This window comes from Stenotrophomonas sp. STEN018 (assembly GCF_056760235.1).
The window spans coordinates 1-57,671 of record NZ_JBRREK010000027.1 but is presented as its reverse complement, the minus strand read 5'-3'; the positions used below and the strand labels follow the sequence as shown (position 1 = coordinate 57,671).

At 64.1% G+C, this 57,671-nt stretch carries 32 protein-coding genes and 1 riboswitch (1 of these 33 running past the window's edge); of the genes, 18 read left to right on the top strand and 14 right to left on the bottom strand.

What is annotated here, in order from left to right; genetic code table 11:
- The 4 genes from ACVOMB_RS11935 to ACVOMB_RS11920 all read left to right on the top strand — a co-directional run.
- A protein-coding gene (locus ACVOMB_RS11935) for an SdrD B-like domain-containing protein (RefSeq protein ID WP_481531379.1) crosses the window boundary here: on the top strand, positions 1–6,435 show its 3' portion. Its footprint begins 2,595 nt before the window's first position; only the last 6,435 of its 9,030 coding nucleotides appear in the window; its start codon lies off the left edge, out of view; its stop codon occupies positions 6,433–6,435.
- Positions 6,432–9,812, top strand: a complete 3,381-nt coding sequence (locus ACVOMB_RS11930; RefSeq protein ID WP_481531378.1) for an Ig-like domain-containing protein — start codon at positions 6,432–6,434, stop codon at positions 9,810–9,812. Before ACVOMB_RS11935 ends, ACVOMB_RS11930 begins: the two co-directional genes overlap by 4 nt.
- A 10-nt stretch (positions 9,813–9,822) precedes the next feature.
- Entirely contained in the window at positions 9,823–10,842 is a 1,020-nt protein-coding gene (locus ACVOMB_RS11925; protein WP_481531377.1) for an OmpA family protein, read from the top strand.
- 331 nt (positions 10,843–11,173) lie between these two features.
- Positions 11,174–14,614 carry a hybrid sensor histidine kinase/response regulator gene (locus ACVOMB_RS11920; protein WP_481531376.1) on the top strand — a complete coding sequence of 1,147 codons (3,441 nt, stop codon included), beginning with the start codon at positions 11,174–11,176 and terminating at the stop codon, positions 14,612–14,614.
- Positions 14,615–14,821: 207 nt separating this feature from the next.
- On the opposite strand, the gene ACVOMB_RS11915 is transcribed toward ACVOMB_RS11920, so the two are convergent.
- From ACVOMB_RS11915 to acs, 3 genes are all read right to left on the bottom strand, one after another.
- On the bottom strand, positions 14,822–15,430 hold the full coding sequence (locus tag ACVOMB_RS11915; RefSeq protein ID WP_481531375.1) for a manganese efflux pump MntP: 609 nt from the start codon (positions 15,428–15,430) through the stop codon (positions 14,822–14,824).
- Positions 15,431–15,437: 7 nt separating this feature from the next.
- A riboswitch (yybP-ykoY riboswitch) is annotated at positions 15,438–15,602 on the bottom strand.
- A 395-nt stretch (positions 15,603–15,997) separates the two neighbouring features.
- Positions 15,998–16,663: a response regulator transcription factor gene (locus ACVOMB_RS11910; RefSeq protein WP_057629262.1), complete on the bottom strand. Its 666-nt coding sequence runs from the start codon at positions 16,661–16,663 to the stop codon at positions 15,998–16,000.
- A gap of 129 nt (positions 16,664–16,792) precedes the next feature.
- Positions 16,793–18,736 (bottom strand): acetate--CoA ligase, encoded by a 1,944-nt coding sequence (gene acs / locus ACVOMB_RS11905; RefSeq protein ID WP_481531374.1) that lies wholly within the window; start codon positions 18,734–18,736, stop codon positions 16,793–16,795.
- A 239-nt stretch (positions 18,737–18,975) separates the two neighbouring features.
- On the opposite strand from acs, the gene ACVOMB_RS11900 reads away from it, so the two are divergent.
- From ACVOMB_RS11900 to bla, 5 genes are all read left to right on the top strand, one after another.
- The gene (locus tag ACVOMB_RS11900; protein ID WP_481531373.1) at positions 18,976–20,409 is read left to right on the top strand and encodes a DcaP family trimeric outer membrane transporter; all 1,434 of its coding nucleotides are present in this window, start codon (positions 18,976–18,978) and stop codon (positions 20,407–20,409) included.
- Between the two features lie 152 nt (positions 20,410–20,561).
- A complete protein-coding gene (locus tag ACVOMB_RS11895; RefSeq protein WP_481531372.1) occupies positions 20,562–20,879 on the top strand; it encodes a DUF485 domain-containing protein in 318 nt (105 codons plus the stop codon).
- Entirely contained in the window at positions 20,876–22,597 is a 1,722-nt protein-coding gene (locus ACVOMB_RS11890) for a cation acetate symporter (RefSeq protein WP_481531371.1), read from the top strand. The genes ACVOMB_RS11895 and ACVOMB_RS11890 overlap by 4 nt, the downstream gene beginning before the upstream one ends.
- A gap of 171 nt (positions 22,598–22,768) precedes the next feature.
- On the top strand, positions 22,769–25,489 hold the full coding sequence (locus ACVOMB_RS11885) for a TonB-dependent receptor domain-containing protein (protein ID WP_481531370.1): 2,721 nt from the start codon (positions 22,769–22,771) through the stop codon (positions 25,487–25,489).
- A gap of 69 nt (positions 25,490–25,558) precedes the next feature.
- On the top strand, positions 25,559–26,590 hold the full coding sequence (gene bla, locus ACVOMB_RS11880; RefSeq protein WP_481531369.1) for a class A beta-lactamase: 1,032 nt from the start codon (positions 25,559–25,561) through the stop codon (positions 26,588–26,590).
- Between the two features lie 14 nt (positions 26,591–26,604).
- Here bla and ACVOMB_RS11875 read toward each other — a convergent pair whose 3' ends face one another.
- Together ACVOMB_RS11875 and ACVOMB_RS11870 are read right to left on the bottom strand one after the other, a co-directional pair.
- Positions 26,605–27,699 (bottom strand): helix-turn-helix transcriptional regulator, encoded by a 1,095-nt coding sequence (locus ACVOMB_RS11875; RefSeq protein ID WP_481531368.1) that lies wholly within the window; start codon positions 27,697–27,699, stop codon positions 26,605–26,607.
- 273 nt (positions 27,700–27,972) lie between these two features.
- Entirely contained in the window at positions 27,973–28,734 is a 762-nt protein-coding gene (locus ACVOMB_RS11870) for a PAS domain-containing protein (protein ID WP_481531385.1), read from the bottom strand.
- Positions 28,735–28,883: 149 nt separating this feature from the next.
- Between ACVOMB_RS11870 and ACVOMB_RS11865 the strand changes: the two genes are divergently transcribed.
- From ACVOMB_RS11865 to ACVOMB_RS11830, 8 genes are read left to right on the top strand one after another with little or no spacing between them, the layout of a single operon-like run.
- The gene (locus ACVOMB_RS11865) at positions 28,884–29,828 is read left to right on the top strand and encodes a proline racemase family protein (protein WP_481531367.1); all 945 of its coding nucleotides are present in this window, start codon (positions 28,884–28,886) and stop codon (positions 29,826–29,828) included.
- Entirely contained in the window at positions 29,825–30,943 is a 1,119-nt protein-coding gene (locus ACVOMB_RS11860; protein ID WP_481531366.1) for an NAD(P)/FAD-dependent oxidoreductase, read from the top strand. Before ACVOMB_RS11865 ends, ACVOMB_RS11860 begins: the two co-directional genes overlap by 4 nt.
- Positions 30,940–31,182, top strand: a complete 243-nt coding sequence (locus ACVOMB_RS11855) for a (2Fe-2S)-binding protein (RefSeq protein WP_481531365.1) — start codon at positions 30,940–30,942, stop codon at positions 31,180–31,182. Before ACVOMB_RS11860 ends, ACVOMB_RS11855 begins: the two co-directional genes overlap by 4 nt.
- Positions 31,179–32,483 carry an FAD-dependent oxidoreductase gene (locus ACVOMB_RS11850; RefSeq protein WP_481531364.1) on the top strand — a complete coding sequence of 435 codons (1,305 nt, stop codon included), beginning with the start codon at positions 31,179–31,181 and terminating at the stop codon, positions 32,481–32,483. Before ACVOMB_RS11855 ends, ACVOMB_RS11850 begins: the two co-directional genes overlap by 4 nt.
- Entirely contained in the window at positions 32,483–33,385 is a 903-nt protein-coding gene (locus tag ACVOMB_RS11845) for a dihydrodipicolinate synthase family protein (RefSeq protein ID WP_481531363.1), read from the top strand. The genes ACVOMB_RS11850 and ACVOMB_RS11845 overlap by 1 nt, the downstream gene beginning before the upstream one ends.
- A gap of 7 nt (positions 33,386–33,392) precedes the next feature.
- The gene (locus ACVOMB_RS11840; RefSeq protein ID WP_481531362.1) at positions 33,393–34,979 is read left to right on the top strand and encodes an aldehyde dehydrogenase family protein; all 1,587 of its coding nucleotides are present in this window, start codon (positions 33,393–33,395) and stop codon (positions 34,977–34,979) included.
- Positions 34,976–36,178 carry a M24 family metallopeptidase gene (locus ACVOMB_RS11835; protein WP_481531361.1) on the top strand — a complete coding sequence of 401 codons (1,203 nt, stop codon included), beginning with the start codon at positions 34,976–34,978 and terminating at the stop codon, positions 36,176–36,178. The genes ACVOMB_RS11840 and ACVOMB_RS11835 overlap by 4 nt, the downstream gene beginning before the upstream one ends.
- A 26-nt stretch (positions 36,179–36,204) precedes the next feature.
- A complete protein-coding gene (locus ACVOMB_RS11830; protein ID WP_481531360.1) occupies positions 36,205–38,544 on the top strand; it encodes a DPP IV N-terminal domain-containing protein in 2,340 nt (779 codons plus the stop codon).
- 416 nt (positions 38,545–38,960) lie between these two features.
- On the opposite strand, the gene ACVOMB_RS11825 is transcribed toward ACVOMB_RS11830, so the two are convergent.
- Positions 38,961–41,747 (bottom strand): TonB-dependent receptor plug domain-containing protein, encoded by a 2,787-nt coding sequence (locus ACVOMB_RS11825; protein WP_481531359.1) that lies wholly within the window; start codon positions 41,745–41,747, stop codon positions 38,961–38,963.
- Positions 41,748–41,943: 196 nt separating this feature from the next.
- Here ACVOMB_RS11825 and ACVOMB_RS11820 point away from each other — a divergent pair, with 196 nt between their 5' ends.
- Positions 41,944–43,359: a coniferyl aldehyde dehydrogenase gene (locus ACVOMB_RS11820; RefSeq protein ID WP_481531358.1), complete on the top strand. Its 1,416-nt coding sequence runs from the start codon at positions 41,944–41,946 to the stop codon at positions 43,357–43,359.
- A 297-nt stretch (positions 43,360–43,656) separates the two neighbouring features.
- Here the strand turns inward: ACVOMB_RS11820 and ACVOMB_RS11815 are convergent, their stop codons facing one another.
- The 8 genes from ACVOMB_RS11815 to ACVOMB_RS11780 all read right to left on the bottom strand — a co-directional run bounded on the left by ACVOMB_RS11815 (position 43,657) and on the right by ACVOMB_RS11780 (position 57,148).
- Positions 43,657–44,619 (bottom strand): transaldolase, encoded by a 963-nt coding sequence (locus tag ACVOMB_RS11815; RefSeq protein ID WP_481531357.1) that lies wholly within the window; start codon positions 44,617–44,619, stop codon positions 43,657–43,659.
- Between the two features lie 13 nt (positions 44,620–44,632).
- Complete coding sequence (locus tag ACVOMB_RS11810; protein ID WP_481531356.1) at positions 44,633–45,826, bottom strand: CoA transferase; 1,194 nt, start codon at positions 45,824–45,826, stop codon at positions 44,633–44,635.
- A 162-nt stretch (positions 45,827–45,988) separates the two neighbouring features.
- Entirely contained in the window at positions 45,989–47,845 is a 1,857-nt protein-coding gene (locus tag ACVOMB_RS11805) for a glycoside hydrolase family 127 protein (protein ID WP_481531355.1), read from the bottom strand.
- The gene (locus tag ACVOMB_RS11800; protein WP_481531354.1) at positions 47,842–50,031 is read right to left on the bottom strand and encodes a formylglycine-generating enzyme family protein; all 2,190 of its coding nucleotides are present in this window, start codon (positions 50,029–50,031) and stop codon (positions 47,842–47,844) included. Before ACVOMB_RS11800 ends, ACVOMB_RS11805 begins: the two co-directional genes overlap by 4 nt.
- Before the next feature lie 37 nt (positions 50,032–50,068).
- Positions 50,069–51,010 carry a ribokinase gene (locus tag ACVOMB_RS11795; protein WP_481531353.1) on the bottom strand — a complete coding sequence of 314 codons (942 nt, stop codon included), beginning with the start codon at positions 51,008–51,010 and terminating at the stop codon, positions 50,069–50,071.
- Complete coding sequence (locus ACVOMB_RS11790; protein WP_481531352.1) at positions 51,007–52,263, bottom strand: serine hydrolase domain-containing protein; 1,257 nt, start codon at positions 52,261–52,263, stop codon at positions 51,007–51,009. Before ACVOMB_RS11790 ends, ACVOMB_RS11795 begins: the two co-directional genes overlap by 4 nt.
- Before the next feature lie 20 nt (positions 52,264–52,283).
- Positions 52,284–54,542, bottom strand: a complete 2,259-nt coding sequence (locus tag ACVOMB_RS11785; RefSeq protein ID WP_481531351.1) for a TonB-dependent receptor — start codon at positions 54,540–54,542, stop codon at positions 52,284–52,286.
- Positions 54,543–54,973: 431 nt separating this feature from the next.
- Entirely contained in the window at positions 54,974–57,148 is a 2,175-nt protein-coding gene (locus ACVOMB_RS11780) for a TonB-dependent receptor (RefSeq protein WP_481531350.1), read from the bottom strand.
- Between the last annotated feature and the right edge of the window lie 523 nt (positions 57,149–57,671).

Genomic DNA, 57,671 nt, shown 5'->3' with positions numbered 1-57,671 from the left:
GGTGTGGTCATGCGTGACACCTTCAAGCTGCTCGCAGGCGACGCCGGTTTTGTGCTGATCGATGCCAAGACAGCTGGTGGTGCGACATGCAGTGTCGTCGACAAGGACGCGGGTATTGTCCAAGTACAGGGGCAGGGCGGCATTTCCTACTCCAATAGCGACACCACCCAAGTACAGACCTTGACGATCGCTTGCCCAGCGTCGGATTTTTCGGCAGGCAGCGAGCAGACCCTCAACGTCACCATTCGCCCCAACGTCAACAGCGGCAATACCGGCCGTTACGTCGACAATACCGGCAACTTCACCATCAATACGGGTACCGGTGCGGACTACCACGGCATTGATGCCAATGGTGATTTCATCTACAACAGCAATACCGATGTCAGTGACGACACCAAGGACGCCAGACTTAACTTCAAGCAGGGCGAGGCTGACCTTGCTGTGCAGAAGAAGGACGTGTTCGATTCGTTCAAGGACCCGATTGGCTACGACGGTACCCAGCCGGCAAAGAACGTACTGACGTATATGCTCGAGCTCACCAACGGTGGCCCGTCCATTGCTACCAACGCAATTGCCAAAGACTGGCTGACGCCACCGGAAGGCAAGACCGTCACCTTCATCGGTGCATCTGCCACTTCATCCGTTAATGACGCCGATTACGGCAGCACGCTTTGCGCGGTACAGGGCCCGGCAGCCGTGACCGGCAATAGTACGGGTACCGCCAAGCTGCACGTGATCTGCAACATGCCCGGTGCGGGCTACGGCGCGAACAATGCGCCAGGTGTGATCTCCTCGGCTACCGGCCAGAACAAGTCTTTCGTATACCTTCGCTACCGCTACGACACCGAGCCGGGTGCCAGTGGCGATACGGTAAGGAATCAGGTTGTAGTCAGCTCCTCGGAAGTGGACCCGCAGGGCGGCAACAACGACGTCACCGAAACCACGACGCTGTACATGACGGCGGACATGGGCGTGGAAAAGACCATGGTCGTGACCGCGCCCAGCGTCGATCCGAGCGTGGCATTGCCGGCCAGCGTTGCCGTGGTCAGCATCAAGCAGAACTTCTGGTATGTACTGACCGCTACCAACCATGGTTCGGGCCAGAGTCTTGCCCGTGATCGCGCGAAGGCAACCGGTGGTGGTGGCACCGTCATCGTCGACACCTTGCCTGTCGGCGTGGTGGTCACCGATCCGTCCGGGATCCGTTGGCAGAAGACCGGTCCTGCATTTGCCGGAGCCTCGCCGAATGGCGCGGGCACCTGCACCTTGGCCTCGCGCACGATCACCTGCGAAGTCGGTGACGTGACCTTCGCCAGTGGCAACCTTGGCACCGTGCGCATCATCGTGCCGTCGCGCTGGGATGACTTGCCACCTGGCAGCACGGCACCGCTGGGAACCTCGAACAACACCGCCAAAGTCACCACCGAACAGATCGATCCGAATCCGAGCAACGACACCACCACCGTTCCGTTGAATGTGGTCAACCTGTCGATCGCTGGCTACGTATTCGTGGACAGCAATGGCGGTGCCAGCGATGGCATCAAGCAGGGCGGTGAGACCGGCATCAACAATGTCACCATCACCCTGACCGGCAAGGACTTCAACGGTGCGGACGTAACCAAGACGCTGATCACGGCTGGCGGCGGCGCGTACCGCTTCGACAACCTGCCGCCATCTGATGCCAACGGCTACACCGTTACCCAGAGCCACGTGGCCGGATACAGCAATGGTCTGGTGGATCCGCCGACCACGGGCGTCGATTCGGCAACGTTCAATCCCGGTTCGTATCTGGCAGCGGTCAACTCCACCTACGTGGCGGTGGTCACCCCCAGCGTGGTGGCAAACCTCGGCACCATCGGCACCAAGGGTGCCACTGCAATCAACTACAACTTCCCGAAAGTTCAGGCGGTCACCCTGTCCGGCTATGTCTATGCGGATATCGGTTTGAACGATGTGCGTGACGTGGGCACTGATCCGGGCATTACCCCGGCCACGGTCGAGCTGCTGGATGCAGCTGGCAACGTGATTGCTACTGAAACAACCATTGCAGGTGGCTACTACATATTCACCGAACTACACCCGGGCCTGATCTACAGCCTGCGTGAGCCGTTGCCGGCGGGTTACCAGGACCGCCCGAGCGCGATCAACCCGGGCCAGATTGGCGGCGTGCTGTGCACGACCTGCACCACGCAGACCGTTGCTACCAATGCCTCGCGCATCGACAACATCAAGTTGGTTGCAGGCAATGGCACCGAGTTCAACTTCGGCGAAGCGCAGGTGGCATCGGTGGCCGGTGTTGTCTATGTGGATCGCGAAGACTCCACCGGCACCGGCCTGTATGACGGCAACGGCGCTTTCAACAGCGGCGTGGACCGTGGCTTGGGCGGCGTCGCGATTGCCTTGTACGACGAAAACGGCACGACGTTGCTGGCCCAGACAACGACAGATGCGGGCGGCGCGTACGGTTTCGTCGACTTCAACGTTGCCAGTGGCAAAGTGGTCGCCGGTGCCCGCTATCAGATCCGGCAGACCCAGCCGACTGCTTTGCGCAGCGGCAAAGAAGCCACCAACAATGTAATCAACACCATCCAGGTACCTGCGGTTGGCCTGCAGGCGCAGAACTTCGGTGAAGTCGCCGGCAGCATCAGCGGCCGGATTTACCTGGATGCCGCCAATGACGGCGTTTACAGCGCCACGGACGCGGACCTGAATGGTGTGGGCGTGACGTTGGGCGCCGGCGTTCTGAACGTGTTTGGTGAAGCAGTGGCCGTACAGCAGACCGTTGCCGGCAAGTACGTGTTCCGCGACCTGCCCAATGGCAGCTATGTGGTTACCGAGCAGACCCAGCCGCTGTTCAACACAGTAGTGACGCTGAACGGTGCGACCAACCCGGGCTCCGTCAGCGCCGGTGGTACTGCAGGCCAGCCGACCAGCAAGAGCGTGGTGCCCTCGGCCATCAGTGGCATCACCCTGCCCGCCGGTGGTTCCTCGCTAGACAACAACTTCGGCGAGATCCTGCCGGTTTCCGTGGTCGGTACGGTGTTCATGGACGTCAACAACGACGGCGTCATGAGCGGTGCTGCCGAGGTCGGGCTGGATGGCGTTCTGATCCAGCTGACCGGTGTGGATGATCTGGGTCCGGTCACCACCACCATGGTGGTGCCGGTGAACACCGCCAATGGTGGCAAGTTCCTGTTCGAAGGTCTGCGCCCGGGTACCTATGTACTGACCGAGCCGAACCAGCCGACCGGTACCGCCAACGGCATCACCACCGCAGGTACGGTGTCGGGCATCACGTCCGGCACCGCAACGCCGGTGACCACGCTGCCCAGCGCCATTTCGGCCATCAACCTGACCGTGCCTGGCAGCGCCTCCATCGACAACCTGTTTGGCGAAACCCCGCGTGACAGCAGCATCAGCGGCAAGGTGTGGCTGGATACAAATGACGACGGCATTGTTGGCTCGGGTGAGAATGGTCTGGGTGGGGTGACGGTAACGCTGGAAGGCACTGCAACCGACGGCACCAAGATCAGCGAAACCGTTACCACCAATCCGGATGGCAGCTACGCCTTTGTAGGCCTGCCGCCGGGCGATTACACGATTACCGAACCGACCCAGCCGGCAAACACCGTGGACGGCAAGACCGTGCCAGGCAGCACCGGCGGCACCGCGGGCAAGCAGGGTGATCCGGCATCGGTGATCAGCAAGATCACGCTTGGTGTGACCACCCACTCGGTGGACAACAACTTTGCTGAACTGCCGTCCGGCAGCATCAGTGGCCGCGTCTACAACGACAGCAACGACAACGGCGTGATCGAGCCGGACGAAGTTGGCTATGCCAACGTCGACGTGGAGTTGACCGGTGTCGACGACATGGGCGTGGCTGTCAACATCACGCTCAAGACCGACAAGGATGGGCGTTACAGCTTCGATGGACTGCGCCCGGGCACCTATGAGGTGACCGAGCCGACCCAGCCGCCGGCAACGCTGAACGGTTTCACCTCGCCGGGCACCATTGGTGGCCAGCGTGTGGGAACGGCCACCGACAAAACGACGGTGCCTTCGAAGATCAGCGCGATCAAGCTGACCATCGGCGCGAAATCCATCGACAACAACTTCGGTGAGATCGGTGATTCGCCGGACATGCTGGTGAGCAAGTCGTCCAACACGGTGAAGTTCACCGTCAACAACGTGGCCAGCTACACCATCCGCGTGCGCAATGGCGGGCAGAAGCCGTCCTTCGGCGAGTACATCGTCAAGGATCGTCTGCCGGTTGGCCTGAGCCTGGCTGAAGTTCCGGCCGGTAACGGCTGGACCTGTTCCGGCGCGATTGGTGATGCACGCTTTGAATGCCGTAGCTCGGAAGTGGTCAATGCCGGTGCTACCTCGTTGTCCGACATTACCGTCAAGGCCAATGTCTCGGCCGAAGCGGCCAATGCCGGCACCGTCAATAACGCGGTGTTGATTGAAGGCGGCGGCGAGAACGAGTTCCGTACCCCGACCACCACCGAGCGCAACAACTTTGAAGGTGACGTCAGCACGCTGCCGGTGTGCGATACCGCCATCAGTCAGAATGCCTGCCGCGTGCCCAACCAGGTGCAGCTGTCGGCTTCGGTCGGCGGCACCGTGTGGTTCGACATCGGTAGCGAAGACACCTTGTTGGACGGCGGCGATCAGCGCCTGCAGGCGTGGATCGTGGAGCTGGTCGATGCGACCACCGGTGTGGTGAGCAAGAGCACCACCACTGCGGCCGATGGCAGCTATCGCTTTGGCGATGTTGTCCCGGGCGAGAAGTGGAACATCCAGTTCCGTGAGCCAGCCTCCGGTGTGGTGTGGGCATGGCCGGTCAACAAGGAAACCGCCGCTGGCATAAACGTCTCCTGTGACGCGACCAATGCCATCAACAGCAGCGGTACCTCGGCCTGCCGTGTCACCGAGAACGGACGTAGCCAGCTGCAGGTCGTGCTTCAAGCCGGCCAGCATCTGCCGCAGCAGAGCCTGCCGGTGGATCCGTCCGGTGTGGTGTATGACGCCGTCACCCGTGATCCGGTGCCGGGCTCCATCGTCACCATCACGCCGGTAGGCGTGTGCAATGGCTATGACCCGATGACCGCCATCCTCAATGCCGGCGCCGGTGGTTACCGCGTGGAAGGCAATGCGGTATCGATGACGGTAGGCAGCAATGGCTATTACCAGTTCACCTTCGGCCCGGCTGCGCCGGCGCGTTGCGAGCTTCGCCTGACGGTGACGCCGCCGGGTGGCTACCAGTTCGTGTCCTCGTTGATCCCGGCGCAGGACGGTTCGCTGTCCCCGGCCGGTGCTGCGGGCAGCAGCCATCTGGTGCAGCCGCAGGCCAATGCACCCACCGGTGCAGTGGGCACGCCGACCCAGTACTGGCTGACCCTGTTCGCAGGTTCGTCGACCGCTGGCATCGTGCACAACCACATCCCGCTGGATACCGCGCAGGCCACCGGCCTGGTCATCACCAAGACCGGTGATCGCCAGACCGCTGAAATCGGTGACACCGTGCAGTACACCATCACCGTGCGGCAGACCGCCGGCAGTGCGATGGCCACCTTGAACGTGGTCGATACGCTGCCGCGTGGCTTCACCTACATCGACGGCACTGGCCGTGTGGGTGGGCGCGCCGTTGAAGATCCGTTCGGCAAGCCGGGCCCGCGTCTGGGCTTCAACCTTGGCCCGATCAACGTCGGCCAGCAGCTGGTGCTCACCTACCGGGTGCGCGTCGGCGTCGGTGCGCAGCAGGGCGATGGCATCAACCGTGCGCAGGCACATGGTTGCTCGATCAGCGGTGGCTGTATCGATCCGGGCACGATGACGCCGGTACCGGGTTCGATTCCGTCCAACCGTGCCGAGTACCGCGTGCGCGTCACCGGCGGCGTCTTCACCGAGGAAGCCTGTGTGCTGGGCAAGATCTTCGTGGACTGCAACAACAACCACGTGCAGGACGAGGAAGAGCTGGGCATCCCGGGCGTACGCATGTACTTCTCCAACGGCACCTGGATGATTTCCGATTCCGAAGGCAAGTACAGCTACTGCGGCCTGACCCCGCAGAGCCACACCTTGAAGGTGGACCCGTCCACCTTGCCGGTGGGCGCACGTCTGACCACCAGCAGCAACCGCAACCTGGGTGATGCCGACAGCCTGTTCCTGGACCTGAAGAACGGTGAGCTGCACCGCGCCGACTTCGTCGAGGGCAGCTGCTCCAACCCGCTGCTGGAGCAGGTGAAGGCGCGTCGTACCCAGGGTGAGGTGCGCGCACCGGAAACCGAAACCGGGCAGTCGCAGCTGCGCTTTGACAGCAAGCCCGCCCGTGCGCCGCAGCAGGCCACGGACTCGTCCAATCAGAGACCGATCGTGCAACCGCGACCCAACCCGCCGTCCGCGGCGGCCCAGCAGGAGGTGCAGCCATGAGCCGCACCGCCCTGCGCAAGATGCCGCGCGTAAGCCTGTTGGCCTGCGCATTGGCAACGGCTTCACTGCCGCTGATGGCCCAGAACGTGGGCAGCAGCACCCGCTTCACCCCGGTAATCGGTGACAGCAGCACGCTGTATCCGCGCTCGTTGACCACCACCGATGCGCCGCCGGAAGTGGTGGCTGCGCGTTCGGGTGAAGTGGATTACAGCCGCAATGCCGGTGTTGATCGTGTCTCGGTGGAAGTAGACCGCGACGGCGTGCCAGCCGATGGGCAGACGCCGGTGCACGTCACCGTGCATCTGCTCGGTGCCGACGGCAAGCCGCTGGCAGGCAAGTCCTTCGTCACCATCGAGAACAGCGGTGGTCGCATCCGCCTGCCGGGCTCGCGTACCGATGAGTTCGGCCCGGGTGCCAGCGACGCCGACAAGGTGATGCCGGGCATCCAGGTGGAAGTTGAAAACGGTGTTGCCGAGTTCGACCTGATCGCCCCGCATGATCCGCAGGACGTACTGCTGCGCATCACCGCCGGTGGCGAAACGGCCCAAGGCACCATTGGCTTCCTGCCGGAAATGCGCGACATGCTCGCCACCGGCTTGATCGAAGGCGTGCTGAACTTCCGCAACAAGTCCAACGCCAGCCTGATCTCGCCGGTGCAGCACAACGATGCGTTTGACCGCGACATCCGCCGCTGGGAGAAGCAGTTCAACAACGGCAAGGCCAGCGCTTCGGCGCGCACTGCGTTCTTCGTCAAGGGCCGCATCAAGGGTGAGTACCTGCTCACTGCAGCCTATGACTCGGACAAGGATGTACGCGGCCGCCTGCTGCGTGACATCCAGCCGGAAGAGTTCTATCCGGTCTACGGCGATTCCTCGCTGCGTGGCTTCGATGCACGCTCGGCCGAGCGCCTGTATGTGCGCGTGGACAACAAGCGCAGCTACCTGCTGTACGGTGATTTCCAGACCGGCGACACCCTGGCCACCACCAGTGGCATCGGCGGCAGCGGCCCGATTCCGCAGCGCAGCCTGAGTACCTACAACCGCACCGCGACCGGCCTTGGCTGGCACTTTGAAAGTGAGCGTGTGCGTACCAATGTGTTCGCCATCGAGGATTCGCTGCGGCAGATCATCGAGGAGTTCCGCAGCCAGGGCAGTGGCCCGTACGCACTGCGTAACAACGCGGTGCTGGAAGGCAGCGAGCGCGTCGAGATGATCGTGCGTGACCGCAACCAGCCTTCGCGCATCGTCTCGGTCAAGCCGCTGGCACGTCTGGTGGACTACAGCTTCGAGCCGTTCTCCGGCCGCATCCTGCTCAACCAGTTCCTGCCCTCGTTCGACAGCGACTTGAATCCGGTCTCGCTGCGCATTACCTATGAACTCGATCAGCAGACCGAGAAGTTCTGGGTGGTGGGCGCCGATGGCCAGTTCAAGCTGACCGACAAGCTGGAAGTCGGTGCGTCGGCGGTCGAAGACCAGAACCCGTATGCCGAGTTCAAGATGGGCAGCGTCAACGCTGGTTATCGCTTCGGCCAGAACACCATGCTGGTGGCCGAGTTCGCGCGCACCCAGAGCGAGGTCAATACCAACTCGCTCAACCAGGTCACCTCGCAGGGTTTGAAGGACATTACCGGCCAGGTTGAAGGCGACGCATGGCGCGTCGAGTTCGCCCATGACGGTGACAAGTTCGACGCGCGCCTGTTTGGTGCGCGTACCGATCCGGAATTCAACAACCAGGCATCACCGCTGTACGGCGGCCGTGGCGAATACAGCGGCCGCATGTCCTATGCCGTTGGCCCGCGCCTGGAGTTGTACGTTGAAGCCCTGCGCAGCGAAGACCGCAACCCGGATGGCGGCAAGCGTGATGCCGGCGGTGCCGGTGTGCGCGTCGCGGCCACCGAGCGCCTGACCCTGGACTTCGGCCTGCGCAGCATCCGTGAAACCATCGGCATCACCTCGCCGTGGTCGAGCACCGGCTATGGCCAGTTGTCTGGCCTGACCGGTGGTTTTGCTACCGGTTCCAGCGGCGGCGCCCTGGGCTACGGCCAGCAGGCGCTGGACCCGGCCACCGGCCTGATGGTGATCAACAGCGGCGGCAACGGTGACACCCTGACCAGCGACTTGCCGGTAGGCACCAAGCTGGAATCGGACAGCGCCCGCGTCGGCGTTGGCTACCGCTTCAACGACAAGTTCAGTGGCGGCGCCGAGTACGAACAGAGCGTCAGCGGCGAAGACCGCAACCGCGTTGCCGCCGGCATGGACTACCAGCTGTTCGAGCGCAGCCGTATCTACGGCCGCTATGAAAAGCAGACCGGTCTGACCAGCGCCTACGGCATCACCACCACCGACCGCGAGGCCGATGCGCTGGTGTTCGGTATCGACAGCAGCTACATCCGCGATACCCAGGCGTTCTCCGAGTACCGCCTGCGTGATGCCATCAGTGGCCGTGATGTGCAGGCCGCCTCGGGTATCCGCAACAACTGGGATATCGCCAAGGGCCTGCGCCTGAGCAGCTCGATCGAGCGCGTCAACGTGGTCGCTGGCGATACCGGTGACAGCACCGGTCTGGCCCTCGCCCTGGATTACAGTGCCAACCCGCTGTGGCGCGGCGCGATCCGTGCCGAGCACCGCATCTCCGAAGACGTGCCGGGCACCACGACCAGCAACGAGGCCTTCACGACCTCACTGCTGCAGTTCATGGTTGCGCGCAAGCTGAGCCGCGATTGGACGCTGTTGGGCCGCAATTACCTGCTGGCCACCAACTACGAAGAACGCGGCGATGTACTGCAGGACCGCTTCCAGATCGGCCTGGCCTACCGCGACACCGACCGCAACCGCATCAACGCCTTGATGCGCTACGAGTACAAGCTCGAGCGCGACGAAAGCGGCCTGACCCTGCTCAACGGCGACGTGGTGAGTGGTACCAGCCAGGATGTACGTACCCGTGCGCACATCATCTCCACCCACGCCGACTGGCATCCGTCGCGGCCGTGGTGGTTGACCGGTCGTATTGCCGGCAAGTGGCAGCGCGACCAGTTCGCCTATGGCGATGGCAGCCGCGTCAACAGCAGCTTCAATGCGGTGCTGGTGTCCGGTCGTATCGTGTACGACATCACCGAAAACTGGGATATCGGCGTGCTCGGTTCCACCTTCCGTGGCCAGTACGGTGCCAACCAGTTTGCCTATGGCGCGGAAGTGGGCCGTTTGCTGCGGCAGAACCTGTGGCTGTCGGCCGGTTACAACTGGACCGGTTTTGAAGGCGACAGTGATCTCAATGGCTACGAGTACACGCAGCAGGGCTTCTTCCTGCGCCTGCGCTTCAAGTTCGACGAAGACCTATTCCGTCGGGACCCGGTCCGCTACCGCGACCCGGCCCGCTGAGGACGACACCATGACCTTTATGCATACCAAGAACCGTCCGCTGCGCAGCTTGTTGGCTGTTGCCGTCCTCGCTGTCGCCGGTACTGCCGGCGCCCAGCAGACCCAGCTCAACCCGCAGGCAAAACGTATCAGCGATGAAGCCATCCATGCCGACCTGCAGTCGTATGAAACGACCCAGGGCCGCATCCAGGCGCTCAACGATGGTGGTCGCCCGATCCGCGACTACCACCTGTCCAAGGCGCAGTGCTGGCTGGACGTGTCCTTCCACGAATACACCCGCAACGACCGCAGCGCCTTCCCGCAGGAAGCGCTGACCGAGTCGGAGAAGCTGATCGTGGACATGGAGAACGGCGTCTCGCCGATCCCCACCGACACCGCCCTGGTCAACGGCGCCAAGTACCTGCGTGCCGATCTGTGGCAGCGCCTGAAGGTCATCCACGGCACGCCGGGCTTTGCCTGCGCCTCGCAGAAGGTGGCCTGTGGTGAAGTGGAGCTGGTGCATGCTGGCAACGAGTTCAACCAGCAGCAGTGGCGCCATTCCAAGCCCTACATCCAGATCGCCGAAGACCTGGTCAACGAAGCCGAAACCGCAGCGCGCCTGTGCGGCGTCGATCCGGCTGGCCCGGTGGTTGCACCGGTCGCAGCAGGCCCGTTGATCGCCAACGTGCTGTTCGAGTTCGACCGTAACGGCTACAAGGACATCCGCACCTACTCGCTGGAGAGCGTTGACCGCGCCTTGGCCACCATCCGTAACGAGAAGCGTGAACTGGCCGGGGTGACCCTGGTTGGCCACGCTGACCGCATGCAGGGCAATGGCTTCGACTACAACCAGGCCCTGTCCGAGCGTCGCGCCAAGACCGTGCGTGAGTTGCTGATCGGCCGCGGTGTGCCGGCGGACAAGATCCGTTACGAGTACCGCGGTGACACCCAGCAGGTGCAGCAGTGTGACGGCGTCAAGCCGCGTGCCGCCTTGCTGGAATGCCTGCTGCCGAACCGCCGTGTGGAAGTGCGGTTTGAGTTGGCGCAGTAAGTTCAGCGCGAAGTGTTGATCGATAACGCCCCGGCACTGCCGGGGCGTTGTTCGTTTGGGGGCTGGCGAGCGAGGAGGCCGCCGAGGGCTGTTGCCGTTGGCCCCCTCCCTTGCGCAAAGCGCAGGGGAGGGCTGGGGAGGGGTAGGCGAGCGCAGCTCGAAGCTTTGGGCTTCAGAAAGTACCGGCATGCCAAACGGCAAGCGCACCAGCTGCCATCGCCAACAGCACCCCTCCCCAACCCTCCCCTGTGCTGCGTACAAGGGAGGGGGTAGAACCCCCAAACTGGCGGAATGGCTACACTGGCCCGGCTAAGTCGCATGGGAAACACCCTTGGTCTCCAGCTGGATCCTGCTCCTCGTCTCACTCTGCTATGCCGCGCTGCTGTTCGGGGTGGCGTGGTGGGGTGATCGTCGCCCGCTGTATCCGGACCGTCCGTGGCTGCGGCCGGTGGTCTACAGCCTGGCGCTGGCGGTCTATTGCTCGTCCTGGACCTTCTACGGTGCGGTCGGCTCGGCGGTGCGCTACGGCATCGGCTATCTGCCTATTTATCTTGGCCCGCTGCTGATGCTGATGTTCGGCTGGCGGATCATCGAGCGGCTTGCGCTGATTGCCCGCAGCGAGAATGTCGTGTCCATCGCCGACTTCATCTCCTCGCGCTTCGGCCGCTCGCGGCGGTTGGCGGCGCTGGTCGCCTTGATCGCGCTGATCGGCGTGGTGCCGTATCTGGCGCTGCAGTACAAGGCCGTGGCGATGAGCCTGCAGGTGCTCACCGGTGATGCCGCTGGCAAGGGCTTCCTGACCGATCCGGCGCTGTATGTGGCGCTGCTGATGGCCTTGTTCGCCATCCTGTTCGGCACCCGCCAGGTCGATGCCACCGAGCACCACTACGGCATGATGCTGGCCATCGCCGTGGAATCGATGATCAAGCTGTTGGCGATCGTCGCAGTGGGCATATTTGCCTATGTCTGGCTGAGTGATCGCGGCGAGTCGGTGGTGCAGTCGGCACGCACCTTGTTTGAAGGCATGCCGCCGGTGGGTTTCGTCTCACAGACACTGCTCAGTTTTCTTGCGCTGATCTGCCTGCCACGGCAGTTCCACGTAGCGGTGGTTGAATGCGGCAATGCCGCCGATGTGCGCAGCGCACGCTGGATGTTCGGCGGCTATCTGGTGCTGATCTCGCTGATGATCGTGCCTATCGCCACCGCCGGCGCGGCGATGTTCGGCACCGGCCTGGCTTCGGACGACACCTTGGTATTGGCCTTGCCGATGTTTGCCGGCAATACCACGCTGGCCTTGATCGCCTACATCGGTGGCTTCTCCGCGGCTACCGGCATGGTCATCGTGTCCTCGATCGCACTGGCGACGATGATCAGCAACGATCTGGTCATGCCGCTGCTGCTGCGCCGTAGTGGCGACCACCGCGAGGCCGCCAATGTCGCATCGCGTGTGCTGTGGATACGGCGCATGGCGATCGTGCTGCTGGCTTTGGTCGCGTATGGCTATTACCGCGGCAGCAATGACGACACCATGCTGGCCGCTTACGGCTTGATGGCCTTCGCGGCGGTGGCGCAGTTCGCGCCAGGTCTGCTCGGTGGCCTGTACTGGCGCGGCGCCAGCCGACGCGGTGTCGAAACCGGCATGGTGGCCGGCTTTCTGGTCTGGGCCTACACCTTGCTGGTGCCGGCGTTGAGCCATGGCGGCTGGTTGGATGCGAGCCTGCTGACCGAGGGACCGTTCGGTATCGGCTGGCTGCGCCCGCAGCAGTTGTTCGGCCTGACCGGTTGGGATCCGCTGACCCACGGCACCTTCTGGTCGCTGCTGATCAATACCGTGACCATGTTGTTGGTGTCGATGCGCTGGCGCCCTGATGTCGCTGAGCGCCTGCGCGCGGCACCGTTCCTTGATCCTTATGCCAAGCGGCCAGTGGTGGCCGGTGACTGGCCGGCACACGTCAAGGTGCGTGATCTGCTGGCCTTGGCTACGCGCGTCATCGGCGACAACCGCGCGCGCCGTTCGTTCGGGGAACAGGCGCAGTTGCTTGAGCGCGAATTCCAACCTGCCGCTGCCGCTGACCGCGTCTGGGTGCAGTTCACCGAGCGCTTGCTTGCAGCTTCCATCGGTGCGGCCTCCGCGCGCCTGCTGCTGACCAGCCTGCTGCGCGGCTCGGGTATGGATCTGGGCGAAGTGGTGGCGGTGCTGGACGAAGCGGGCCAGGAGCTGCGCTTCAACCGCGAGATTCTGTCCACCACATTGGAAAACATAAGCGCCGGCGTCAGCGTGGTCGATCCGGAAATGCGGCTGACTGCATGGAATCGTCGCTACCAACAGATGTTCGGTTACCCCGACGGCATGCTTTACGTCGGCCGCCCGGTTGCTGATCTGATCCGCTACAACGCCGAGCGCGGCGAGCTGGGCTCGGGTGATACCGAAGTGCAGATCAATCGTCGCATCGGTTATATGCGCGCCGGTTCGCCGCATGTGTTCGAGCGCACTGGTGCCGATGGCAAGGTGATCGAGCTGCGTGGCCAGGCCTTGCCAGGTGGCGGCTATGTCACCAGCTACAACGACATCACTGACTTCAAGAACGCCGAGCAGGCGCTGCTGGAAGCCAACGAAACCCTGGAGCAACGTGTAACCGAGCGTTCGCAGGCGGCTGAAGCAGCGCAGCAATCAAAGACGCGTTTCCTCGCCGCGATCAGCCATGACGTGCTGCAGCCCTTGAATGCGGCGCGCTTGTTTGCGTCGGCACTGCGCGACAGCCTGCACGAGACCGACGAGCAGCGGCATCTGGCCGAGCGTGTCGATGCTTCCCTGCGCGCTGCCGAAGAGTTGCTGGATGGTCTGCTGGATGTATCGCGACTGGATGCAGGCGGCCTGCGTCCGACCATCAGCGAGTTCGATGCCAGCGTACTGGTGCGCGAGCTCGCGGCACAGTACACACCGGTCGCCGCTGGTCGCGGTCTGCGCCTGCATGTGTTTGCACGCACAGCGTGGGTGCGCAGTGATCGGCGCCTGTTGCGCCGTGTGCTGCAGAACTTCATGGCCAATGCACTGCGCTACACGCGTAGCGGCCGCATCGTGCTGGCGCTGCGTGTGCGTGGTGATGAGGTGGAGTTGCAGGTATGGGATACCGGGCCGGGCATTCCCGAGCATCACATGCAGCAGATATTCAACGAGTTCCATCGCTACCAGCAGCCATTCGACTGGGGTGAGCAGGGCCTGGGCCTTGGCTTGTCGATCTGCCAACGCATTTCGCGTCTGCTCGATCACGGTTTGAATGCGCGCAGCCAGCCCGGCCACGGCAGTATGTTCTCGATCAGCTTGCCGCGGGTGGAAACGCCGGCAGTGGCGGTGCCGTCGCCGCGTCAGCAGACGGCATTCGGTGGTGATGATTCCTTGGCCGGCATGCGTGTGCTGTGCGTGGACAACGATCAGGAAATCCTCGACGGCATGCGTGCCTTGTTGGGCCGCTGGAAGGTGGAAGTGATCGCCGCCAGCACGGTGGACATGGCTTTGCAGAAGTTGAGTGAACAGCCCGATGTGATGCTGGTGGATTACCACCTGCATGATCGTCTGGACGGACTGGACACCTTGGTCGCCTTGCGCGAAGCCGCTGGTCGGCCCTTGCCGGGCGCGTTGCTGACCGCTGATGGCCGCGATGAGTTGAAGCGCATGGCGCGCGAACGCGGCTACCGCGTGCTGACCAAACCGGTGAAGCCGGCCTCGCTGCGTGCCTTCCTCACTGCATTGAACGACCCGCGCAGGCGCTAGCAGTCAGAACTGTAGTGCCGAGCCATGCTCGGCAGGGGCTTTACCAGCAAAAGCTGCCCTCACCCCAACCCCTCTCCCGCTTCGCAGGAGAGGGGCTTTGAGCAGGAGCGGAGCAGGTAGTGCCGAGCCATGCTCGGCAGGGGCCTTGCCGGTAATGCCCCAGCGCAGCATGGCTGCGCTCTACAAATGGCGCGCCAGCTTCGCGGTTTATGCAGCTCCTACAACAGCGCTTGCTGCACTCAGATGCTCGTACAGGATCGCGCAGCCGATGATGATCAGGATCACGCCGCCGATGATTTCCGCACGCTTGCCAACCAAGGCACCAAGGGCACGGCCAAGCATGATGCCGATGGTCACCATGGTCATCGTGCACAGGCCGATCACCAGTGCCACCACACCGATGTGCACATCAAGGAAGGCCAGGCCCACACCTATGGCCATCGCGTCGATGCTGGTTGCAAAGCCGGTCACCGCCAGAGTCCAGAAACTCTTGTGCTGCTCGCCGGCTTCGTCGTCATCACCGTCGCCTTCGGTTTCATCATCAGGCTTCAGGCCGGCAATGATCATGTGCGCACCCAGCAGGCCGAGCAGACCGAAGGCGATCCAATGATCAAAGGCTTGTACGTACTGCGAAGCAGCGCGGCCCAGCAGCCAGCCGATGATGGGGGTGATGGCCTCGATCACGCCGAAGATTAAACCCGCGCGTAGTGCGTCGAGCAGGCGAGGTTTGCGCATGGCAGCGCCCTTGCCGACCGCCGCAGCGAAGGCGTCGGTGGACATGGCGAAGCCGATCAGAACAATGGAAATGGGAGACATCTGGATTACCGGGTCGGGCGGACACAAACGACATGCGCCGCGCCCAACCGTAGTTGCGCACGCATGCCGCTGGTCTCGCCAACCGGGTCTGGCTGCCCACACCACGGCGCACTGGCCGAGTATGTTGATGTGGGCGCTTCCATTACTGGAAGCAGGCTACTCCCCAAGGGAGCGCGGATTGTAGCAGCAAGCTGGCGAAAGCGGCTGCTTGGCCTGTTTGTGGGAGCGGCGTAAGCCGCGAAGTCGCTAGATCCGGGCTGCCGGAAACAGCGCCATTCATGAATCTGGCTGTTCGGCGAATGCTCGGAGGGCCGCGCGAGCCCGCTATCTGCAGGCTCAGTGGCTTCGCGGCTTACGCCGCTCCTACAAAAGGTCGGACCTGTAGTGCTGCCTGGTTGCTTGTGGGAGCGGCGTCAGCCGCGAAGCCGGTGGATTCCGGTGGCCGGAAACAACGCCATTCAGAAATCTGGCTGTTCGCGACTGTTCGGAATCGCCGCTATCTGCAGGCTCAGTGGCTTCGCGGCTTACGCCGCTCCCATAAACAAAGGCCGGCTTTGCCACTAGCGCTCAGTCTTCTTCCGGCGGCAGCACGATGGCGTCGTCGTCGATGGCCAGTTTGCCGGCCATCAGCACCGCCTGGGTGCGGTTGGTGACGCCGAGCTTGCGCAGGATGGCGGTGACATGGGCCTTGATGGTGGCCTCGGAGACGCCCAGGTCATAGGCGATCTGCTTGTTCAGGCGGCCCACGCCCAGCATCTGCAGGACGCGGAACTGCTGCGGGGTCAGTTCGCGCAGGCGTTGGCCGACTTCGCGTTCTTCATTCGGGGTCGGCGGTACGTTGTGGGCTTCGGCCGGGGCCCAGCGCTCGCCGTCGAGGATGGTGCCCAGGGCATGGCCGATAGTGTCCGAATCGGCGGATTTGGGAATGAAGCCAAATGCGCCATGGTCCAAGGCGCGCCGCATCACCGTTGCTTCCTCGCGCGCGGATACCACCACGATCGGCAATTGCGGATGCAGCGAACGCAGGTGCACCAGCGCGTTGAAGCCCTGCGCGCCGGGCATGTTCAGGTCCATCAATACCAGGTCGGCATCGGGGTGTTGTTCGGCCAGTGCGTACAGCGCTTCCACGCTGTCGGCCTCCATCAGCTGCACGCCGGGGATGACGCGTTGCACCGCGCCCTTCAGGGCTTCGCGGAACAGCGGATGGTCATCGGCAATGAGGAGGGTAGGCATATGCGATCCAATGCTGAAGTAAGGGGCGTGACGCCCTTCCGGTGAAACAGGATAACGGTACAGATGCCGATCCATGCCCTCCACACGGACCGACAACCGGGGCACCGTGGTGCCCCGGGTTTGTAACGCTTAGCGAACCTTGCGCTCTTCCACCAGCGATGCAACCACCGATGGATCGGCCAGCGTGGAGGTGTCACCGAGCTGGTCAGGGGCGTTCTCGGCGATCTTGCGCAGGATACGACGCATGATCTTGCCCGAGCGGGTCTTGGGCAGGCCCGGTGCCCACTGCAGGTGATCCGGTGCGGCGATCGGGCCGATTTCCTTGCGCACCCATGCCACCAGTTCCTTGAGCAGTTCGTCGGTCTGCGCTTCGCCGGCAATCAGGGTGACGTAGGCATAGATGCCCTGGCCCTTGATCTCGTGCGGGAAGCCGACCACGGCCGCTTCGGCCACCTTGGGGTGTGATACCAGCGCGCTTTCCACTTCGGCCGTGCCGATGCGGTGACCGGATACGTTCATCACGTCATCGACGCGACCGGTGATCCAGTAATAGCCATCTTCATCGCGACGGCAGCCGTCACCGGTGAAGTAGCTGCCCGGGTAGGTGCGGAAATAGGTGTCGATGAAGCGCTGGTGGTCACCGTAGACGGTGCGCATCTGGCCCGGCCAGGAGTCACGGATGATCAGGTTGCCTTCGGTGGCGCCTTCCAGCGGCTCACCGTCGGCACTGACCAGCGCCGGCTGCACGCCGAAGAACGGCAGCGTTGCCGAGCCCGGCTTGAGGTCGGTCGCGCCCGGCAGCGGCGAGATAAGAATGCCGCCGGTTTCGGTCTGCCACCAGGTGTCCACGATCGGGCAACGTGCATCGCCGACCACGTCGTAATACCAGCGCCAGGCTTCCGGATTGATCGGCTCGCCAACGCTGCCGAGCAGGCGCAGGCTCTTGCGCGAGGTGCGCTTGACCGGCTCCTCGCCGTCGCGCATCAGCGCACGGATGGCGGTGGGCGCGGTGTAGAAGATGGTGACCTGGTGCTTGTCGATCACTTCCCAGAAACGCGAGGTGTTCGGGTAATTCGGCACGCCCTCGAACATCACCGAGGTGGCGCCGTTGGCCAGCGGGCCGTAGACGATGTAGCTGTGACCGGTGACCCAGCCAACGTCGGCGGTGCACCAGTAGATGTCGTCTTCGCGCAGGTCGAACACCGCTTCATGGGTGTAGGCCGCGTACAGCAGGTAACCGCCGGTGGTGTGCAGCACGCCCTTGGGCTTGCCGGTGGAGCCGGAGGTATAGAGGATGAACAGCGGATCTTCCGCGTTCATGCGCTCGGGTTCGCATTCGGCCGGCTGGGTGTCCACCACATCGTGGAACCAGCGGTCGCGCGGCGCCTGCATGTCGACCGCACCACCGGTGTGGCGCACGACCAGCACGGTTTCCACGGTACTGGTGCCGGGCAGCTTCAGCGCGGCATCGACGTTGGCCTTCAGCGGCACCTTCTTGCCACCACGCAGGCCTTCGTCGGCGGTGATGATCAGCTTGCTGGCACAGTCACCGACGCGGTCGGCGATGGAGTTGGCAGCAAAACCACCAAACACCACCGAGTGGATCGCACCGACGCGGGCGCAGGCCAGCATCGCCACCGCGGCGTCGACGATCATCGGCAGGTAGATGGTGACGCGGTCACCCTTCTTGATGCCGAGGTTGCGCAGCGCATTGCCCAGGCGGCAGACGCGCTCATGCAGTTCGCGGTAGGTGACCTTCTGCGCCGGGCTGTCCGGGCCATCGGGCTCGAACAACAGCGCGGTTTTGTCGCCGCGCGTGGCCAGCTGCCGGTCAAGGCAGTTGACGCTGACATTGAGCTCGCCGTCCTCGAACCACTTGATGCGGAAATCGTCGAGCTGGTAGCTGACGTTCTTGATCCTGGTCGGCTTCTTGTACCAGTCCAGGCGTTCGGCAGCCTTGGCCCAGAACGCATCCGGGTTTTCGATCGATTCGCGGTACAGCTGTTGGTACGTGTTCTTGTCGATCCGTGCCTTCTCGGCGAACGCGGAATCAACGGGATATACATCAGTCATGGCAACCCTCACCTTTGCACTTGTAACCAATGAATGAGCCCTGTCGTGAGACAGGGCCGGGACACCCCAAGTGTGCCGCATCCACCCCACCTCGCGCTGCATCTTCTGTTAGACGATGGTCGAACAGACGCCTGCTTACGACTAATGGCGAATAGCCGGCCGCTGCCATCGCCGCGCACGCTGGCTGCGACCGTGCAACCGGCGCGGACCGTTCGCCAGCCTGGAGAGAGGCAGTCCCAATGAATCGAAACATGTTGAAAACGGCCCGCCGGCCACTTGCAGCTGCCCTGTTCGTCGCGCTGATTGCGCCGGGCATGGCCTTCGCCGAGAGCGCAAAAGAGAAGGCGCTGGAAGCGCGTGTCGCCGATCTTGAGCGGCAGGTGCAGCTGCTGCTGTCCACCCAGCAGCAACAGCAGGGCGCCATCGCCCAGACCCAGAGTGAAGTGGTGCAGGTGCGCAGCGCACAGGCTGAGCGCGTCGCCGCGCCCGCTGTGCCGGCCGGCAAGCAGCCGATTCAGCTGACCACCATCACCCCGGGCGCAGCGCCGGGCACCACCTTCAAGGTGGGTGGCTTCATCAAGGCCGATTTCCTCGCCACCCGTACCGGCGACGGCCAACTGGCCGACGATGCTACCGGCCGCGCCTTGTATCTTCCGGGCCAGACCCCGGTGCAGGGCGCCGGTGGTTCGGGCAAGGCCTCGGACGTGGATTACAACGCGCACGCCAAGTTCTCGCGCTTCAACCTGGGCGTGGACCATGTGGCCGACAACGGCGACAAGGCCGGTGCACTGGTCGAGATGGATTTCTTCGGCAACGCGCTGGGCAACCAGACCGCCACCAACACCTATGGCGTCACCCTGCGTCACGCCTATATGTACTGGAACAAGTGGTTGGCCGGCCAGACCTGGTCCAACTTCATGGATGCCGCCTCGATCCCGGAAGCGGCTGACTTCGTCGGCCCCACCGATGGCGTGATCTTCGTGCGCCAGGCGCAGATCCGTTACACCAATGGCGGTTTGAGTGTTGCCCTGGAAAACCCGGAAACCACCACGCTTACCGGCGCCTACAACCCGGTCACCGGCAAGTGGAATGTGCCGGCGGTAGCCAACTCCGACCGTGGCTCGATGCCCGACCTGACCGTGCGTTACGGCTGGAAGGGTGACTGGGGTAGCTTCGGCGTGGCCGGCCTGGTGCGTCAGCTCAAGCTCGACAACCAGACCACCGGTGCCGATGCCAGCAAGGTCGGCGGCGGTGTCACCCTCGGCGGCAAGTGGCTGATGGGCGATGCCGATACCCTGCATTACCAGCTGACCGGTGGCGAAGGTATTTCCCGCTACATCGGCCTGGGCATCACCGCCGACGGTGGCTATGACGCCATCCGCGACGAGATCGACCCGACCGGCGTGGTTGCCGGCTATGTCGGCTGGCGCCATGCCTTCACCCCGAAGCTGCGCACCAACCTGATCTACGCACGCAGCGATTACGACAACAACGCCTCCATCACTGGTGACCTGGTGACCAAGAGCGTGCAGTCGATCCGCGGCAACATCTTCTACACCCCGATGCCCAAGGTCGATGTCGGTGCCGAGCTGATGTACGGCGTGCGCGAGATCGAGAACGGCAAGAAGGGCGATATCAGCCGCGTGCAGTTCACCACCAAGTACAGCTTCTGACCCATCCGGTAGCGGCGCTGCAATAGCGCCGCTACCGCGTCTGAAAATGCAGTACGCCCCATCTCCCTACCCCCACGGGGAGCACTCATGTGACCGTCAATGCATGTTCCGCATGCCGTGGCGTTCGTATTCCCAACGCCTGGAGAATTCCGATGAATGCTTCCGTCGATCCCCGTGTAGAGCGGATCGCCTCCAACCCGAAATACCAACGGCTGCGCAGCACGCGCAACAAGCTGGGTTGGTTCCTGACCATCCTGATGCTGCTGGGGTATTACGGCTATATCGGCCTGATCGCCTTCGACAAGGCCTTCCTGGCCACGCCGATCGGCCCCGGCAAGATCACCACCGTCGGCATTCCGATCGCCTTGGGATTGATGGTGTTCACCATCGTCATCACCGGCTTCTATGTGCGCCGTGCCAACAAGGAATTCGACAAGTTGACCGAAGAGATCGTGGAGGAAGCGCAATGACCCACTCCTTCCTGCGAACCGGCGCCCTGCTCGGTCTGCTGATCGCCAGCGGCGCGGCCATGGCTGCCGGTGGCGACATCGGTCAGACCGTGCGCCAGCCGACCAACTGGACCGCGATCATCATGTTCGCGACCTTCGTGCTGTTCACGCTTGGCATCACCAAGTGGGCAGCCGGTCGCACCAAGTCCGCGTCCGACTTCTACACCGCCGGTGGCGGCATCACCGGTTTCCAGAACGGCCTGGCCATCGCCGGTGACTACATGTCGGCGGCATCCTTCCTCGGCATCACCGCCGCGGTGATGACCAATGGCTACGACGGCCTGATCTATGCGTTGGGCTTCCTGGTCGGTTGGCCGATCCTGACCTTCCTGATGGCAGAGCGCCTGCGCAACCTCGGCCGCTTCACCTTTGCCGACGTCGCCGGCTACCGCTTCCAGCCCAAGCCGATCCGCATGTTTGCCGCCTCCGGCACGCTGGTGGTAGTGCTGTTCTACCTGATCGCGCAGATGGTTGGTGCCGGTGCCTTGATCAAGCTGCTGTTCGGCCTGGACTACTGGATCGCAGTGGCGCTTGTCGGCGTGTTGATGATGGTCTACGTGCTGTTCGGCGGCATGACTGCAACCACCTGGGTGCAGATCATCAAGGCCTGCCTGTTGCTGTCGGGCGTGACCTTCATGGCCGTGATGGTGATGTGGCACTTCAACTTCAGCTTCGAGGCGTTGTTCAGCGAGGCGGTGCGGGTCAAGACCCAGATCGCAGCCAATGGCGGCAAGAGTGCGGAGGAAGCGGCCAGTACCGGTTTGGCGATAATGGGGCCTGGTGGCTTCGTCAAGGATCCGATCTCGGCCATCTCGTTCGGCATGGCACTGATGTTCGGTACCGCCGGCCTGCCGCACATCCTGATGCGCTTCTTCACCGTTCCCGATGCAAAGCAGGCGCGCAAGTCGGTGCTGTGGGCAACCACCTGGATCGGCTACTTCTACATCCTGATCTTCATCATCGGCTTCGGTGCGATCGCACTGGTGCTGACCAATCCGGAGTATGCGGACCCGGTCACCGGCACCATCCAGGGCGGTCCGAACATGGCAGCCGTGCTGGTCGGCAAGGCCGTTGGCGGCAACCTGTTCATGGGCTTCATCTCGGCCGTGGCCTTCGCCACCATCCTGGCCGTGGTTGCGGGCCTGACGCTGTCCGGTGCATCGGCGGTGTCGCATGACCTGTACGCCACGGTGTTCAAGAAGGGCAACCCGGAGCCGGGCTCGGAGCTGCGTGTGTCGCGCATCACCACCTTGGCCTTGGGCGTGATCGCGGTGCTGCTGGGTATCGTGTTCGAGAAGCAGAACGTGGCCTTCATGGTGTCGCTGGCCTTCGCCATCGCCGCCTCGGCCAACTTCCCGGTACTGATCCTGTCGCTGCTGTGGAAGGACTGCACCACCCGTGGTGCGGTGATTGGTGGTTCGCTGGGCTTGGCCTCGTCGCTGATCCTGACCCTGCTATCGCCGTCGGTGTGGGTGGACACGCTGGGCAATGCGGCCGGCAGTGCGCCGTTCCCGTACACCAGCCCGGCACTGTTCTCGATGACGATTGCCTTCGTCAGCATCTGGTTCTTCTCGATCACCGACAAGAGCAAGAACGCACAGGCCGAGCGTGCCGCCTACCCGGCACAGGAAGTGCGTGCCGAGACCGGCATTGGTGCGAGCAAGGCTTCGTCGCACTAAGCATTGGTAACGTTTGAAACAACGGCCAGCCTTGTGCTGGCCGTTGTCGTTTGAGTGGTTGGTATCGGGGTTTTCCCTGATGCGGGGCGGGAAGGCGGCTTCCTAAGATGCGGGTGAGGGTCCGCATTGTCAGGTCAGCAGTTCCACTTCCAGCCTTCTGCGAGGAACCGTATGCCGTGCCGTATCGCCAGAACCACCTTGTCCACGGGCATCGCCCTGATCATCGCCGGCAGCCTGCCCAGCGCCTTCGCCCAAGCGGTCGATGCCAAACCTGACCAAGCCACCGACAAGGTGGTGGATATCGGCAGCGTCAACGTCACCGCGTCCGGTTCGCGCATCGACCGGCCGGGTTTCAATGCACCGACGCCAACGGTGAAGGTGACGCCGGAGGACCTGCAGCTTTCCACCCACACCAATATCGCTGCCGCGCTCAACGACCTGCCGCAGTTCCGTGGCACGGTGTCGCCGCAGACTCACACCACCGGCGTGGATGCGGCGCGGGCGCCGGTTGACCTGCGCGGCCTCGGCGTCAGCCGCACCCTGGTGCTGCTGGATGGGCGGCGCTTCTCCAGCGACAACGATCTGGCCAGCATCCCCTCGATCCTGATCAGCGGCGTGGATGTGGTTACCGGCGGTGCCTCTGCCGCCTGGGGCTCGGGTGCAGTCGCCGGTGTGGTCAACGTGCAGCTGGACAGCCAGCTGGTCGGCACCAAGATCGACGTGCAGGGCGGCATGTCCTCGCGCTCGGACAACCAGAAGCAGTACATCTCTGCCGCTACCGGTTTCGAGATCGCACAAGGCCGTGGCCATATCGTGATCGGCGGCGAAGCGCTGAACAACGACGGCATCATTCCAAAGTCATCGCGGCCGTGGCTGGGCCGTACCGCGCAGTTGTCCAATGGCGACGGCACGTTCACGATGAAAGACAACGTTGGTTACGGCAATGCCGCCATCGGCGGTTTGATCACCACCGGCGTGTTGGCCGGGCAGGCCTTCAATCCGGATGGCAGCCTGCGCAGGTTCCCTGGCTATACCGGTGCGTCGCTGATCCAGGGTGGCGAAAGCCCGAGCAACGACGACATCAGCTCGCTGATGACGCCACAGCGCCGCTACAACGTGCTCGGTCGGCTGTCGTGGAACCTCACCGACAACACCAGCCTGACCATGGATGTGCGCCACTCGCGCAGCTGGAACCGCTTCCCGTGGTTCGGCGACCACAACCGTGGCACCGGGCTGAAGATCGGCATCGACAACGCGTACCTGCCGACTGCCGTGCGCGATGCACTGGTGGCCGCCGGGGAGACCAGCTTCGGTCTGGGCCGCTTCAACAGCGATTTTGCCTTTCCCGATATCGACTACGACCGCCGCACCACCCAGTTCACGCTGGCGCTGGATGGCGTGGTCGGCGACAACTGGCGCTGGAGCGGTTACTACAGCCATGGCGATAACCAGTCCGATCTGGCTGCGCCGGGTTTCCTGCTGACCAGCAATTACCGCGACGCGGTGGATGCGGTGATCGACCCGGTCAGCGGCAAGCCGGTGTGCCGGGTGACCCTGAGCAATCCCAACTCCGGCTGCGTGCCGATCAACCTGATCGGCCACGGCGCCCCATCGGCGGAAGCGGCGGCCTATGTCACCGGCACGCCCAAGCGCATGACCAATACCAAGCTCGACGCGGCCGGGCTGGACCTGCGTGGCGAACCGTTCTCGCTGCCGGCCGGTGAAGTCTCGGTGGCGGTGGGCCTTGAAGCGCGCAAGGAGCAGATCGATCAGAAAGTGGGCGCGCAGGACCTGACCAAGTCGTTCAGTACCTGGAGTTCCTCACCGATGGCTGGCAGCTTCCAGGTTCGCGAGGCCTTCGCCGAAGTTGCCGCGCCGCTGCTGCGCGACATGCCGGTGCTGCGTGACCTGCAGGTCAACGCTGCGGCGCGCTTCAGCGACTACAACAGCTCCGGCGCGATCTGGTCGTGGAAGTACGGTATGACCAATGAGTTCTTCGATGGCTTCCGTGGTCGCTTCACCCGCTCGCGCGATATCCGTTCGGCCAACCTGTCCGAGATGTACACCACCAGCACCACCGGTTGGTCGACCATCAGCGATCCGCTGACCGGTACCTCGATCAGCGCGCTGGTGATTGGCGGTGGCAATCCGCTGCTGGACCCGGAGAAGGCCGACACGCTGACCGCCGGCTTCACCTGGGCACCGGCCAGCGTGCCGGGGCTGATCATGTCGGTGGATTACTTCGACATCGAGATCAAGGACGTGATCACCCAGGTTTCCGCACAGGAAACCGTGTTGCGCTGTATAGCCGGCAACCAGGCCATGTGTGGGCGCATCCAGCGTGATGGCAATGGTGAGATCGAGCGGATCAACTCCAACTACGTCAACCTGGCCGAGTACCGCACCAACGGTGTCGATATCGACCTGCTCTATAACCTGCCGGCGGAGAAAATAATTCCGGCGATGTCCGGCAATTTCCACACCCGCGTGCTGGCGACCTGGACCGACAACCTCAGCACCTACGACGGCAAGAACACCTTCGAGTACGTGACCTCGCAGGGCCTGACCGGTGGCTCCGGTGTGCCGCGCTGGCGGGCCAACGCAACTTTCGGCTGGCGCGGTGATCGCTATGGTGCACAGGCGAGGGCGCGTTACATCTCCGCTGGCGTCTACAACAACCAGCTCGTGCTGACCAACGGCAACATTCCGTCGTATGTGTATTGGGACCTGGGTGGCAAGGCGCGCTTTCCGCTGTCGGGTGACAACGAAGTCGAGGTCTACGCCGACATCAGCAATCTGTTCGACAAGAAGTCACCATTGGGCGCGGTCGGCTCGCCCTATTACGACGTGGTGGGCCGTTACTTCACGCTTGGCGCGCGCATGCGCTTCTAGGGATGATGGCCGTTGCCCAGCGACGGGCGGCGGCATTGCATTTGCAGGTTATTTGTAGAGGATTCGAGTATGTACCAGCATCAACTTCGTCGTTCCACAATGCGTCCGCGCCTGCGCGCGTTGTTCGTGGCTCCACTGCTGGCCTGCATGTTGCTCCCAGCGATGGCTGCCACCAAGCCTGCATCCAGCCAGGGCTTGCAGGTCGAAGCGCAGCGACTCGCGGCGCTGCTTCCCGGTCAGCTCGGCGCGGCCATCGTCCATCTGGAAAGCGGCCGCAGCGTCTATCTCGATGCCGATCGCGCCTTCCCGATGGCCAGCACGATGAAAGTGCCGGTGGCCGTGCACATCCTCAAATTGGTGGACGAAGGTAAGCTGAGCCTGCAGCAACAGGTAACGTTGGGCGCAGACGATGTCTACCCGGAAATGGGCGGACCGATGGACCTGCACCTGAGCGCCGGTTCGGCCATCACCGTGCGCGACCTGCTGCATATGATGATCACGGTCAGCGACAACAACGCCACCGACATCCTGATCCGTCTTGGCGGCGGTACCACGGCAGTGAACGCACGCATGCAGGCGTTGGGCATCAGTGGTATGCGGGTGGATCGCTACATCTGGGAGCTGCTGGCCAATTACCGCGGCAACGCCGCTTCGCAGACTAACCCGATGGGTCCTGCCGCCTATGCCGAGCTGTCGCGCAAAGAGCGCAGCGAAGAGCTGCGACGCGGCCACACCAATGCCTGGAATGAAGATCCGCGCGATACCAGCAGCGCTCGCGCGATGGCGACCCTTTTGCAGAAAGTCTGGCGTGGCGAAGTGCTGCAACCGGCCTCGACCAAGCTGCTGCAGGACATCATGCTCGACACCCGCACCGGTACCGCACGCCTGCGCGGCATGCTGCCAAAGGAAACCCCGGTCGCGCACAAGACCGGCACCGTGGGTGATGTGATCAACGATGTTGGCGTGATCACTTTGCCGGATGGGCGCGGCCATGCCATCGTCACTGTGTTCGTGCAGTCGCGCGCCAGCAACGAGGAACGCGATGCGGCGATCGCACAGCTGGCCCGCGCTGCGCACGATTACTTCCTGTTCGTGCCTTGAGCGATTTCGCCTGCTCAGCCGGTGACGCTGAGCAGGCGCACCAACTGCGCGCGGTGGCCAACGTCGAGCTTGCGGTAGATCGCGCTTATCTGGCTCTCGATGGTCTTGCGCGAGCGCCGCAGGTGATTGGCGATCTCTTCGTTGCGCATGCCATTCAGCACCAGCTCGGCAACGCGGGTCTCGGTGGGTGAGAGTCTGGACCATGTTGGCCGGGCAGCCATGGGCATTACAGCGGCCGCTGACTGCAGCGGCGTCAGACGCAACAGGTACATGGGATACAGGCCGTCTGCCTGCAGTCTGCCGTGCAGGCTGACGACCAGCTCGGTGCCGGGCAGGCGCAGGTCATCCATCGGCATGCCAGCACTACTTTGCTCACTTGCCTGTTGCAGCCAGCTACGCAGTGCTACGGCGACGCTGTCGGGGAAGCACGCGTGACGAGCGCCGCCGCCAAGCACCTCCACACATAGCAGCTGGGCTGCTGGCGACAGGCTGATCAGGTGCAGTTCGTGGTCGAGGATGATGTCGGCCTGGCTCTGGCGATCAAGCAGGGCCTGATAGGCGCTGCGCCTTTCATGCCGCAGTGAATGCACTCGCTGCAGGCCTGCTCCCATCAGCTGGTGCAGTTCGCCAAGGAATTGCTGGTGGGTACCGGTGATCTGTTCCTGGCCTGCGTGCATGCGGATGCTCAATACCGCGTCCAAGCCTTGCTCGCGCCAGAACGCCATGTGGATGAACTCGTTCCAGCCGGGCGCGGGATTCTGCGCGCGTAGCCGCAACCGGGCCTGCGCGTCGGTCGAAGCGATCTGCGACAGCGTGTACCAATCAATGCGTGGATTGCGCTGCAGGTAGGGTGCGGCAACATCGAGACTGCGCAGCGGCCGCGCATCACCGGTGGCGCTGGAGCCGAGGAAATGCAGGCTGCGCTGTGGTTGATAGCTGCCGTTGATGTCGTACATCAAGGTGCAGGAGTGGCAGGGCAGGTATTGATTGACCAGATCCACGCAGGCGCGCCACAGCGAATGCAGATCCAGTGCCTGCAGCAGGTCGGTCTTGGCCTGCACCGGGCAGGCATCGGGGTTGGCTGCGATATCGTGTTCGCGTCCCAGCATGGTGTTGCGTATCTCCGGGTCATAAAGCGCAGCAGTCGCGGCTGCGGTGATCCCCCCAATTTTCTGCCGCACCAGTTCAGGCAGGACATGAACCCTTCTAGCACCCGCTCGCGCGCGCGGGCAAGTGCTGCCCAGGCGGGGCGCAGGCCAGAGTGGCAATCGATGTTGGTCCCGAACGGAGGTGAGCGCCTCGCACCAGCCTGGCGGTAGCAGCAATACTCCGTCGGTATCGCCGCAGCCAGACCAGGTCGATGCGCATGTTGCGTTACGACATCAGGCGGTGCTCGCCAGGCCGGCTTCGGTGGGCTCGGTCATGCCGAAGCTGTCATCCAGTGCCCGGTATTCGCTGGGGGTCATGCCGACGGTGGCCTTGAACTGGCGGGCAAAAGCGCTCTGGTCGTTGAACCCACAGCGCTGGCCGATGCGGGCAATGCTGCCATCGCCACGCAGCAGGCGCATCGCCATCTCGATGCGCAGCTTGATGATGTATTGCTGCGGGGTCAGCTGGAACACGTGGCGGAAGTGCCGCTCCAGCTGGGCCAGCGACATGCCGGCCAGCTCGGCCAGTTGTGGCGTGCGCAGGTTGGCCTCGAAGTTCAACTGCATGTAAACCACCAGCTTATCGAGCTGGGCGAAGGCCGAATGGCGGCTATTGGGTTTGCCCAGATCGCGCGAAACGCCCATCAGACCGCTGATCGCACCATTGCTGTACATGGGCCGTTTGAGGGTAAGACACCAGCCAGGCCTGCGGTTCGGATACAGGTGAACTTCCAACCTGTCGGCGATCGGGTCGCCGTTGAGGACCTGCTGGTCCTGCAGCAGATAGCGATTGCCCAAGGGTGAGGGAAATACCTCGAGCGGTGAGCGCCCGATCACTTCGCCACGCTTCTTTTTGCCAAGCCGCTGCACCAGGGTGAGGTTGCAATGGGTATAGCGTCCCTGCCGGTCCTTGACGAAGAACACGGTATCGGGGAGCGCGTCGAACAGGTGCTGTACGTCGCTTGAGGAATGCTGGGCGTCCAAGGGCATCGTCATCGCGGTGGCGGCCTTCAAGGTGGCATGCGGCCGATCCTAGCGCATGCCGGCAGCCGCTGTCGCAGCGTTTCCGGGGTTGTGCCGAATTCCGCATGAGTGCGCTCAATCGCCTGCTATTCGGGCTTTTGCGGCGATGGGAGCATGTTCACATGCACCGCATCGACATCATTGATTCGCATACCGCAGGCGAACCCACCCGGGTTGTGCTGGGCGGATTTCCCGACCTTGGCAGTGGCAGCCTGCGCCAGCGGCGTGAGCTGCTGGCGCGCGATTTCGACCATTGGCGGGCAGCACTGGCCTGCGAGCCACGTGGCTCGGACACCATGGTCGGGGCGCTGCTGCTGCCGCCCGAAGACGCATCGGCCTGCACCGGGGTGATCTTCTTCAACAACGTGGGTTACCTGGGCATGTGCGGCCACGGCACCATCGGCGTGGTCCGCACCCTGGCCGAGCTCGGCCGCATTGGCCCGGGCACGCATCGGATTGAAACCCCGGTCGGTACGGTTGGCGTGGAGCTGTTCAGCGATGGCCGGGTGGCGGTGGACAACGTCGAGAGTCGGCGCTACCTGCATGACGTAGCGGTGGATGTGCCCGGCCATGGCAGCGTACGCGGCGACGTGGCCTGGGGTGGCAACTGGTTCTTCATCACCGCGCAGAGCCCGTGCGAACTGAGCCTGGGCAACCAGCGCGAGTTGACCGCCTATACCGAGGCCATCCGGCTTGCCCTGGAACAGGCCGGCATCAGCGGCAGCGACGGTGCCATCGACCACATCGAGGTCAACGCGGCAGCGCCTGATGGCAGCGGCCAGATGCGTAATTTCGTGCTGTGCCCGGGATTGGCCTATGACCGTTCGCCGTGCGGCACCGGCACTAGTGCCAAGCTCGCCTGTCTGGCGGTGGACGGCAAGCTGGGCGAGGGTGAAACCTGGATGCAGCAAGGCATCCTCGGCAGCGTGTTCGAGGGCTCCTACCGGCGTGGTGTCGACGGCATCCTGCCGCGCATCAGTGGGCAGGCGTGGATCACCGCCCGCGCCACGATGTTGATTGACCCGGCCGATCCCTTCGCCTGGGGCATTGGCAGCACGCAGGCATGAGCAGCCGTAGTCACCATGACCTGATCATCATCGGCGCCGGCATCGTCGGTGCCGCCTGCGCGGAGGCGGCAGTGGCCGCCGGGCTGAAGGTGGCGGTGGTGGAGTCCGGGGTGATCGGTGGCGGTGCCAGTGCGGCGGCGATGGGGCACCTGGTGGCGATGGATGGTGACCCGCACGAGTTGGCGCTGTGCACCTACTCGCTGGCGCAGTGGCAACGCTGGGCAGCGTGGCCGCAGGCTGAATACCAGCGCTACGGCACCTTGTGGGTGGCACGCACCGAACATGAGTTGGAAGGTGTCGCTGCACGTGTCGAAGCATTGGCGGCGGCCGGGGTCAGCGCACAGGCGACGGACGCGCGTGCGCTGTACGAACTTGAGCCGAAGCTGGCTGCGGGCATGTGTGGCGGCATGCGGGTTAGTGACGATGCGGTGGTCTATCCGCCACGCATCGCCTGGCGTCTTATCGCCGATGCCTGCCGCGATGGCGCGGAACTTATCAGTGGCGTGCGCGCTACCGGCCTCACCGATTGCGGTGTGTTATTGGCCGATGGCCGCGTCCTGCACGGCAAAGTATTGGTCGCCACTGGCACCGCACTGCCCGAGCTGCTGCCGGAGCTGCCGATGCGCGCGCGCAAGGGTCAACTGGTCATCACCGATCGCTACCGGCCAATGCTGCGTCATCAGCTGATCGAGATGGGCTACGCCGCTGCCGCACATGGCGGCGATGCGGCCAGTGTCTCGTTCAACGTGCAGCCGCGCCCCAACGGGCAATTGTTGATCGGCTCCTCGCGCGAATACGACGCGACCAGCAACGAGGTATCGCCGCTGCTGCTGCAACGCATGCTGCAGCGAGCATTTGAATTCGTCCCAGCACTACAGGGGCTGCGCGCACTGCGCAGCTGGTGTGGATTCCGTCCGGCAACGCCGGATGGGCTTCCCTATCTTGGCGCGGTACCCGGGCGTGATGGCGTATGGGTAGCGGCAGGCCATGAAGGGCTGGGGATTACCGCCGCACCGGGCAGTGCGCGGCTGGTGATTGATGCGTTGCTTGGGCGCTCGCCGGCACTGGCGTTGACGCCGTATCTGCCGGATCGGGTGTTGCAGGTGACGCGATGAGCGGCGTGGTGCTGAGCGTGGACGGCATGCGCGTGGAAGTGCCTGATGGTTCAAGCGTTGCAGCTGCCATTGCCCAGGTCCGCAGCCGCTTCCGCCTCTCGCCCAGCGGCCAGGCGCGTGCGCCGCTGTGTGGCATGGGCGTGTGCTTCGAGTGCAGGGTGAGCATCGGCGCGGAAGAGCAGGTGCGTGCGTGCATGGTGTTGGCACGTCCAGGCATGCGCGTGGAGACGCAGAGATGAAGCGTCTGGATTTCGATCTGCTGGTAGTCGGCGCCGGCCCGGCAGGTCTGGCCGCCGCACATGCTGGTGCACGGCGTGGTGCCAAGGTTGGCTTGGTGGATGCACAACCGCGTGCCGGTGGTCAGGTCTGGCGGCACGATCTGCGCTTTGGTGTGCCGGCAAGGGCGCGTGTGCAGATCGAGGGTCTGCAGGCTGCGGGTGTCGAGTGGCTGCCCGGGCACGAGGTCGCGATGGCCGAGGGGCATTGCCTGATCGCATCGCATGCCGACGCTGCGGTAGCCCTGCACTGGCGCAAGCTGGTGCTTGCCACCGGTGCACGTGAACTGCTGTTGCCGTTCCCGGGTTGGACCTTGCCCGGCGTCAGTGGTGCTGGCGGCCTGCAGGCACTGGCGAAGCAGGGCTGGCCGGTAGCCGGCAAGCGGGTGGTGGTGGCCGGTAGTGGACCGCTGTTGCTCGCCGCCGCCGCGACGTTGAAGCGGCACGGCGCCCACCTGCTCGGCATCCATGAACAGGTCGCCGCGGCACAACTGCATGGCTTCGCCCGCCAGCTGTGGCGTTGGCCACGCAAGCTGGGCCAGGCCGCGGTATTGCGCGCAGGCTTGGCGGGCGTGCCGTGGCACAAGCACAGCATCGTACGCGCCGCACATGGCGCGGGTGCGTTGGTCGCCGCCGATATCGAATTTGCCGACGGTCGCTGCGAACGGATCGACTGTGATCTGTTGGCGGTGGGCTGGGGTCTGGTGCCCAATATTGAACTGGCGCGGATGCTCGGCTGCGAGTTGGATGTGTCGTACACGCATCCGCTGCTGCGGGTAGACCAACGCCTGCGCAGCAGCCATGCCGACATCCACGCCGCTGGCGAGGTGATCGGCATTGGTGGTCGTGATTGCGCACACCTGGAAGGCGCGATGGCCGCCTGCTTCGCACTGGGCGATGAGCGCGCTGGTGAGGCATTGCGGGTCCGTCGCGAGCACGAACGCGCCTACGCAGCCGTGCTGCAGCGTCATTTCAGCACTGATGGCAGGGTCCACGGGCTGGCCAAGGACGACACCTTGGTCTGCCGCTGCGAAGACGTACCGCTGTCGGCAATACGCGAACACCGCGATCCACGCCAGCTGCGGCTGGTTACCCGCTGCGGCATGGGCGCTTGCCAGGGTCGCATCTGTGGCGCCGCGCTGCGCGAGCTGCAATTGGCTACACCCAACACTTCCCCCACGGCCGTGCGGCCGCCGTTGACCCCGGTCACGTTGGCGGCATTGGCGGATGTTTCCTTCGACGAAAACGGAACAGGTACTCCTTGATGAGCAATGCAGAATTCTGGCGCGGCGTGCTGCCGGCCATCACCACCCCATTCACTGCCGCTGGCGCTGTCGACCACGTCTTCCTGGCTGAGCATGCGCGGCATCTGGTCGACGCAGGCTGCAGCGGTCTGGTACCGCTGGGCTCGCTGGGCGAGAGCGCGACCCTGAGCTTCGACGAAAAGGTGGCCATCGTGCGCACCCTGGTCGAGGCGGTGGGTGCACGGGTGCCGATTGTCGCGGGAATCGCCGCGCTGTCCACGCAGGAGGCCATCGCGCTTGTTGCGGCGGTCCAGCAGGTGGGTGCACGTGGCTTGATGGTGCTGCCGCCCTATGTCTATTCCAGCGACCGCCGCGAGATGGGCGACTACATCCGCGCTGTCATCGCCTCCACCGACCTGCCGGTACTGCTGTACAACAACCCCGTTGCCTACAAGACCGACTTCAGTCCGGAGCAGATCGCCGAGTTCGCCGCCGAGTTCCCGCAGGTGCAGGCAATCAAGGAATCCTCGGGCGATGTACGTCGGCTGGCCGCGATCAAGGCCTTGCTTGGCGACCGTCTGGTGCTGCTGGTGGGTGTGGATGACCTGATCGTGGAAGGTATCGCGATGGGGGCCGAGGGCTGGATCGCCGGCACTGTCAACGCTTTCCCGGCCGAGGCGGTGCAGCTGTTCGAGCAGGCCCGCAATGGCGGCTATGCGGCTGCGCGCGAGCTGTACGAGTGGTCGTTGCCGCTGCTGCGCATGGACACTGTTCCCAAGTTCGTGCAGTTGATCAAGCTGATGCAGGAGCGCGTTGGGCTGGGCAGTGAGCGCGTGCGCGCGCCGCGGCTGGTGGTGGAAGGTGCCGAACGCGCGCAGGCGCTGGCGCTGATCGACCACGCCATCGCTACCCGCAAGCGCTGAGGTGGATATGGTCGCGCCGCTACTCATTGCTGGCCAATGGCGTGCCGCAGACGGTTGCACGGGCAGCTTCCGGGCAATCGATCCCTCCTCCGGGCAGGCCATTGGCGTTGAATTTCCGCGCAGCGGCGCGGCCGATGTGGAACAGGCGCTGGCTGCTGCCGGCGCCGCTGCACCATTGTTGGCGGCGGTTGAGCCGTCACGCATTGCCGGCTTCCTCGAAGCCTATGCAGCAGCCTTGGAGGCCGACGCCGAGGCGCTGGTTGCCCTGGCCAATGCCGAGACCGGTTTGCCGGCAGCCACCCGCCTGCACGGCAACGAACTGCCGCGTACCTGCAACCAGCTGCGTCTGGCCGCACAGGCGGCGCGCAGCGCCAGTTGGACCCGCCCGGTAGTCGACACTGCCGCAGGTCTGCGTTCCTGTCATGCACCGCTGGGCAAGCCAGTGCTGGTATTCGGGCCGAACAATTTCCCGTTCGCCTTCAATGCGGTTTCCGGCGGCGACTTCGCTGCCGCCATCGCTGCGCGCAACCCGGTGATCGCCAAGGCGCACCCGTCGCATCCTGGCACCAGCCAGCGCCTGGCAGAACATGCACAGCGTGCTGCTGACGCCGCGGGTCTGCCGGCGGCGACGGTGCAGCTGTTGTACGACGTAGCGGTACCGTTGGGGCTGACGCTGGCCGCAGACACGCGCTTGGGAGCGATTGCCTTCACCGGCAGCCGTGCTGGTGGGTTGGCGCTGAAGCAAGCCGCCGATGCCGTGGGCACACCGTTCTTCGGTGAGTTGTCCAGCCTGAATCCGGTGTTCCTGTTGCCGGGGGCATTGGCCGAACGCGGGATGGCACTGGCGGAGGAATTCAGCAGCTCCTGCCTGCTCGGCAGTGGCCAGTTCTGCACCAATCCGGGCTTGGTGATCGTTCCGCGCGGCGTGGCCGGCGATGCATTCGTTGCAGCGGTTCGCAGCCGCTTTGTAGAGACCCCGCCGCAGCTGCTGCTTTCACCGGCGGTGCTGGCATCACTGCGGCATTCAATCAGCGCCTTGCGCGAGGCGGGCGCACGCCTGCTATGTGGCGGCGCTCCGGGCAGCGTGGGTGTCACCCATGCGCCGACCCTGTTCGAAGTCGATGCCGAGGCATTCCTGGCCGCGCCGTCGCGTTTCCAGGTGGAGGCCTTCGGGCCCAGCAGTCTGCTGCTGCGGGTAGCTGATGCGGCGCAGATGCAGGCGATCGCCGCAACGCTGGAAGGCCAGCTCACCGGCACGCTGTACCGTGCCAACGACGGCAGCGATGACGCGACGTGGCAGGCATTGGCTCCTGTACTGCGCCCGCGGGTGGGGCGGCTGATCTGCAACCGCATGCCGACCGGCGTGCTGGTCAGCCCTGCGCAGCAGCATGGCGGTCCATTTCCTGCTTCCACCCAGCCTGCCTTCACTGCAGTCGGCCTGCCGGCGGCGATCCTGCGTTTCAGTGCGCTGCAGGCATACGACAATGTGCCAGATGCGCTGCTCCCGACCGAGCTGCGTGACCGCAACCCCGGTGGGCTGCTGCGCTGGATCGACCAGCGCTGGACCACCGACGACATCGGAGCCCTGCCATGAACGCACAGATCGGACATCTCACTCTCGAACAGGCCCGCGCCAAGCTGGCACCGTGGCCGCACCGCGCGCCGGCCATCAGCGCCGAGGAACACGCACAACGCCTGCACCGCGCACGAGCCCTGATGCGCCAACAGGGCGTGGATGCATTGCTGGTCAGCGCTGGCAGCTCGCTGCGCTGGTTTTGTGGCGTGCCCTGGGGCGGCACGGAGCGGCTGGTGGCGATGCTGCTGACGCTGGACGGCGAGCCGATGCTGATCTGCCCTGCGTTCGAGGAGGGCTCGCTGGATGCGGTGCTGCGTATCGCGGTTGGCAAGCGGCTGTGGGAAGAGCACGAAGATCCGCACGCCTTGGTGGCCGCGGCGATGGCCGAGCGCGGCGCACGCACGCTGGCGCTGGACCCGGAGGCGCCGTTCCGCATCCAGGTCGGTTTGGCAGCCCATCTGGGCGCGTCGTCCATCCAGTCCGCAGCACCCATCATCGATGGCTGCCGCATGTGCAAGTCGCCAGCCGAGCTGGCCTTGATGCAGCAGGCCTGCGACATGACCTTGTTCGTGCAGCAGTTGGCGGCCGGCATCGCCCATGAAGGCATCGGCACCGACACCCTGGTGCGCTTCATCGATGAGGCGCACCGCGCGCTGGGTGCCGATGGTGGTTCCACCTTCTGCATCGTGCAGTACGGTCACGCGACGGCCTTCCCACATGGCATTCCCGGCGTGCAGCACCTGCGTCGCGGTGAGCTGGTGCTGATCGATACCGGTTGCGCTGTGCAGGGCTACAACTCCGATATCACCCGCACCTGGGTCTTCGGTGAGCCCGATGCGGAGCAGCTGCGTATCTGGAACCTGGAACGCGCCGCGCAGCAGGCCGCGTTCGACGCAGTGCGCCCGGGCGTGCCCTGCGAGGTGGTCGACCAGGCCGCGCGCAGCGTGCTGGAAGCCGCCGGCCTCGGCCCTGACTACCGATTGCCGGGTCTGCCACACCGCACCGGTCACGGTTGCGGTCTGGCTATCCATGAAGCGCCGTATCTGGTGCGCGGCAATGCGTTGCCGCTGGCACAGGGCATGTGTTGCAGCAACGAACCGATGATCGTGGTGCCAGGCAGCTTCGGCGTGCGTCTGGAAGATCACTTCTACGTGACCGCCGATGGCGCGCGCTGGTTCACACCGCCATCGCCGGCCATCGACCGGCCATTTGCCTGACCTTTGAACGCAAGGAGACACGCTGCATGCTTCGATCCGGGGGAGTCCACCGTCACGCCCGCCTGCTGGTGCTTGGTTTGATCTGCGCCGCTTCACCGTTGCTGGCACAGGCGACCGCGCCGCCGGCCCCGGACGAGGCCGCCTTCAGCCGTTCGCTGCAGCTGCGCGAGCAATGGATGTACCTGACCCAGGGCTTGGCCGGGCCTGCCACCTGGACGGATGCGCAGCACTATCGCTACCGGCGGACTACGCCGGGCGGTTTCGAGTTCGTGACCCGCAGTGTGGACACGGCGCAGTCCGCAGCGGCCTTCGATCAGGACCGGCTGGCGACCGCCTTGTCGCCGCTGCTGGGCCGCACGGTGGATGGTCGCCGCCTGCCGTTCGCCGACTACACGCTGGAAAACGATGGCCGCGCGTTGCGCGCCTGGATTGATGGCGCCTGGATGCGCTGCGAGCTGGCCGACGCCTATCGCTGTGCGCGCTGGAGCGAACCCGGGCCGAGTCCTCGCCCGCGTGGCTGGGGCGTGGTACGTGATCTGTCAGTGGCTGCCGACGATACGCCGCAACGTTCGCCGGATGGACGCTATGAGGCGCAGGTGCGCGATGCCAGCGTGATCGTGCGCAATCTTGCCGATGGCAAGCTGCGGGTGCTGGCGCGCGACGGAGCGGCAGCCGATTTCTATGATCCGGAAAGCATCACCTGGTCGCCGGATTCCTCCCGTTTCATGCTGCTGCGGGTTACGCCCGGTTACCCGCGTCAGGTGACACGGGTGGAAACCTCACCGCACGACCAAGTACAGCCGCGGGTACGCAGCCAGTTGTATCCGAAGGCCGGCGACCCGGTCGATATCGATCGCCCGGTTATCTTCGAAGTGGACAGCGGCCGCCGCATCGAGGTGCCAACCGCGTTGTTCGACAACGCCTACGAAATCACCACGCCGCAGTTCCGTGCCGACGGCCGCACGCTGGCGTTCCGCTACACCGCACGCGGCCATCAGCAGGTGCGCCTGATCGAAGTGGATGCGCATACCGGAAAGTCGCGCAGTGTGGTGGAGGAAAGCAGCAAGACCTTCGTCAACAGCTGGTGGTACCGCGCCGAGTTTCACGATGTCGGCAAGCGCGGCGAGCAGATCGTATGGATGTCCGAGCGCGATGGCTGGAATCACCTGTACATGGTCAACGGCCGCAGTGGCCGTCTGCAGCAGCTGACCCGCGGCCCGTGGGTGGTACGGCAGATCATCAAGGTCGACGAGGCGCGTCGGCAGATCTGGTTCGCCGCCAACGGCCGCGAGCCGGGCGACCCGTACATGCAGCACTTCTACCGCGTCGATTTCGACGGCCGCAACCTGCAGCACATGACCCCCGGCGATGGCTGGCATGAGATCAGCCTGTCGCCGGACAACACGCACTACGTCGATACCTGGTCGCGCCTGGATCAACCCAACATCAGCGAGCTGCGTGATGCCCGCGATGGCAAACTGCTGCAGACCATTGAGCGGGGCGATGCCAGTGCGCTGTTTGCCGCCGGCTACCGTGCGCCGGAAACCTTCTCGGCGCCCGGCCGCGACGGCAGCACGCCGATATGGGGATTGGTGGTACGCCCGAGCAACTACGATCCTGCACTGCGCTATCCGGTGATCGAGAGCATCTACGCCGGTCCGCATGATGCTTCGGTGCAGAAGAAATTCTGGCCGTTCGATTCGCAGTCCAGCAACGAGCGCCTGATCGGCCTGCAGGCACTGGCCGACCTGGGCTTCATCGTGGTCGAGATTGATGGCATGGGTACGATGAACCGTTCCAAGGCCTTCCACGATGTGGCCTGGAAGAACCTCGGCGATGCCGGCTTCCCCGATCGCATCGCCTGGCACAAGGCGCTGGCGGCGCGTGATGCGTCCTATGACATCAGCGCGGGTGTCGGCATCTACGGCGCCTCGGCCGGCGGCCAGAACGCGCTCAACGCGCTGCAGTTCCATCCGCAGTTCTACAAGGTGGCGGTGGCCTATAACGGCTGCTACGACAACCGCATGGACAAGCTCAGCTGGAACGAGCAGTGGCTGGGTTGGCCGGTGGACGCCAGCTACAGCAGCGCCTCGGGCGTGGACAACGCGTCGTTGCTGCAGGGCAAGCTGCTGTTGATCGTGGGCGAGCAGGACGAGAACGTCGATCCAGCCTCGACCTATCAAGTAGCTGATGCATTGATCCGCGCCGGCAAGGACTTCGACCTGCTGGCGGTGCCGGGCACCGGCCACGGCGTGGGCCGTTCGCAGGAGCCGGTGGATTACATCCAGCGGCGCAAGTTTGATTTCTTCGTGCGCCATCTGCGTGGTCTGGCGACGCCGGATTGGAATCAGAAAGCTTCGCCATAGGCGATGAGTCGGTTGAGATGGGCCGTGTCTGTCTCATCGTTCCTTGCTTGCGCTTCGCGTCCCCTCTCTCGCAAGGGGAGAGGGGCTTAGTGCACTGCGAGTTTCAGCAATGCGAGCAGTTGCAGCTTGAGCCCCTCTCCCCTTGGGGGAGAGGGGTTGGGGAGAGGGTGGCGCGAAGCGCCCACCTGCAGGCAGCAAAGCGAACAACTTCACCTGCGTGGCGATATCGGAATAGGAACCAGCAGTCTGCTGGCAACCAGCGGGTTCGCACATCCGGGTGCACCACGCTTACCCGTACTGCGAAGTCTTCAGCGCATCATCGCGCAGCTCGATCGATCGGCAGATTCCAGGAAAAAAGAAACCACCGCAGCGACAAAGCACTGCGGTGGTTGAGGGAATCAATCAGCCAGCGGGTTCTATAGTTTGTATTCCACCGTCATGAAGTACTCGGTACCCACCGGGTTGTACTTGCTGATGTCCGCATACGGCCACCATTTTTCCGACGAGTGCCGGTACGGGGTCTTGTCGAACAGGTTGACCACTGCCAGGTTGAACGACAGTTGCTCGGTGGCGCGGTAGCCCAGCGACAGATTCACCGTCATCCACGGTTTGAAGCGCTCGTACTGGTCAGCCCAACGCACTGGCGAGGAGCCGAGGCGATTGAAGTGCAGGTAGCTGGATACGCGCTTGTATTCCCAGCCCAGGGTCATGTTGGAGCGCGTGCGGAATTCGCTGTTCCACTGCCGGTCGCGGATGTTCTCCAGCGCGTCCTCGGGCAGGTAGCGGCTCAAGGTCTTGAGGATGTGGGTATAGCTCAAGCGCGCGGAGAACTTGCCCCAGTTGTTGGTGGGCAGGCTTGAGCTCCAGCTCGCATCGATACCATTCTGCTGGTACATGCCGGTGTTGAACGGGCTGGTGATCACCGACAGCACGTCGTTATTGCGCCCACCGCGTTCCACCCTTGCCAGCATGGTCTGGCACTTGGGCGAATTGGGGTCCACGTCCAGACCTTGCTGGTCGTAACCCAACGCGCACTCCGCGGCATAGCGCAGGGTCGCATCGGCACCGATCAGGCCCACCTGTTCTTCCAGCTTGATCCGGTACCAGTCCAGCGTGAACGAGTGGTTCTGGCCGATCTGCGCCACCATGCCGATGGTATCGCTGCTGCCTTTTTCCTCATGCAGGCCAGGGTCGCCTTCGGAGTATTGGCGGATCGAGCCGGTGCCGTAGTCATTGCCGCAAGCCTGCCAGTTCTGGCCACGCTGCAGCCCCTCGCCCTGCACGCAGCCGAGGTAGTCAACACCGCTGGTATAGGACGAGCTGCGTTCGGCGAACATCACGTGCATGTCCGGTGCGCGGAACGAGGTGGCGTGTGAAGCGCGGAACAGCATCCAATCGTTCGGCCGCCAACTCAGGCCGGCCTGCCAGGTGAATGCGCCGCCGACGTCGGAGGCATCGTCGTAGTGGTCGTAGCGTGCGGCCAGCTTGGCATCCCACTGACCGAAGCCGGAGCCGGCCGCCAGCAGCGGCACCGAGAATTCGGTACCCAGCGCGTAGTGGTTGCGTTTGCCCTTGCCGCGGATGCCGCTCCAACCATAGATCTCGCCATCGACGGTGGGCTGGTCGGTGATGAAGCTGTAGCTGTCGCGGGTAGCTTCCAGTACACCGGCAAAGGCCAGTGGACCGGCCGGCAGCTGGAACAGTTCGCCGGACAGGTCGGCACTGAACGATTGCGAGGTTGAGCGGCCATCGCCGACCGAGGTGTGCATGGCATCGCGGAACATCTCGGGCGTTAGGTCACCAAAGAAGTCGATGTTGGCGTTCGGTGCGTAGCTGGCGTCGAGCTGGTTCTTGCCCACCCGCACCCAGCGGCTGCCAGCCCAGGGGAAGGACCAGTCGCGGCCCTGCTGGCCGAACATCAGCGACAGCATCGCCTTGTCGTTGAAGCGTTCCACCGTATCGCGGTAACGGTAGCGGCCGTAGTTGTAGTTCACGCTGTAATCGAACTTGCCCAGCGCGCCGCGCAGGCCGGCAATGATGACGTCGTTGTCTTCCTTGAACTCCTGGTTGCTGCCGGGGAATTCGTCGTTGCGGAAGGTGCGGTAGGCATGGCGCCACGCAATGGGGTTGGGCTGGGCGGCCTGCATGTCGTCCACCACTTCGTAATCCACAGCGAAGCCATAGCGGTACATGCCAGCCTCGGCGCGCGAGCGGGTGCTCAGCGCGGTGGCATACAGTTCGTGCTCGCCGAGCTTGTGGGTCAGGTTGAGGAAACCGAACAGGCGCTTGCGGCCATTGCGGATGGTGTAGCTGTCGAAATCGTTGTCGCCGCAGTACTTCTCGCTGCCGCTGCCGGCCCAGCCGGGGCGCACGGAGTCATAGCCCTGCGCCTGGCAGCGCTTGCTCAGGTCCAGCAGGTCCCAGCCGGTGTCGCGGTCCCAGAACGACATCACCTGGGTGGCGCCGCGATAGTCCGGGTCGGGCGAGCGCTCGGGCGAGTCGAACCAGTCGCGTTGATTGCCCTTGATCGCCCAGCGTCGGTCCCATTCCAGACCCGCGCTCACCTGGGTGTCGCCGAACTCAAAGCCGGTGGTGACCGACACGCGCTCGGAGCGGCCGCCGCCATGCACGGTATCGCCATGCCGGTACGAGAGCGTGGTGCCCTCGAGCTTGTCCTTGAGGATCACGTTGACCACGCCGGCTACCGCGTCCGAGCCGTAGATGGCCGAGGCGCCGCTGGTCAGGATCTCGATGCGGTCCACTGCCGAGGTGGGGATCATCGCCAGGTTGGTGACGTTGCCGCCGACCGTGCCGGATGGCTTGGGCAGCATCGGAATGCGGCGGCCGTTGAGCAGCACCAGCGTATAGCCGGGGCCGAAGCCACGCAGGTTCAAGGCCTGTGCATTGGCGTTGAAGTTGTTGGTGCTTTCCTCGCCGACGAATACGCCGGTATTGGCGGTGATGTTGGACAGCGCATCGTAGACATTGGCGAAGCCCTGATGCTCCAGGTCCTCGGCGGTGATCATCTGCACCGGGTCGATGCCTTCGATCTCGGTGCGCTTGATGCGCGAGCCGGTGACCTCGACCTTGTCCAAGGTCTTGGCGCCTTCGCCAGTCGCGCTTTGCTGGGCCATGGACAGGCACGGTAACAACGCCAGGCCGATGGCCGTGGCGATGGTGCAGCGTTTCGGTAAACCCCTCATACTCCCTCCCGAGTGTGGCGTTTGTTTGGCGGTTCTGTTGCCGCCGTGTCGGGCGCAATGGCGCCTTTTTCCATGGTGTTGAAGGCGGGGCGGGGCCGATAGCACGAAAGGCCGGGGACGGATGCGGAACTCCGCACAGCTCCGGCACAGGCATGCGAAGCCGGCAGCGTGATCCCGCGTTACGGGAGCAATGCCGATGAATCCAGTAGTTACCCAAGGCGAAGACCTGCAGGTTGTGCTGACGCGGCTGCGTGGCGCATGGCAGCAGCGCAAACCGGACTACATACAGCGCCGCGACGATCTGCGTCGTCTGCGCGCTGCCTTCAAAGCGCGTATTCCGGAGATGACCGAGGCGATAGCAGCGGACTTCGGCCATCGCTCCAAACACGAATCGGTGATCGCCGACGGCATGACCGTCACTGGCGAGATCGATCATCTGCTCTCGCATCTGCGCCGCTGGATGAAGCCGGAGCGGATAGGTGTGGGCTGGCGCTTCTGGCCGGCGCGGGCGCAGGTACGGCCGGTGCCGGTGGGCGTTGTCGGGGTGATCTCGCCATGGAACTACCCGGTCAATCTGGCGCTGGTGCCGTTGGCAACCGCGATTGCCGCCGGCAACCACGTGATGCTCAAGCCGTCGGAGCACACACCGAACAGTTCGGCCTTCCTGCAATCCTTGTTGGCCGAGGTATTTCCTGCGGATCGGGTCGCGGTGGTGCAAGGCGATGCCAGTGTGGCCTCGGCGTTCTCGGGCCTGCCGTTCGACCATCTGGTGTTTACCGGTTCAACCGCGATTGGACGCAAGGTGATGGCCGCTGCCGCGCAGCATCTGACCCCGCTGACCCTGGAACTGGGTGGCAAGTCACCGGCCTTGGTGGCTGCGGATTATCCGGTGGAAGGTGCGGCGGCACGCTTGGCGACCGGCAAGTGGTTCAACGCCGGCCAGACCTGCATCGCACCGGATTACGTGTTGATCGATGAAGCGCGGGTAGATGCGCTGGTTGCGGCGCTGCGCGCGCAGGTGCGACTGCGCTATGGCGATTTCAGTGATGCCGCCGACTACAGCCGCATCATCAACGAAGGCCAGTACCAGCGCCTGCAGGGCTATGTAGATGACGCGCGTGCACGTGGCCTGCAGGTGCTACCGTTGGCGGATATCGATGCGGAGCGTTCGCGGCGCGACCGGCTGTTTCCGCCGACCTTGATCCTGCAGCCGGGCGATGACGCGACGGTGATGCAGGACGAGATCTTCGGGCCGATCCTGCCGATCCGCAGCTATCGTTCGTTGGACGAGGCCATTGCCACCATCAATGGCCGCGACCGGCCCTTGGCCTTGTATCCCTTCAGCCACGACAAGGCGACGGTGGAGAAGATCGTTGGCCAGACCATTGCCGGTGGTGTCACCGTCAACGACACCTTGCTGCACTTCGCGATCAACGGCCTGCCGTTTGGCGGTGTTGGCGCAAGCGGGATGGGTGCGTACCACGGCAAGGCCGGCTTCGATGCAATGAGCAAGCGTCTGCCGGTGCTGTGGCAGACCCGCAGGGCCGGCAGTGATCTGCTGCGGCCGCCTTACACACGGGTCGCGCGTTTCATCGAGATGATTTCGCGCTGAGGTAGAAAAGCCGCAACCAGGCACGGGGGGCCGGCTGCGGTGACCCCGGCACGAGGGAGAGGGAGCCGGGTGTCGAAAAGCGGGGTGAAGCCAAAACCTGCAAGAAGCATGCGATCTAAAAGCCCCTCTCCCGCGCGCGGGAGAGGGGTTGGGGTGAGGGCGCTCTGAAAGCACGTGGAGCAAAAGCTTTTGAAGCCTTAGAAGCTTTTAGAGCTCCCCTCATCCGGCCTTCGGCCACCTTCTCCCGCGCGCGGGAGAAGGGAGACGTCAGGCATTTTCTTGATCGGCCAGCTCCGCTCAGCCGTCCAACTCATCCAAAATCCGCTGACGCAAGGTCTGCAGATCCTTGGCAAACGCATCAATACCAGTAGCCAGCTTCTCCGTAGCCATCGGATCGGCCTCCATATCCGCATCAAACTTCGCTTCATCAATCGCAGCGACGTTCAGCGCTTCAGCAGCGCCGGCCATCAGCCTGCGCGGCAGCTCACCAAAATCGGCATCCAGCTTCTCCAGCAGATCCGGCGAGATGGTCAGGCGGTCACAACCGGCCAGCGCTTCAATCTGCGCGGTCGAGCGGAACGATGCACCCATCACCACGGTGCTGGAACCACGACGCTTGAACTCGGCAAACACGCCGCGCACGAATACCACGCCCGGGTCTTCGTCGATGTTGGCCGGTGCCTGGCCGTTGGCCACGTACCAATCCAGAATCCGGCCGACGAACGGCGAGATCAGGAACGAACCGGCTTCCGAGCAGGCCAGGGCCTGGGTCGGGTTGAAGATCAGGGTCAGGTTGCAGTCGATGCCTTCGGCCTGCAGCACGCGCGCGGCTTCCACGCCGGCCCAGGTCGCGGCGATCTTGATCAGCACCTTGCTGCGCGGCACGCCGGCCGCTTCGTACATGGCGATGAACTCGCGCGCCTTGGCAATCGTCGCCTCGGTGTTGTGCGCCTGGTCGGCATCCACTTCGGTGGAAACACGGCCCGGCACCAGCTCAGCCAGCATCGTGCCGACGCCGACGGTCAAACGATCGACCACGGCATTGGCAACCGCCTGCCTGTCACCGGCTTGAGCCCGGCCCCACTGCAGCTCGCGCTCGATCAGGCCGGCATAGACCGGCAGGTCGAGGGCTTTTTTCACCAGGGTCGGGTTGGTGGTGCAGTCGACCGGGCGCAGGCGCTTGATGGCGTCGTAATCGCCGGTATCGGCGACGACGACGGACAGTTCGCGCAGCTGCGCGAGCTTGGATGCAATGCTCATGATGTGCTCCGGATCAGGCGGTGGTGTCGCCAGCATCGGCGGCGGCGATGACAGCAGCGGTGTCCTGGTCGAAGGTCGGCGCGGCGAACGGCTGCGGGCCGGGCGTGCGACCAAACACGATGGGACGGGTGATGCCGCGATAGCTGCCCAGCAAGGGATGCTGCAGGGTGGTGATCATTTCCTCGGCCAGCACCTGTGGGTGCTCGAACATATCCTCGACCTTGCGCGCAGCGGCGCAGGGGACTTCTTCGCCGAACAACGCTTCCCACTCCAGCGCGCTGCGTGCGGCCAGCGCGGCATGCAGCTTGGCCAGCAGTTCGTCGGAATGCTCGGCGCGCTTGCGCACGGTGTCATAGCGCGGCTCGCTGCCCATCGCCGGCAGGCCGATTTTGTCGCACAGCGCCTGCCAGAAGCGCGGCGTATTGGCGGAGATGTAGAGATGGCCCTGCGCGGTCGGGTGGATGCCGGTGACGCCGCCGGAGCGCATGTCGCGGCCCACGCCTTCCGGCTCGCCTTCGGCCCAGATCATCCGTGCCGACTGCATGGTCAGCGCGCTGCGCAGCAACGACACGCCCACGTACTGGCCTTCGCCACTGCGTTCACGTTCGAACAGCGCTGAGGACACGCCTGCGGCAACCAGCGCGGCGGCGTAATAATCGACCACCGAGCCGTACAGGATTTCCGGCGCGCCGCCGGGTTTGCCCTGCATCGCGCACATGCCGGTCATGGTCTGCAGCACCTGGTCGTAGCCGGCCTTGTCCTTGAGCGGACCGTCCTCGCCGTAACCGGTGACCGCGCAGTACACCAGCCGCGGGTTGATCTTGTTCAGGCTTTCAAAATCGATGCCGAGCCGTGCCGGCACGCTGGGGCGGAAGTTGTGCACCAGTACGTCGGCCTCGCGCACCAGGCGCATCAGCACCGCACGCTGGTCGGTTTCCTTCAGGTCCAGCACCACGCCGCGCTTGGAGCGGTTCACGCCGAGGAAGGCGCGGCTTTCCGCTTCCAATGTCGACGGGTACTTGCGCAGGTTGTCGCCAACCGGTGGTTCCACCTTGATAACTTCCGCGCCCTGGTCGGCCAACAGGGTGCAGCCGTAAGGCCCGGCGATATAGGCGCTCAGGTCCAGCACACGCACGCCGCTGAGCGGGCCACGGGCACCATCGCGCTGGGCGATGTCGAACGGAGATGGGTTGTTGCTTGCTGACATGGGCTGCACTCGAATCCTTGATTGCAGTTTCCTCCCGGAGGGTGGGAAGAAACATATCGTGCGGGTATTTTCAGCGAGGACAAAAAGCAGGTATCGCGGTGTCATCGCCGTCAAAACCACCGCTGCCTGCACCACTTTGGGTGACAGACAGCGGCGACAGGCTTATTGCGGGGCCAATGACAGCCAGCTCAGGCGCCAGACATCGTGCACACGGCCACCACAGCGGTAATAGGGCTCGAACACCAGTGGCGCGCGGCTTTGCAGCTGCATCGTCACCGTCGCGCCTTCACCCTGGTCCTGGCCCACCTGCAGCCAGCGCGAAGGATCACCTTCTGGCAGTTTCACTGTCTCATCGGTCTTGAAGCCATCGATCAGCGTGGTCGCATAGACCAGCGGGCCGTAGCTCAGGCCGACGTATTCCCAGCGCAGCACTTCCTGCGCCACCGGTGAGCCGTCGGGCGCACGCGATTCCTGCACATTGATATTGGCGGCGTGGTGCAGCTGCGGCTGCATCGGCAGCTGCACGCTGACCAGATCTCCGGCCTGCCACTGACGCTGCAGCTGCACGTAGCCATCCGCGCCGAGCTGTACCGGCACATTGACGCCATTGACCTGGATGCGCGCATCCTCGGCCCAGGCCGGGATGCGCAGGCCGATGCTGAAACTGGCGCTGTGCTCGGGCGTGACCCGCAGACTGATATCGCCATTGAACGGATAGCGGGTCTGCTGCTGCAGCACCACCTTGCCGGCTTCTGCGTGGGCCAGCGTGGCTTCGCCGGCACCGTACAGGTTCACCCGCAGCCCGCCGTCGGCAGCGACGCCATAGGCGATCTGCGGCAGCTCTTCCACCGCCATCGCGCCGGACGACTTGCAGCAACGCCAGTACGTCGTATGCACGCGCTTGCCGTTGGGGAAGGTGTAGTAGCACCAGTCCTCGCCATTCGGTGCCATCGCTGCCAGCAGGTCGTTGTAAGCGGTGCGTTCCAGCTCATCGGCGTAACGCGCGTGGCCGCTGATGGCCAGCAGCTCACGGTTGAGCTGCATCCACGCCAGCACCGAGCAGGTTTCCACGTAGGCCTGCGGGAAGAACGTGCGCGGTGCGTTGAACACTTCGCGCGAGCGATGCGCCACGCCGCCCCACGGGCCACCGCCCAGGGTCAGGTGCTGCTCGCGGATGTTGTTCCACAGGTTGTCGATGGCCAGCTTGTAATCGGCCTTGCCGGTGGCCTTGTACAGCTTGGCCAGGCCGACAAGATTCCACGACAGCTGGTAGGCCTTGCCGGTGGCGATGAAGGCGGCATCTTCGTTGGCGATGCCCTTGTCGAGCAGGGCCAGACGCGGATTGGCGTTGGCCTGCTGCAGGATCTTCTCGGCCAGCGCCAGATAGCGCGGCTCGCCGGTGACCAGGTACAGATCGGCGGCAGGGTCCAGCAGCACCGTCGCCGACATGCCGTGGTGGTTGCCCAGCGTGGTGATGTCGATACCTGATTCCAGGGCCTGCCAGCACAGGTCGGCGATGCGCCGCGCGGCCTGCAGGTAGCTGTCATCGCCCAGTGCGCGCCAGGTCTCGAGGAAGCCGAGGATCAGGTAGCTGTGGGTCCAGATGTCCCAGGTGCGCAGCGCCGGTTCGCCGTTCCAGCTCTCGGGCTTTGGCGGCTGCGGCACGGTGAAACGGCGGTCGGCGGCATAGTTGCCGAGATAGCCGTCCTCGTCCTGCTGGCTGATCAGCCAATCGGCGACGCGGCGCAGGTTGGCTTCCAACTCGGGCTGGCCGCCCTGTGCGACTGCGCGCGCGGTGGCCGACAGCCACTTGCCGGCGTGTTCGCCGTACCAGTCGCCTTCCTGGTTCTGCTGCTTGTGCGCCTGGCCGAAGATGCTGATCGACGGGCTGGCTTCATCGACGATGAAGTGGCTCAGGCGGCCGCTGCGGTTGGCTGCCAGCATCTGCCCGAACACACCGTCGAGCTTCACCGCAGCTGGTGTGATCAGCTGCTGGCCGATGGTGATGGCCGCGGTCATGCCGCGTCCACCACGCAACGGAAGCCGAGCATGCCGCTGCGGTCCTTGGCCGGTGCCATCAGCAGGTACTTGCCGTGCTGGTCCAGACGATAGGCCTGCGGGAAGTACCAATGCGAGGTCTGCGGCTGGTAGCTGGAGCCACCGCGCAGGATCGCCGCACGGGTGTGCTCGTCGCTGAACTCATCGGTCCACTGCCACACATTGCCGACCAGGTCCTCGACGCCGAACGGGCTGGCGCCCTGCGGATGCGCATCGACATCGGCCGGTGCCAGCAGGCGGCGACCACGGTTGACCTGCGGCACGCGGCTCTGGTCCCAGTCGTTGCCCCACGGATAGGTGCGGCCATCGTTGCCCTGCGCGGCGTACTGCCATTCCCATTCGTGCGGCAGGCGCTTGCCGGCCCACGCGGCGTAGGCGCGTGCGTCTTCCAGCGACACCCAGATCACCGGCTTGTTGTCCCAGCCGGCACGCGGTGCACCATCGACCCAATGGGCGAGGAAGTTGATGTCATCGGCCGGGCGATACGCGGTGGCATCGATGAAGGCCTTGAACTGCGCATTGGTGACCGGATGCCGATCGATATGGAACGCGTCCATCTGCATCAGCTTGCGGTGGTGGCGACGCGGGCAGTCTTCCCACGGGAACTGCACGTCCTGGCCGGCCCAGTTGAAGCCTTCGATCTCGATGCCGCCGACTGCGAACACGAACTCGCCGGCCGGAATGGTGACCATGCCGGTCGGCGCGGCAGCCTGCGCGGCGGTGGCCGGGATCTCGCGCAGCTGCTGCGGAATCGCCTTCCATGCGCCGGAGAAACTATTGAGTGGCTGCTCGGCGCGTTTGGCGGCTTCGATCAGGAATGCATCCAGGCCATCGACCACAGTGCCCGGCTGCACGCTCAGTACCGCGCCAAAGCCACGCGCTTCCATCGGCAGCTCGATGATGGCCATGCCATCACGCACGGCCGGCGACAGTTCCACGCCGTGCCAGACATCGTAGTAACGGGTGCCGTCCACATGCGGCAGACCGATCTGCTCACCGTTGACCGCGTACTCGTTGCGGTTGATCAAGGTGTGCAGGCTCAGGCCGTCGATCGGGAACTTGCTGGCGAAAATACCGCCCTGGTAGCAGACCTGGTACGGCTCCCAGTCCATCGCAACGATCAACGCCGGGAACTGGCGATAGATCGACGCGATGCGGCGCAGGGTTTCGCCATCGCGGGCGGTGAATTGGTTCCAGATGCCCCAGATGTTTTCCCAGGCGTTGTAGCCGATGCCGTTGAAGAAGCAGTACTGCAGGTCGTGGTTGCGGTTGCGGCCCCAGCGGTTTTCGTAGTTGACCATGTGGCGCGGCTCCAGCCACTTCCACTTGGATACCGGCGGCACCGGACCATCGGGTGCCTTCTTGCCCCAGCTCTGCACGTTCCAGATCAGCTGCTCTTCCGAGCTGATGGTGGATTCGGGCTGCACCACCACCGGGTTGCCATTGGCATCGCAGGCGTCGAAGAACGCGCGCGGCACGCCGTTGAAGGTGTCGCCGTTGATGCCGTCGGCACCGGTGGCCTTGATGATCTCGGCCAGGCCATCCCAATGGGTGACGCCCGGGTCACGGGTGCCGTGATCCCACGGCTTGGCCGGCAGGAACACGCGCACGCCGCGCTTCTGGAATGCCTTCACCGCAGCGGTCAAACCTTCGAGACCGCCCGGCAGCGTATGTGCCAGATCGAACTGGTTGCGGTCGTCGATGCCGATGTTCGGGTAGATGTACCAGATCAATACCGAGTCCAGACCACCGAAGCGTTCGATCAGATCGTCCAGGTACTTGTCGACGGTGTACTGCGCGGTTTCCACGTCGAAGAAATAACGGTCCTCGACCATCATCTGCGCGTGCACGAAGTTGCGCTGCGCCCACTGCAGTTCCGGGCGGCGGTAGTTGACGTCGGTGTAGCCGATGCGAACCAGGTGTTCCTGACGCCAGTCCTTCAGCTCGGTCAACCAGTCGGCGGCGCTGGCATTGGCATCGATCATCCAGCTGCCTATATCGGCGAACGGCCATGCCGGTGCCTTGCCCGGGGTGGGCAGGTAGCGGCCGGTGGTGACGTGCGAGAACTTGTACTCGGTGTGGATCACCTCACGCCCATGATCGGAGGAATCGTTGTCGTAATCGGGGGCGGGGTAGGGGGAGGTCATGGCAGTCATCCAACAAAAACGGGGGGAGGCGTAACGGTTACAGCGCGCACCATGCCGCAAGCGCGGCATGGGCGTCGGTACCGGGCAGGCGGCCGGCGTCGGCCAGCAGCGCCTGTACTTCGGCATGTTCGGGAATACTGGATTGTGCACCCAGGCGCGTACAGGCCAGTGCCGAGGCCGCGCTGGCGGCGAGCAGGGCCTGCTGCAGCGGCGCATTGCGGGCGAGCAGGGCAATCAAGGTGCCGCAGAAGGTGTCGCCTGCGGCGGTGGTATCTACCGGCGAGATCGAGAACGCCGGCTGCAGCAGAATCTCGCCATCGATGCGGGCCAGGCAACCGCGCGCGCCGAGGGTCACGATCACGCAGGGAACATCCAGACGCGCCAAGCCGCTTGCCAGATCCGGTGGGTTGCCGGCAACCACATCGAGCTCGCCTTCGTTGACGATCAGCATGTCCAGCTGTGCGAGCAGCTCGGCCGGCAACACCTGCGCAGGCGCAGCATTCAAGGCAACTTTCACCCCGGCGGCGCGAGCGGCGACGGCATAGGCCTGCACCGAGGCCAGCGGCGACTCCAGCTGCAGCAGCAGCCATTGCACGCCTTCCAGCGACGGCAGGTGTTCGGGCAGCAAGGCCATGTTGGCGCCGGGGGCGACGGTGATTGCGTTCTCGGCGTCATCGGACAGGCAGATGAAGGCAGTGCCGGTCGGCAGCTGCGCATCACGCACGGTGTGCAGCACCACGCCGGCATCGTTCAACGAGGCCTCGATGGGTTTGGCGAAATCATCCGCACCCAAGGCCAGCAGCATCTGCGTGGCAGCGCCACCGGCACGCGCGCAGGCAACGGCCTGGTTTGCACCCTTGCCACCGGGGAAGGTGCGGAATTCGCGGCCGAGCACGGTTTCGCCCGGTGCCGGTACATGTGCCGCGCGCACCACGAAATCGAGATTGGCCGAGCCGGCGACAAGAACGGTGGAGCTCATGGAATAGCCTGATAAACGAGGTTGTAGAAACGGGTGGAAGGCGAAGCGAGGGCTTTGTCGCCGCTGGGCAGGTATTGCATCAGCAGGATCGCCACCAGCTTCTCCTTGCGATCGATGGTGAAGTAGGTGGATGCCGCACCGGACCAGCCAAACTGCCCGACGTTGCCGAGCTTGCCGCGATAGGCGGGATTGGTGATGACGTAGCCGCCCAGGCCGAATCCTTCGCCTGCGCCATAGCTGGTGATGGCCGGCTCGAAACCGCCGAGCTGGTCACTCAACATCAGATCGACGGTCTTGCGCGACAGCAGCTGCTGCTTTCCACTGCGGCCATCATCGAGCAGCATGTGGGCGAACTTCAGGTAGTCGGCGGCAGTGGAATACAGGCCGCCTGCGCCGCTGTCGTAGCCCTTCAGGCGCACGCCCGGGTTACGCGCGCTGCGCGTATCGGCCACGCGCAGACTGCCATCGTCGTTGCTGGTCGGCAGTTCGACCACGCGACCGCGCTGCGCTGCCGGAACTTCAAAGCCGGTGTCATGCATCGCCAACGGGCTGAAGATGCGTTGCTGCAGGAACTGCGCGAACGGCTGGCCGCTGACCACTTCGACCACGCGTGCCAGCAGATCGGTATTGCTGCCTTCGTAATGGAAGTGGGTGCCGGGCGCATCGGCCAACGGCAGCGCAGCTAGGCGATGTGCAACATCCTGCAGCGAAGTAGCGCTATCCACATCAGCTGCGGTCAACAGCTTGGTCGCCACGCGGTGCGTATCCGACGCCGCTGCGAAGCCACTGGTATGGGTAAGCAAATGGCGCAGGGTGATAGCACGCGGCGCATCTTCGGTGTGCGGATGTTGCAGGTCGCCGCCGGTCACCACTTTGCGATCCGCGAACTCAGGCAGGTAGCGCGACAGCGGATCGTCCAACGACAGCTTGCCTTCTTCCAGCAGCATCAGCACGGCAACCGAAGTCACTGGCTTGGTCATCGAATAGATGCGGAAGATGCTGTCGGCTTGCAGCGGTCGCGTACGGCTGCTGTCGGCATGGCCGTAGTGGCTCTGGAACGCGATCTTGCCGTTGTATTCGACGATGGCAACCGCACCCGGGAACTGGCCCGGTGCGGTGCTTGCCTGCAGAAAGCCATCCAGCCGCTGCCAGCGCTCATCAGCGTGCAACAGCGGTGCGGACAGGCACAGCAGGAGTGCGACGCCGCTGCGCAGCCAGCGGGTGCTGCGCGGAGTTGCGATGTGGTGTTGCATGGCGGGCACTCCTGCGTTCATCAGCGGAACGTATACGAATAGCTCAGCGACACCACGCGGCCGCGACCGGCCCAGTAGTTCTGCCAGCCATCGCCCTGCGAGCCGCTGAGGATGTAGTACTTGTTGAACAGGTTGTCCACGCCCAGCGAGAACGTGCCGAAGCGCCCGGAATCATAATTCATGCCCAGATCCCATAGCGTGTAGCCGTTGATCTTTTCGTCGTAGTCGTACTCTTCACCGTCATACGGACGCACCGCCGAGCTGGTCAGGTGACGGTCGCGCAGCATGCTGACGCCGAGGGTGGCATCCAGATTCGGCAGTGCCTTCCACACCAGCGCCATGTTGATCTTGTCGGGCGTCGCATCGAAGATGCCCATCGGCTTCTTCAACGGGCCGGCGTCGTAGCGGCCTTGCGGGTCCGGTCCCCAGAACGAGGTCCAGCCGCGCAGGTGGGTATACAGGCCGGTGATCTTGAAGGTGTCGGTGAAGCGGAATTCGCCGGTGAGCTCGATGCCTTTGATGTCGGTCGGGGCGCGGGTCATGATGAAGTCGCTGGTCAGCGGGTCCACTTCCAGCGAGGCACCGAAATCCGAGGTGGAGTGGTACCAGCTGCCGCTCAGCGCACCGCGCGAGCCGCGCCAATTGAAGCCGATGTCGATGTTGTCGACGATGATCGCCTGCAGGTCGAGGATGCCGGCCACCGATTGCCCGGTGTAGTTCACGTTGCGCAGCGGGATGCCGATATCCGGCAAGGTGAAGCCCTTGCTGTAGGCGGTGAACAACGAGAATTCATCGGTGACGCGCCAGATTGCGCCCAGGTTGGGCAGGTTGGCGGTGTAGTCCAGGGTGCCGCCTTCGACGAACACGCTGTTGCGGTAGGCCACGGTGGTGTAGCTGTCGATGTCGAGCTTGCCGTTCTCGCGGCGGAAGCCGCCGCTGACCGTTACCGGGCCAATATCCCAGGACAGCTGCGCGTACGGCGCCACGCTGCGGTAGTCCATCGGTGGCACCCACACGCGGTCGGTCATCACCAGCCGCTGTTGTGCCACGTCCTGCACGAAGTCCACGCCGGTATGCAGTTCCAGTCCGTCCACGGCGAAGATGCTGGGGCGCGTCCACGAGGTGCGAAGGCCCTTCTTCTTCGACTGGATTTCGGACTGGTCGAAGATGCGATCGGCATCGTCCGCCGGTGCCGGCTTCACCAATTGACGGTCGGCGCCGTTCTCGGGCAGGAAGCGCATGCCCTGCTTGGCCTGGAAGCCGACCAGATCCAGCGTGCCACCGTAAAAGTCGTTGTGGGTGTACTGCAGGCTGTACTGGATGAACTTGTTGAGTGCATCGCGCTGGCCGTCGATGTGGCCCTTGATCGAAGTATTCGGTACCGGCGTGTCGCAGGGCGGCCAGTCATTGGGGCCTTTGCAGCCGACCAGCTGGATGTAGTCGCCGTTGCCGTCGATGTTGAAGTTGCTATAGGTGGCCTGCAGGCGCTGTTCGCCATCCTCGCCGAAGTTGTAACCGCCCTTCATGTACAGGTTGCGCGACTGCGAATCGGCCAGCGAACCGCTGGAGTTCATGCCGATGCTGCGGCCCTTGGCGTCATAGGCCATGCCGCGCTCCAGCTGCGAGGCGCTGGCCAGGAAGTCGTAATTGTCCTGCTTGATTGCATGGCTCAAGCCCAGCTTCCAGCCAACGCTGTCGGTGTTGAACTGGGTCTGGTAACGGGCGCTGATGGTGGTCTCGCTGCCGATCTGCTCAGGTACTTTGGAAATGTAGTTGATCACGCCACCGGTAGCGCCGATGCCTTCGGCAGCGGACGGGCCGTTGATGACTTCGATGCGGCCGATCACGCCCATGTCGGTGAAGGTCCCGTTGCGGGTGCCTTCGCGCAGTGGCGAGCCCTGCGGGATGCTGTCGAACAGACGCAGCGGAATGCGCCCACGCAGCGATTCACCGGAGTTGGTCATCGCCTGCGAGGATTCGGCATAGCCGGGAATCGTACGCGCCAGTACCGCGGTGTTGTCCTCGGTGATGATCAGCGATTGCTTGATCTCTTCCGGGGTGATGATGGTGATGGCGCCGGGGATCTTGTCCACCGCCTTGGGCGCACGCACGCCGGTGACGATGACCCGGTCAAGCTCGGTAGCTTTCTTGTCCTGCGCGCGCTTGCCAGCGCTGCGGCTATCGTCTTCGTTTGCTGCCTGCATCTGCTGGGCCTGCACGCTGCTGCTTATCGCTGCAGCCAGAACCAGAACCCCCAACGCTACCGGTACCTTCTTCATGGTGTTTATCTCGTTTTTGTTTTAGATAAGACGTGCATGAACTACTGCCGCGGACTGCGGCATTCCGATACTTCTGTTGGCTGCTGCATCCCTCCCGACGCAACTCCCCGACAAAGCCAGCCTAGGCGTGGACAGAGGTGCATTGAAGGCGGGGGGGCTAGCTTCAGACGTGAGGTTTTGTTGCTTGAAACAAGCTGCGGTTTTTTCTTGCGGTGCAACAAGAAAGGTTTTCTTGCTGCCGCTGGCCGTTGCTCTTGTAGGAGCGGCGTAAGCCGCGAAGCATGCGACCGTTCCGGCAACGAGATGTCTGCAATTGCAGGACGTGCGGGAGCGGTTGCTTTCTCCAGCTTCGCGGCTGACGCCGCTCCTACAAACAGCAACAAAAAAACGGCGCCACAGTTGCCTGTGGCGCCGCCTTCAAACTGCAGCTATCAGAACTTGAACGTGTGGGTCAGCGACACCATCCGGCCGCGGCCGGAGAAGTAGTTCTGCCAGCCCGGCAGCTGCGACCAGGTCAGCACGTACTGCTTGTCGAACAGGTTTTCGACGCCCAGTGCCAGCTGGCCGTAACGGCCGATGTCGTAGTTCACGCTGAGGTCCCACAGCGCGTAGCCATAGGTGTTCTCTTCGTTCTTGTAGACGGCATTGTTGGCCGGATTGACGAAGGTCTCACGCAGGTCGCGGCTGAAGGTCTTGCTGACACCCAGGGTTGCGTTGAGGGTATCGGTCGGGGTCCAGGTCACCGAGGCATTCACCTTGTCCGGCGAGATGTCGAGGATGCCCATTTCCTTCTTCAGGCCCGAACCCGGGTAGTACTGGGTCTGGCCACGGATGCGCGAGTACAGGAAGCTGGCCTTCCACTGCTCGTTGAAGGTCCAGGCGCTGTTCAACTCGAAGCCTTCGATCTCGACCGGTGCGCGGGTCAGGATGAAGTCGTCGGTGGCCTTGTCGATGGTCAGGGTGGAGCCGAAGTCCGAGGTCGAGCGGTACACGGATGCACCGATCTGGCCCTGGGCGCCACGCCAGTTGAAGCCGATTTCCTTGTTCTCGGTGATCAGCGGTTGCAGATCAGCGATGCAGGACACGGCCTTGCACGGGCTGTTGGCCTGGATGTTGCGCAGCGGGATGCCGACGTTGGCGATGCCGAAGCCTTCGGAGTACGAAGCGAACACCGACCACTGGTCGGTGATGCGCCAGATCGCACCGAAGTTGGGCATGTTGGCCTTGTAATCCATCTTGCCGCCCTGCACCGGAGTGTGGTCGCGGAAGGCAACGGTGGTGTAGCTGTCGATTTCCAGCTGACCGTCTTCGCGGCGGATGCCGGCATCCAGCGTCACCGGACCGATGTCCCAGCTCAGCTGCGCGTACGGCGCGATGCTGGTGTACTTCATCGGCGGCACCCACAGGCGGTTGGTCAGCGCCAGGCGCTGCTCGGCGGTGTCTTCCACCAGGTCCAGGCCGGCACGCAGGCGCAGGCCTTCCACCTTGAACAGGTCGCCATAGGCGTAGCCGAAGCGCAGGCCCTTCTTCTCGCTGTTGATTTCCGACTGGTCCCAGATGCGCAGGGCGTCATCGGTCGGGGCCGGCTTGGTCAGCTGACGGTCGTCGCCGTTTTCCGGCACGTAGCGCATGGCCTGCTTGGCCCAGTACGCATCAACGCTCAGGTCGCCGCCGAAGAAGTCGGCATTGGTGTACTTCGCCGCGAACTGTTCGAAATCGTTGAACTCGGCCAGCGAGCCGGCAATCGAGCCCTTTTCAGCGGTATTGGTGGTCGGGTTCGGGCACTCGACCGCATCAAAACGGCAACCTTCCACCGGGATGTAGTTGTGCTTGCCGCCGATGTGGAAGTTGCTGTAGCTGGCCTGGATGCGCTGCATCTGGCCTTCGCCGAAGTTGTAGCCACCCTTCATGAACAGGTTCTTGCTGTACGAATCGGACAGCGAGCCGGAGGTGTTCAGGCCAACGCGGCGGCCGTCGCCGTCGTAGGCGATGCCACGGTCGATGTAAGCGCCGCTGATCAGGTAGTCGACCGCGTCGCCCTTGAAGGCGTGGGTGACACCGATCTTGGACTGCGCGCTGTCGTCCTTGAACTGGCTGCTGTAACGGGTGGTGACGGTGGTTTCGTGGCCAGCCACGTCCGGGTTCTTGGACAGGTAATTGATCACGCCACCGGCGCCGCCGATGCCTTCAGCAGCCGACGGGCCGTTGATGACTTCGATCCGGCCGATCACGCCCATGTCGGTGAAGGTGCCGTTGCGGCTGCCTTCGCGCAGCGGCGAGCCCTGCGGCACGCCGTCGAACAGGCGCAGCGCGACGCGACCGCGCAAGGTCTCACCGGAGTTGCTCATCGCCTGCGAGGATTCGGAATAGCCCGGCACCATGCGTGCGAGCACGGCAGTGGCGTCTTCGGTCAGATTCAGGGTGCGCTGCACCTGCTCCGGGCTGATCAGGGTGACAGCACCCGGAACCTTGTCGATGGCAACCGGGGTGCGGGTACCGGTGACGATCACCTGGTCCAGCGTGGTTGCGGCGTCTTGTGCAAAGGCCGGGCTCATCGCGCTGGCGAGCAGCACGGCGCTGATGGCGGCCGAAAGTGGCTTGATCATGTTGTTCTCTCCCCCAGGTTTGAATGTGTGACGCGACCGGCCTGGGAGCCGGCAGAGCCAAAATGCGATGGGGACTGGCGCCCCTTTGATCCTGCCGTTTGTTGGTTCCGGTCCCCGACCATGCGGGCACCGGGCGCAACTCCGACGTTGGGCGAAGCCTAGGCGGGCCCTCGGCGCGATAGAAGCGCACCTGTGTATGTTCAAAGCCTAGGGTTTGTTGCGATTGGGTGACGGCGGCAGAGCACCTGTAGTGCCGAGCCATGCTCGGCATGGGCTTCACTGGGATGTATCCGGCAGACGACGCCCCATGTAGGAGCGGCGTAAGCCGCGAAGCCACGGCGAAATCGGAGGCAGGAGGGCTTACCCCTCCCCAACCCTCCCCTTTGCTCCGCAAAAGGGAGGGAGCTGTAGTGGGGGGGGGGGGGGGGGGGGGGGGGGGGGGGGGGGGGGGGGGGGGGGGGGGGGGGGGGGGGGGGGGGGGGGGGGGGGGGGGGGGGGGGGGGGGGGGGGGCGGGGGGGGGGG

Coding starts and splice junctions, on each gene's coding strand:
- ACVOMB_RS11820 (WP_481531358.1), top strand. CDS start 41,944: ATGAATCCAGTAGTTACCCAAGGCGAAGACCTGCAGGTTGTGCTGACG.
- ACVOMB_RS11895 (WP_481531372.1), top strand. CDS start 20,562: ATGAATGCTTCCGTCGATCCCCGTGTAGAGCGGATCGCCTCCAACCCG.
- ACVOMB_RS11900 (WP_481531373.1), top strand. CDS start 18,976: ATGAATCGAAACATGTTGAAAACGGCCCGCCGGCCACTTGCAGCTGCC.
- ACVOMB_RS11840 (WP_481531362.1), top strand. CDS start 33,393: ATGGTCGCGCCGCTACTCATTGCTGGCCAATGGCGTGCCGCAGACGGT.
- ACVOMB_RS11865 (WP_481531367.1), top strand. CDS start 28,884: ATGCACCGCATCGACATCATTGATTCGCATACCGCAGGCGAACCCACC.
- ACVOMB_RS11860 (WP_481531366.1), top strand. CDS start 29,825: ATGAGCAGCCGTAGTCACCATGACCTGATCATCATCGGCGCCGGCATC.
- ACVOMB_RS11800 (WP_481531354.1), bottom strand. CDS start 50,031: ATGACCTCCCCCTACCCCGCCCCCGATTACGACAACGATTCCTCCGAT.
- ACVOMB_RS11830 (WP_481531360.1), top strand. CDS start 36,205: ATGCTTCGATCCGGGGGAGTCCACCGTCACGCCCGCCTGCTGGTGCTT.
- ACVOMB_RS11790 (WP_481531352.1), bottom strand. CDS start 52,263: ATGCAACACCACATCGCAACTCCGCGCAGCACCCGCTGGCTGCGCAGC.
- ACVOMB_RS11805 (WP_481531355.1), bottom strand. CDS start 47,845: ATGACCGCGGCCATCACCATCGGCCAGCAGCTGATCACACCAGCTGCG.
- bla (WP_481531369.1), top strand. CDS start 25,559: ATGTACCAGCATCAACTTCGTCGTTCCACAATGCGTCCGCGCCTGCGC.
- ACVOMB_RS11870 (WP_481531385.1), bottom strand. CDS start 28,734: ATGACGATGCCCTTGGACGCCCAGCATTCCTCAAGCGACGTACAGCAC.
- ACVOMB_RS11850 (WP_481531364.1), top strand. CDS start 31,179: ATGAAGCGTCTGGATTTCGATCTGCTGGTAGTCGGCGCCGGCCCGGCA.
- ACVOMB_RS11810 (WP_481531356.1), bottom strand. CDS start 45,826: ATGTCAGCAAGCAACAACCCATCTCCGTTCGACATCGCCCAGCGCGAT.
- ACVOMB_RS11845 (WP_481531363.1), top strand. CDS start 32,483: ATGAGCAATGCAGAATTCTGGCGCGGCGTGCTGCCGGCCATCACCACC.
- ACVOMB_RS11890 (WP_481531371.1), top strand. CDS start 20,876: ATGACCCACTCCTTCCTGCGAACCGGCGCCCTGCTCGGTCTGCTGATC.
- ACVOMB_RS11825 (WP_481531359.1), bottom strand. CDS start 41,747: ATGAGGGGTTTACCGAAACGCTGCACCATCGCCACGGCCATCGGCCTG.
- ACVOMB_RS11835 (WP_481531361.1), top strand. CDS start 34,976: ATGAACGCACAGATCGGACATCTCACTCTCGAACAGGCCCGCGCCAAG.
- ACVOMB_RS11930 (WP_481531378.1), top strand. CDS start 6,432: ATGAGCCGCACCGCCCTGCGCAAGATGCCGCGCGTAAGCCTGTTGGCC.
- ACVOMB_RS11795 (WP_481531353.1), bottom strand. CDS start 51,010: ATGAGCTCCACCGTTCTTGTCGCCGGCTCGGCCAATCTCGATTTCGTG.
- acs (WP_481531374.1), bottom strand. CDS start 18,736: ATGACTGATGTATATCCCGTTGATTCCGCGTTCGCCGAGAAGGCACGG.
- ACVOMB_RS11925 (WP_481531377.1), top strand. CDS start 9,823: ATGACCTTTATGCATACCAAGAACCGTCCGCTGCGCAGCTTGTTGGCT.
- ACVOMB_RS11785 (WP_481531351.1), bottom strand. CDS start 54,542: ATGAAGAAGGTACCGGTAGCGTTGGGGGTTCTGGTTCTGGCTGCAGCG.
- ACVOMB_RS11910 (WP_057629262.1), bottom strand. CDS start 16,663: ATGCCTACCCTCCTCATTGCCGATGACCATCCGCTGTTCCGCGAAGCC.
- ACVOMB_RS11780 (WP_481531350.1), bottom strand. CDS start 57,148: ATGATCAAGCCACTTTCGGCCGCCATCAGCGCCGTGCTGCTCGCCAGC.
- ACVOMB_RS11855 (WP_481531365.1), top strand. CDS start 30,940: ATGAGCGGCGTGGTGCTGAGCGTGGACGGCATGCGCGTGGAAGTGCCT.
- ACVOMB_RS11815 (WP_481531357.1), bottom strand. CDS start 44,619: ATGAGCATTGCATCCAAGCTCGCGCAGCTGCGCGAACTGTCCGTCGTC.
- ACVOMB_RS11915 (WP_481531375.1), bottom strand. CDS start 15,430: ATGTCTCCCATTTCCATTGTTCTGATCGGCTTCGCCATGTCCACCGAC.
- ACVOMB_RS11885 (WP_481531370.1), top strand. CDS start 22,769: ATGCCGTGCCGTATCGCCAGAACCACCTTGTCCACGGGCATCGCCCTG.
- ACVOMB_RS11875 (WP_481531368.1), bottom strand. CDS start 27,699: ATGCTGGGACGCGAACACGATATCGCAGCCAACCCCGATGCCTGCCCG.